Raw genomic sequence first — 57,671 nt, 5'->3', positions numbered from 1 at the left:
TCGCCGAAGCGTGAGTGGCGCGCGCGCAGTTCCTCGCGCTTGGCGGTGAAGTATTCGTGCGGCGGCCAGATCACGCTCGGTGCGATCGCATGCACCAGTTGCGAAGCGGCGTCGAGGTCGGCGGCGAGCATGCGCGCTTCGAGCAGCGCGGTGAGCACGGTGATGTCTTCCAGCGCGGCGCGCGTGCAGTCTTCGGCCGAACGCACAGCGTGCCCCGTCGGCAGCCCCGCGTCCCACAGCAGGCGGAAGAAGCGCGCGAGCGCGTCGGCGTGTTCGTTCGATGCGTCGGCTTCGCCGAATACCAGCAGATCGATGTCGGACTGCGGAAAGAGTTCGCCGCGACCGTAGCCGCCTACCGCGAAGAGCGAAAGCGCGGCCTGCTGCGGAATGCAGTGCGACCAGGCTTCGCGCACGACCGCGTCGACCTTCTGCGTGCGCGCGGCGAGCAGGCGGTCGATGTCGCCGTTGTCGTCGAAGCGCGCCGCGAGTGCGGCGTCGCATTCGGCGATCGCACTGCGCGTTGCCGCGGACCACTGCGCATCGGCGACCGGATCAGCGTGGGCGGCCGCCGGCGTGCTCACAGATCGTTGTCGTCGCCGGGCAGCCGGGTGAGGATCTCGACGCCGGTGTCGGTCACCGCGACGGTGTGCTCCCACTGCGCGGACAACTTGCGGTCCTTGGTGACGACGGTCCAGCCGTCCGGAAGCAGCTTGGTGTGGCGCTGGCCTTCGTTGATCATCGGTTCGATGGTGAAGGTCATGCCCGGCTTCAGCACCAGGCCTTCGCCGGCGCGGCCGTAATGCAGCACCTGCGGATCCTCGTGGTAGATCCTGCCGATGCCGTGGCCGCAATACTCGCGCACGACGCTGAAACGTTCGGCTTCGGCGTACTGCTGGATGGCGTGGCCGATGTCGCCGAGCGTCGCGCCCGGCTTCACCGTGCGGATGCCTCGGAACATCGCTTCACGGGTCACCTCTACAAGCCGCTTGGCCATCACCGACGGCGTGCCGGCGAAATACATGCGGCTGGTGTCGCCGTGCCAGCCGTCCTTGATGACGGTGACGTCGATGTTGACGATGTCGCCTTCCTTGAGGATCTTGGCTTCGCTGGGAATGCCGTGGCAGATGACGTTGTTGACCGACGTGCACACGGTCGCCGGGAAGCCCTTGTAGCCGACGTTGGCCGGGATGGCGTTCTGGACCTTGACGATGTGGTCGTGGCAGATGCGGTCGAGCTCGGCGGTGCTCACGCCGGGCTTCACGTAGGGAGCGACGACCTGCAGCACTTCGGCGGCCAGGCGGCCGGCGACGCGCATCTTCTCGATCTCGTCCGGGGTCTTGATGGTGATTGGCATCGGGGAATTATCGCCGATGTCAGGCGGTCCTTGACCCGCCGGCGGCAGAACGGAGCGGCATGAGCAACCCGCGAGGCCGTATTCCGCGGGTCCAGCCCCTTCGGGATTGCCCAAGTTGCTCCGATCCGCCCATCCCGGCATAATTCCGCGGCTCTGCGGAACCCTGCAGACCGCCACGTCGGGCGACACCGGCGAATACACACCCGCTGTTACCAACCCGTGCCGGGGTGTCCTGAAGTCCGCAAGGACCGGGATCTGGCCACGGAAGCAGCGGGGAGGCCCAACCCCGGAACCCAGCCTTCAGTGGCAAGCCGCCCTATTCCACCCGCGCGGCCGGTTCCTTATCGGAGTAAGAGCAATGCCCCAGATCACCATGCGCCAGATGCTGGAAGCCGGCGTCCATTTCGGCCACCAGACCCGCTACTGGAACCCCAAGATGGGTCCGTACATCTTCGGTGCCCGCGGCAAGATCCACATCATCAACCTCGAGAAGACCGTTCCGCTGTTCAACGACGCGATGAACTTCCTCTCGGGCGTTGCGCAGAAGCGCGGCGTCATCCTGTTCGTCGGCACCAAGCGCTCCGCGCGCGACGCGATCAAGGAAGAAGCCGAGCGTTGCGGCCAGCCCTACATGACCCAGCGCTGGCTGGGCGGCACGCTGACCAACTTCGCGACCGTGAAGAAGTCGGTTGCCCGCCTGAAGGAACTGGAAGCCGCTGAAACCGACGGTACCTTCCAGCGCCTGGTCAAGCACGAAGTGCTGACCCTGCGCCGCGAGCGCGAGAAGCTGCTGGCCTCGCTCGGTGGCATCAAGGAAATGAACCGCCTGCCGGACGCGCTGTTCGTGATCGACGTCGGCCACGAAGACATCGCCATCAAGGAAGCCCGGAAGCTCGGCATCCCGGTGATCGCGGTCGTCGACACCAACTACGATCCGGAACTGGTCGATTACGCGATCCCGGGCAACGACGACGCCATCCGCGCCGTGCAGCTGTACGCCCGCGCCGCAGCCGATGCCGTGCTCGAAGGCAAGGCCGCTGCTCCGCAGGCCGCTTCGGTCCGTGAGGAAGAGTTCGTCGAAGCCGCCGCTGAAGGCGAGGCGAAGGCCCCGCGTCGCGCTCCCGCAAAGAAGGCCGCCGCCAAGACCGAAGAAGCTGCCCCGGCCGACAACGCCACCGCTGCCGAGTAAGACCGATGTCATGCAGCCGCGCCACGCTGCGCGGCTGCATTGCTCTTCATGTAGGAGCGCCCCATGGGCGCGACCGCCCATCAGGCGGCATCGCATCGCGCCCATGGGGCGCTCCTACGCACAATCGAACATAGAGGTAACCCCCATGGCAGAAATCACCGCTTCCCTGGTCAAGGAACTGCGCGAGCGCACCGGCGCCGGCATGATGGAGTGCAAGAAGGCGCTCACCGAAAACAACGGCGACATCGATGCCGCCGCCGAATGGCTGCGCAAGTCGGGTCTCGCCAAGGCCGACAAGAAGGCCAGCCGCATCGCCGCCGAAGGGCGCATCGCGGTCGCCCAGAACGGCGGCAAGGCCGTGATGGTCGAGATCAACTCCGAAACCGACTTCGTCGCGAAGGACGTCAACTTCGTCGCCTTCACCGACGCCGTTGCGCAGGCCGCGCTGGCCTTCGGTGCCGCCGACGTCGAAGCGCTTAAGAGCGCGAAGCTCGCTTCCGGCGAGACCGTCGAGGAAGCCCGCGCCGCCGCGATCTCCAAGCTCGGCGAAAATATCCAGATCCGTCGCATGGCTTCGGTCGACACCGCCAACAACGTTGCGGCCTATGTGCACGGCGGCAAGATCGGCGTGCTCGTGGAGCTCAAGGGCGGCGATGCCGACCTCGCCCGCGGCATCGCGATGCACGTCGCCGCGATGAACCCGCCGTACAACAAGGCGGCCGATGTTCCGGCCGACTTCGTCGCGAAGGAAAAGGAAATCGAACTGGCCAAGATGTCCGAGAAGGACAAGCAGAAGCCGGCCGAAATCCTCGAGAAGATCATCAGCGGCAAGATCAACAAGATCGTCAACGAAGTCACGCTGTACGGCCAGCCCTACGTGCTGAACTCCGACCAGTCCGTCGAGCAGGCCGTGAAGGCCGCCGGCGCCGACGTCGTCGGCTTCAAGCGCCTGGTGGTCGGCGAAGGCATCGAGAAGGTGGTCGAGGATTACGCCGCCGAAGTGGCGAAGGCGATGCAGGTCTGATTGCCGGATCCACCCGCTGGAAAAAAGGCCGCGAGCGATCGCGGCCTTTCTTTTTTCAGCACGCGGCGAGCGCGGAATGGTCAGCCGGACAGCGCCGTACGCAAAGGTCCCAGCCACTCTTCATAGGCTTTCCATTTTGCCTGCGCCGGCGCAACGATCTGGCCTCGCACCTGCACGGCACTTGCGGTCGCAACTCCGCGATTGCGTTGCTGCAGCGACAGCATCTCCGGCTCGAATTCGAGGCCGCAGAAGCCAGTGACTCTCCGCATCGTGTCTTCCGGATCACGGATCACATCCGCGTAATCCACGTCGAGGATGCGGCCCGGGAACATCGCATGCCAACGACGCATCAGCCGTTCGTACTGGCAATGGAAGTCGCCGAGTTCGCGCTGGTCGTACGAATACGGGTTGGCGTCGGAGAACAGCTCGCGCAGGTTGGAGAAGCAGGTCTCCATCGGATCGCGTCGCATGTGCAGGATCCTTGCATTCGGAAGCGCCTGGCAGATGAAGCCGATGTTGAGGAAATTCGACGGCAGCTTGTCGGTGAAGCAGCGCTCCTTGCCCAGCCGCCACGCGATGCCGCGCAGATACCCGGCCCCGACTTCGCCGAAATTGACGTTGGCCCCGCGCGTGACCAGCCGGCGATCGATCACGCCACGGCAATGGTGGTCCGCAGCCAGTCGCATCTGCGCGGTGAAATCGTACAGTTCGCCCAGGCCTTGCACCTGCGGGTGGCCGTCCAGCAGTTGCTCCAGCAGCGTGGTGCCCGAACGATGCATGCCCACGATGAATATCGGCGTGCGCTGATCGTCGACAGCTGACGGCGCCGGCGACGGCACGGGCGCGGACACCAATGCATCAAACAGCGCGCGATTGTCCTCGACCGAATACGCCAGCGTCGAACGCTTTGCCTTGCATGCGGATTCGAGCGCCTGCCAGGCCTGCCGATGGTCGCCGAGGTCATCGAGTTCCTTATGCAAAGCGAAACCCAGCAGCGCGGCATCGCCCGCACGCAGGTTCGGCCGTTGCAACTGACGCCTGATCGCGTCGATGTGGTTTGCATCCGGCGCCTGCCGGCGCAGCCGCGACAACGACCACCATGCGGACGCCACTTCAGGCGCGCGCTTCAGGCAATGGAGCAGATCGGCTTCGGCCTCATCGAATCGTCCCAGGTACGTCAGCACCTGCGCGCGCGATGCGAGCGTCGGCGGATAATCCGGATCTCCACGCCGCGCCTCGTCGAGAAGCCGCAGTGCCTGTTCCTGCCGGTTGAGATAGCTCAGCTGCGCTGCGAACGTGACCAGCAGCGTGATGCCGACATGGTTCAGCGGCGGTAACGCCTGCAGGCATTCGTGGATGGCCCGCGCCTCGTTGAACGTGCGCAGGCGGCGCACCAGTTCCTGCACGACCGCCTCGTCACGAGGTCGGGTGTTGTGCGCCTGCAAGGCGTAGCCACGGGCAGCCCGGTAACGGCCTGCCAGCGATTCGACATACGAAAGCTGCAACAGGGCCCGCGCGTGGTCGGGAGCCGCGGCCAGCACGGACGTCAGCACTTCGCGAGCAGCCGGAAGATCGCCCGCGACGACGTGCTGCTCGGCCTGGCGGATTTTTGCGTTCAAGCGTGTCATCTGAAAAAGCGGCCGCCCGTAGGCGGCCGCGTATCACTCCTTTCACATCACCGGCGAAGGGCGATTACCACTTGTACTGAACCATGAAGCGGACTGCGCGAGGAGCCTGGAACACCGTCGGCGTCATGTAGGTGATGCCCTGCAGCGGGTTACCACTGCTGTCTTCGCCGAACTCATCCACGGCGAGCGCCTTCTGCCGGTTGAAGACGTTGAAGATGTCCATCTTCAGCGTCAGGCGCCCCTCAGCGAACGACGGCCGGTATGCCACGTTCAGGTCGACGTTGTAGATGTCCGGCGTGCGACCGGCGGAGCCGCGCGAAACGACCGTTTCGCCGTTGCTGCCGGTATCCGGGTCGACCGCACCCGTGTCGCACGAGAAGTAGCTGTTTCCGTAGCCCACCGGATCGTCGGCGTACACACCGAAGCAGTTGACCGGACGGCCGCTCTGCCACAGGAAGTTGGCACCCACCGCCCACTGGTCGCTGAACTCGTAGTTGCCGAACAACTTCAGCGTGTGGCGGCGGTCGTTGGGCAGATAGCCATCGGCGCCAACCATCAGCTCCGGATAGTCGAAGTCCTGCGTCACGCCGGTGTCGTCCTGGCCGATGTCCGACTTCACGCCGCCTTCGGCGTTGCCCTGGTTCTTCGACCAGGTGTACGAGCCCTGCAGGAAGAACCTGTCGGTGAGCTGGCCCTCGGCGAAGATCTCGACCGCCTTGTAGGTGCGCTTGCCCTTCGGACCGAGCTTGCTTGCCGGGATGACGACGTGCTCCAGGGTGCCGTCGGCGTCGATGTCGATATCGACATCGAGATCGCTGCCCGGGTTGTAGATGTGGCAGTAAGCGAACGCGGGATTGTACGAATCGATCGCGTAACCGTTCTCCTCCGCCCATTCCTCGAACACGCGGTAATCGCAATGATCGTCGATCGAGCGCTTGAGGTCGCGGTAGATCGCGCGGACGCCGCCGGAGAAGTTGTCGGTGATCGCCTTCTGGAAGCCGAGGATGTACTCGTCCTGGTACTGCGGCTCCAGGTTCTTCGAGGCGATCGTGCGCGGATCCTTGCCGGTGCCGAACTCGTTGTTGAGGTACGCGAGCTCGTCGCGCGCATCGCCCGTGGCGTGCGGGTTGACCGGCGCGCCGGTGATGGGATCCACGGCGTCGTACAGCATGTACTGCTGGCTGTAGAGCGATGGGCTCGAGCCGCGAACGGCGACGGTCGCTGCGATCGGCAGCGCATAGCGGCCCGCGTTACCGAAGATCTTGAAACTGGAATCCCCGTTGACGTCCCACGAGAAACCCAGGCGTGGGCCGAACTGGTTGTCCTGCTGGACGTAGGTCTGGCCTTCGCCGTTCTTGTTCTCGAAGCTGTCCCAGCGCAGGCCGACATAGGTGAGGAAGTTGTCGGTGATGTTCCAGGTGTCCTCGATATAGAACGCCTTGGAATCGACCTCGACATCCGCACCGGTCTGGAATACGCGACGGCGGACCATTTCCTGTCCACGGCGAACGACATAGCGCCATGCGACGCCGCCTTCGCTCGCCTCGCCATCGCGCGACTTGAAGGTATCGGCGTCATAACCGAAGCGCAGGAGGTGGGAACCCAGCTGCCACTCGGCATCGATGCGGAACTGGTCGCGCTCGTCGCGTGCGTCCTGCAGGCCCAGGTTCTGGCCGAGGAAAGCGCAGGAACTGGTGATCGCGGGAATCAGGCCGGCCAGTGCGTCGGGGCGACCGTCCGTGACGACCGGGCAGCCGGCGGCGCCGATGATGCCGAACGCGTTGTCCGGGCTGACATTGCCTTCATACGCCAGTCGCTCGCCAGCGGCGTTCATGGCGTAGTTGTTGCGCTTGTACTCACCAGTGCCATACAGCGCGCTGAGCGTGAAGGTGTCGCTGAGGTAGCCGGTGTACTTCAGTACATAGTTGTTGCCGCCGGTCTGGTCGTAGACGGTACCGAGGTAGTTCTCGCGAGTGCTGGCGCCCTGCGGGTTCGCATACACGTCGCGTTCGGTCTTGCGCTTGTCCGAGAAACTGGTGAATTCGAGCAGGTTGCTGTCGTTGATGTTCCAGTCGAGCTTGACCAGCCAGTTCGGGTTCTTGGCGGTCTCGCTGTCGTTCAACACGCTGATGTTGTCGCCGAAGCTGCGCGAGCCACTCTCGCGTCCGTACTGCACCAGCGCGTAGCCGAACAGCGTGTCCTTCACCAGCGCGCCGCTCGCCCAGGCCGAAACGATGGTTTCCGACGGATCATCGTCCCTGGAGTTGTCCGAGATCAGCTGCCCATCGGGCGAATACATGTCGCGCTCGGTGGCTCGCAGGCTGGACGGAGTGAAGAACACGTTTCCGCCCGCATGGAACTCGTTCGTACCGCGCTTGGTGATCAGGTTCACCACGCCGCCCAGCGCGCGGCCGAATTCCGCGCCATAGCCGCCGGTCTTGACCTGCTGCTCGCCGATCGCTTCGAACGGGATCGAGGCGAAGTTCAGGCCCTTGAACGAATTGGTGATGTTGAAGCCGTTGACGAAGTACGCATTTTCCGCGACCGACGCGCCGCCGAAGGACGCGAGGTTGCCGAAGGCCGCATCGCCCTTGACCGTGCCCGGCGCCAGCAGCGCCACGCTGGTGACGTCGCGCGGCACCGGGATCTTCGCGATCTGTTCGGCGGTGAGGATGGTGGTGGACTCGACCGACGACACGTCGATCGGATTGACGAAGGCGCCCGTGACCTGGACCGCTTCCAGCGTGGCAGTGCCGTCGTTCGCCGGCGCTGCCGCCGCGAAGTTCACCGACGTACCGGTACCGACATTGACGGTCACGTTGTCGCGCACGGCGCTGCTTCCGTCGGCACGCTTGAGCGTGATGCGGTAGGTGCCGGTCGGAAGTGCCGAAGCGCGATAGGTACCGTCATTGCCGACGCTGATCTCGCGGCGGAAACCGGTCGATGCATTCTCGACCAGGACCGTGTCGCCCGCCGAGGCCTGGCCGAACACGGCGCCAGCCGTGTTGGACTGCGCCTGGACGGCGGAGGAAAAACACAAACCGAGTGCAACTGTGAGCGCGCTGCGGCGCAGCGCGCGATTCATTGTTGTTCGAGCCACTTCGTGTGTACTCCCCTAGTCGTTATTGGTTGGACCCTCCCCGAGGGCGTCCCGACTATGTCTTTCGTCACGAATGGGGTTCAAGCAGCCAGCACCGCTTTCATTGCAATGGCGTTACTGCCGGCAGAGTCGGCAAATTCTTCGTGCAATGTCCGCAAAAACTTCCCGCACCGATTGCGCATCTAAGGCGGCCGCGCGAAGTCCCGCGCGCAATCGATCCAAATCTCACTAAAAAAGGCCGCGGATAATCCGCGGCCTTTCAATGACAGAGCAGATGGCTTCAGGTCAGCGCGCTCAGCAGCCCGCCACCGCCATTCGACTGCTGGAAATACACCTCTTCGTAAGGCTGCACGACCACCCAACCGGTACCCGCGAACTTCAGCTGGATGCTTTCTCCAGATCCGCGACCGAACAGCGTGCCGAGCGAAATGTCGGTGACGATGTCCGGGCTGAGCGAACCCGACCATGCGACCGTCGCGTTCGGATCGGTGAACACCGGCTGGTCCGGTGTCACGGCCAGCGTCAGCGGCTCGTAATGCGAGGTGATGGCGACCACGCCATTGCCCTGCAGACGCATGTTGAAGAGGCCACCCGAAGCCATGCCGGCCACCTTTCGCATCATCCTGATGTCGGCCTGGATGCCGTCTTCGTAGGCGAGCACGTCGTTGCCGTTGACGAAGATCGCCTCACCACCGAGGCGCAGCAGCGTGATCTTCTTGCCGGCATCGGCGATGTAGACGCGACCCTCGCCTTCCATCTTCATCATCTGCGTGCCTTCGCCGCTGACGGCCTTCTTCAGCAGATTGCCGAGCCCCTGCTCCATCAGCCCTTGCCGGGTGAACTTCACGTTGCCCCGGCGCGCCACCATCGAGCCCGACTTCGCCCAGATGCGACCGTTCAACTTGACCTCGAGCAGGTGCGAGCTTTCCAGCTCGAACATTTCCGGACTCCGGTCCGTCTGCTTCGACTGTTCCACGAACTCGCTCAGATTCCTGATCCCCACGCATTTCTCCCTGTGATGTGATTGCCGCGAACGCGGATCATAGAGAACGCAGGCTCCCTGATCTCCTGTCATCGGCCGGGGCTGAGCCCGCATCGGCTACAATTCAGCCGCTTCCGCGCACCGTCCCTACCCCCGAGGCCGCCCATGTCCCAGCTCGCCTATCGCCGTGTCCTGCTCAAACTGTCCGGCGAGGCGCTCATGGGGAACGAGGACTACGGCATCGATCCGCTGGTGCTGAACCGCCTCGCCCACGAGGTCATCGAGGCGCAGCAGGCCGGCGCGGAAATCGCGCTGGTGATCGGCGGCGGCAACATCTTCCGCGGCGCGGGTCTGGCCGCAGGCGGCATGGACCGGGTGACCGGCGACCAGATGGGCATGCTCGCCACCGTCATCAATGCGCTGGCGATGCAGGATGCGCTGGAAAAGCTCGGCGCCCGCTGCCGGGTGATGAGCGCGATCAAGATCAACGACGTATGCGAGGACTACATCCGCCGCCGCGCCGTGCGCCATCTCGAAAAGGGCCGGATCGCGATCTTCGCCGCGGGTACCGGCAATCCCTTCTTCACCACCGATTCGGGTGCGGCGCTGCGCGCGATCGAGATCGGCGCCGACCTGCTGCTCAAGGCGACCAAGGTCGACGGCGTGTACGACAAGGATCCGAAGAAGCACCCGGATGCGGTGCGCTTCGAGAAACTGAGCTACGACGAAGTGATCGCCCGCAACCTGCAGGTGATGGACACCGCCGCCTTCGCGCTGTGTCGCGACAGCGACCTGCCGCTGCGCATCTTCGACATGAGCCATCCTGGCGTGCTGCTGCGCATCCTGCGCGGCGAAACCATCGGCACGCTGGTGCAGGGCCGCAACGCCGGGCTTTAACGCGGAAAGCCGGCGAGTGTTTCGCGCCGCCGCACGACAGGATCAGGCGATGGGCCTCGCACACCACCACGACGATCATCCCCATCAGGGACACCACGGCCACAGCCATGGTGCTAGCACCACGCGTGCGTTCGCCGTCGTCACCCTGATCAACCTGGCCTATACCGCGCTCGAAGCGGGATACGGCTTCACCACCAACTCGCTCGCCCTGCTGTCCGACGCGCTGCACAACCTCGGCGACGTGCTCGGCCTCGCACTTGCCTGGGGCGCGGCGGTCATTGCGAAGCGGCCGCCAACCGCACGCCACACCTATGGCTGGCGCCGCGCGACGCTGCTGTCGCCGCTGGCGAATGCGTTGCTGCTGGTCGCCTTCTCGGGCGCGCTGGGCTGGGAAGCCATCCGCCGCTTCTCGGCGCCACCGGAAATCCCGGCGCTGCCGGTGATCGTCGTTGCCGCGATTGGAATCGCCGTGAACCTCGGCGCCGCGTGGTTCGTTCGCGAAGGCCACGCCCACGACCTCAACCGCCGCGGCGCGTTCCTGCACCTGATGGCCGATGCCGCGGTTTCGCTGGCGGCCGTGATCGCTGGCCTGGGCATGCTGTGGTTCGGCTGGGAGTGGCTGGACCCGATCACCGGCCTGTTGATCGGCGCGGTCGTGGCGGTGGGTTCCTTCGGGCTGCTGCGCGAGAGCTTCAACGCGGCGATGGATGCCGTGCCGCGCGGCATCGACCAGGCCGAGGTACACGCATTCCTCGCCTCGCAACCCGGCGTTACCGCCGTCCACCACCTGCACATCTGGTCGCTGGGCGCCGGTGAAGTCGCGATGACGGCGCACCTGGTGCGTCCGGACGACCACGATCACGACACTTTCATCGACCACATCAACCATGACCTCGACCATCGCTTCGGCATCAATCATCCGACGCTGCAGGTCGAACGCGGCGCTGCGTGCGAACACGACCGCCATGACCGGGCTCCGCACGGGCACTGAGGGCGGTTCAGGCGCGCTGCGCAGGCGATGACCCGCCGAAATCCCGGCTCACGGCCCGCGCCGCTATAATCCCGCGCCTATCGAAGCGCCTTCCGGCGCGCCATCTAATTAAGGGACGGAGCCGGCGATGCTCAACGAGATCAAGAAAGACGCCCAGACCCGCATGGCCAAGAGCGTCGAAGCCCTGCGCCACGACCTCGTCAAGGTCCGCACCGGCCGCGCCTCGACCGCGCTGGTCGACAGCATCAAGGTGAATTACTACGGCTCCGACATGCCGCTGGGACAGGTCGCGAGCGTTGCGGTTTCCGATGCGCGTTCGCTGACGATCACACCGTGGGAAAAGCAGATGGTCGCTGCGGTCGAGAAGGCGATCCTTGCGTCCGACCTCGGCCTGACCCCGAACACCGCCGGCACCGTGATCCGCCTCAACCTGCCTGCGCTCACCGAAGAGCGCCGCAAGGAACTGTCCAAGCACGTGCACGGCGAAGGCGAAGACGCCAAGGTCGCGATCCGCAACATCCGCCGCGATGCCAACCACCAGGTCAAGGAACTGCTGAAGGAAAAGAAGGTGACCGAGGACGAAGCGACCCGCGCGGAAGCCGAAATCCAGAAGATCACCGACAGCGCGATCAAGGACGTCGACGAAGTGGTGAAGGCGAAAGAACAGGAACTGATGGCGGTCTGAAGAGCAGGCGTTCGCGGTTGTCAGTTGGCGCAGCCCGGCAGGCGCCACCACCCCGCAACCCATGAACTCTTCTGGCAGCCACGAAATGTCTTCCGATCCCGCATCGCCCCGAATTCCCCGCCACCTGGCCGTCATCATGGACGGCAACGGGCGCTGGGCGCAGCGACGCCGCCGCCCACGCATGATCGGCCATCGCGCCGGCGCCCGCGCGGTCAACGTCTGCATCGATTTCTGCCTGGATGTCGGTATCGAGGCGCTGACGCTGTTCGCGTTTTCCAGCGAGAACTGGGGCCGGCCGGAAGACGAGGTCGGCGCGCTGATGAAACTGTTCCTGGGCGCCCTGGAACGCGAGGTCGACGAACTCGATCGCCGTGGCGTGCGCATCCGCTTCATCGGCGAACGCGATCGCTTCGCCGAAGCGATCCGCGCGCGCATGGCCGCATCGGAAACCCAGACTGCCGGCAACACACGCCTGCAGCTCAACATTGCGGCGAGCTATGGCGGGCGTTGGGACATCGTCCAGGCCACGCGTGCACTCGCCCGCGACGTCGCAGCCGGGCGCCTCGACCCCGAAGCCATCGACGAAGCGCTGCTGGGCGCGCGCGTCGCGCTCGCCGATCTCCCCGCGCCCGATCTGTTCATCCGCACCGGCGGGGACATGCGGATCAGCAACTTCCTGCTGTGGCAGCTGGCCTATACCGAACTGTGGTTCACCGAAACGTTGTGGCCGGAGCTGGATACCGCCACACTGCGACGCGCCCTGGCCGACTACGCCAGCCGCGAGCGCCGCTTCGGCCTGACCGGCGAGCAGGCGGCGGGGATGCAGCCCGGTGGGCCAACAAAGCCAGAGAACAACGAATGACGAGAACCCGCCTGCTGGCTGCCCTGATCATGGCCCCGGTCGCGATCGCCGCGATCCTGCTCCTGTCCACGCCGTGGATCGTCGCGCTGGCCGCGGTGGTGTTCCTCGCTGGGCTGTGGGAGTGGTTCGAACTCGCCGAGATCGAAGACACGCTCGCCCGCACCGTGCTGCTGGTGGCGCACCTCGCGCTGATGGTCGCGATCGTGTGGGCGTCGCGGTCCGCATCGGGCTATAGCTATGTGTTGTTCCAGCTGGCGAGCGTCATCGGCGTGGTGTGGTGGGTCCTTTCACTGTTGTGGCTGCGCAGCTACGACTTCGCCAGCAATCACCAGACCTGGGCGCGGTTCTTCAAGCTGGCGGCAGGCGCTGCAGCCGTCATTCCTGCGTGGTGCGCGCTTGCGTGGATACATGCCACCGAACCGAATGGCCACGTCTGGCTGTTCACCGCACTGGCGATCGTGTGGGCGGCCGACAGCGCCGCGTATTTCTCCGGGCGCCATTTCGGCGGCACGCTGTTCGGAACGCGCAGGCTGGCGCCGCGCGTGAGCCCGAACAAGACCTTCGAAGGACTCGCCGGCGGCGTGCTGGCCGGCGTACTGATCGGTATCTGCGGTTCGCTGCTGGCGGGAGCCAAGGGTGACCAGGTTCCCCTCGTGGCGCTGGTTTCGCTGGTGGCGACGCTGGCCTCGGTAGTCGGCGATCTTTTTGAAAGCCTGCTCAAGCGCCACGCAGGCGTGAAGGATTCGGGACATCTGATTCCCGGCCATGGCGGCGTTCTCGACCGCATCGATGGCGTGCTTGCCGCCCTGCCCGTGTTCGCACTGGGCAAGGCCATGTTTGGTTTCTAGACAACCACGCCGGCCTGGCCCGGCGCGGTGGAAATAACGATCGATGTCCCAGCTTCCCGCCCGCAACATCGCCGTCTTCGGCGCGACCGGCTCGATCGGCGCGTCGGCACTGGACGTGATCGCGCGTCACCCCGGCAACCTTCGCGCAACGGTATTGGCCGCGGGCAGCAAGGTCGATGCATTGCTGGCGCTGTGCCGGGTGCATCGTCCGCTTCATGCCGTCATTGCCGACGCTTCGCAGTTCGCCGCGCTCCGCGACGGCTTGCGCGAAGCCGGCCTCGACACGCAACCGCACGCGGGCGATGAAGCGCTTATCGAACTGGCCGCGGGCGACGATTGCGATACCGTCGTCGCAGCGATCGTCGGCGCCGCAGGCCTGTCGTCGACGCTCGCAGCAGCGAAAGCCGGCAAGCGCCTCCTGCTTGCGAACAAGGAATCCCTGGTGCTCGCCGGCGAACTGCTCATGCAGGCCGCGCACGCCAGTGGCGCGGTCATCGTGCCGATCGACAGCGAGCACAACGCGATCTTCCAATGCCTGCCGCAGGCGCAGTCGGGGGGCCTGTCCGATGCGCCGACGCACGCCGGCCTCAGGCGCATCGTGCTGACGGCGTCCGGCGGGCCATTCCGCGGACGTGTTCGCGCGCAGCTTGCGGACGTGACACCCGAACAGGCCATCGCGCATCCGAAGTGGTCGATGGGTCCGAAGATCTCCGTCGACTCGGCCACGCTGATGAACAAGGGCCTTGAAGTCATCGAAGCCCACCATCTGTTCGGGGTATCGCGCGAGCGCATCGACGTGGTCGTGCATCCGCAGAGCCTGGTGCATTCGCTGGTCGAATTCGTCGATGGATCGACGCTCGCGCAATTGGGATTACCTGACATGCGCACCGCCCTCGCCGTCGGTTTCGCGTGGCCTCAGCGGATTGATTCGGGCGTCGCCGGACTCGACCTGCTGCAGCACGGCCGTCTCGATTTCGAAGCGCCCGATCTCGATGCCTTCCCCTGCCTGCGCCTCGCATTCGATGCACTCAAGGCCGGCGGCACCGCGCCGGCGATGCTCAACGCAGCCAACGAAGTCGCGGTTTCAGCCTTTCTTCAGCGGCGGATCGCTTTCCTGTCCATTCCCGCGCTGGTGGAAGCTACCCTCGATGCACTGCCCGCCTCCGCCGCCGATTCGCTGGACGTCCTGCGCGAAGCTGATGCCGCGGCGCGCCGGCATGCCATGGCGGCGGTGGGCTGATGCGTCTTCCAGTCCTCACCTCTTTCGCGCGAGCGTCCAGCCATGAATGAAATCATCGGCTCGATTTTCTGGCTGCTGGTGAGCCTGGGCGTGCTCGTCACCTTCCACGAATTCGGCCACTACTGGGTCGCGCGCCGCTGCGGCGTCAAGGTGCTGCGATTCTCCGTGGGCTTCGGCAAGCCGCTGTGGCTGCGCCGTGGCAAGGACGGAACGGAATACGTGATCGCCGCGATTCCGCTCGGCGGCTACGTAAAGATGCTCGGTGAGCATTCCATGGAAGCCGCCGACCTCGAGCAACCGATACGCCCCGAGGACATGGCGCAGTCGCACGATCGCCAGCCGGTGTGGAAACGCATGGCGATCTCGTTCGCGGGGCCTGCGGCAAACCTGATCCTCTGCGTCGTGCTGTTCTGGGGCATGTTCGTGGTGGGCCGGCCGGACTTCGCGCCTGTGGTCGGCCAGGTGCAGGGCATCGCGGCGGCCGCCGGGCTGCAGCGCGGCGATGAAGTGCTTTCGATCGACGGACGCACGACGCCCACCTGGAGCGACGTGAGCATGGGCCTGCTCGCTGCCGCGCTCGACCGCAAGGACATGATCGTCCGCGTGCGCGAAGCGGGCGGCTCGGAAAGCGAACACAGACTTTCCCTGTCGCGGCTCCCCGATGATTTCGATGAAACGCGCGCCCTCCAGCAGCTGGGCTTGCGCGGGCGGCACGAAGTCGTCGCTCCCGTGATCGGCGAAGTCAGCCCAGGCAAACCCGCGTGGGGCGTGTTGGCCGAAGGCGACCGGATCACCGCCATCGACGGCGAACCCACGACCTCGTATGAAGACATCGCCCGCGCAGCCAAACGCCTCGGCGAAGAGAATCGCGAAGCGATGGTAGAAGTCCAGCGCGGAGAAGACCGTCTCGCCCTTCCGCTGAAGCCAGCCCGGCTCAAGTTGCCGGAGGGCAACGAGTTCTGGGGTTTTGGCGTCACCCTGGTTTCATCGGACCCCAAACGCGACGCAATACTGCGCTACGGCCCCATCGCGGCGGTCCCGCAGGCGTTCCTGGAAGCCGGCCGTCAGACCCGCGAACTCTTCGCCACGTTCAGCCGCGCCTTCCACGGCACGGTGTCCGCGCGCAACACGGTCGCCGGGCCGATCACCATCGCCCGCGCCAGCAATTACTTCGCCCAGCAGGGCGTCGCGCACTACCTGATGCTGCTCGCGCTGCTGTCGCTGAGCCTCGGGATTCTGAACCTGCTCCCGATCCCGATCTTGGACGGCGGTCACCTGCTGTATTACCTTATCGAGCTGGTCAAAGGCAGCCCGGTCAGCGAACGGGTGATGGCCGCCGGGAATTTCGTCGGCCTGGCCTTGATCGTCGGCCTGATGGGGCTGGCGTTCTACAACGACATCGTGAACAACCTGGTGCGGTGATGGATACCGCGATACGAACCCCGCCGGGAACCTGTTCACGGAAAGCTGGTCCAGGAAGGGCCTGCGACAACGATTCGACCCGCGGCGTTCGCCTGGCGCCCGCACTCCCCAACCGGATTTGATGATGACGCGACTTCCCAATCGCCGCCTGCTCGCCCTTGCCCTGATCGCAGCGATGGCGCCGGCACTCCCCGCGCTTGCGCAGTCGACCGATCCGTTCCTGCCTGCCGGCGCGCCTGTTGCGACGCCCGTTTCGGCGGATGCATTCACGGTCAGCGACATCCGCGTGGACGGCCTGCAGCGCATCTCGGCGGGCACGGTATTCACCTATCTTCCGGTCGAGCGCGGCGACACCGTCGATTCGACCAAGGCCGCCGCGGCAATCCGCGCGTTGTACAAGACCGGCTTCTTCGAAGACGTTCGCATTGATCGCCAGGGCGACATCCTCGTGGTCACGGTGCAGGAGCGTCCGGCGATCAACAAGCTGACGGTGACCGGCAACAAGGACATCCAGACCGAGGACCTGATGAAGGGCCTCAAGGAAAACGGGATGGCCGAAGGCGATACCTTCAATCGCCTCGTGCTCGACAAGATGGGCCAGGAACTCACCCGCCAGTACCAGAATCGCGGCAAGTACAACGTCGAGATCACCCCGACCGTGTCGCGTCTGGATCGCAACCGGGTCGACGTGACCATCACGGTCAAGGAAGGCAAGGCCGCGCGCATCCAGCACATCAACCTGGTCGGCAACGAGAAGTTCGCCGACAAGGACATCGTCGACACCTGGGAATCGGGCGAACACAACTGGCTCAGCTGGTACCGCCGCGACGACCAGTACTCGCGCGAGAAGCTCTCGGGCGATCTCGAAAAGCTCAACAACTATTACCTCGATCGCGGCTACGTCGACTTCAACATCGACTCCACGCAGGTCTCGATCAGTCCAGACCGCCGCGACATGTTCATCAGCGCGGGCGTGTCCGAGGGCGACCAGTACAAGATCTCCTCGGTGCAACTCACCGGCGATACCGTCCTGCCCAAGGAAGAGCTGCAGAAGATGGTGCTGGTGAAGGAAGGCCAGATCTTCTCCCGCCGCCTGCTGGAGCTGACGTCCGATTCGATCACGGCCACGCTCGGCAACATCGGTTACGCCTTCGCGCAGGTCAATCCGGTTCCCGACATCGATCGCGAAGCCAAGACCGTCGGCATCAGCCTGCAGGTCGTCCCCGGCCCGCGCGTCAACGTCCGCAATGTCGTCTTCAAGGGCAATTCGCGTACCAGCGACGAAGTGATGCGCCGCGAGATGCGCCAGTTCGAAGGCAGCTGGTATTCGCAGGCCGCGGTCGACCGCTCCAAGATCCGCCTGCAGGGGCTGGGTTATTTCGAGACGGTGGACGTCGAAAGCGAACCGGTCGAAGGCACCAACGACCAGGTCGACGTCGTCGTCAACGTCAAGGAAACTTCGTCGGGCAGCTTCGTCTTCGGCCTGGGTTTCTCGCAACTCAGCGGCCTCACCACGCAGGTGCAGCTGTCGCAGGAAAACTTCCTCGGCACCGGCAACCGCGTGTCCGTGCAGGCGCAGCGCAGCCGCTACCAGTCGCGCTACGACTTCTCGTTCCTCAATCCATACTTCCTGGATAACGGCCTGTCGCTGGGCTACAACCTGTGGTGGCGTGAACTCGATTATTCCGACTTCGGCACCGCGCAATACAGCAGCAACAGTGGTGCAGGCCAGGTCGTGCTCGGTTTCCCGATCACGGAGACCGACTCCATCACCGGCCTGTTCGGGATCGACACGAACCAGATCCTCGCATCGGGCAGCACGCCCGAGCCGATCCGCAACTACATCGATGCCCTGAACACCCGCACCTTCCATGCCTGGCGTGCCGAGCTGGGCTGGTCGCGCAATTCGCTCGACAACCTGCTCACGCCGTCCCGCGGCATGCAGCAGCGCATCTGGCTGGAGAGCACGCTGCCGGGCTCCACGGTCGAGTACTTCAAGCTCAACTACAGCATTTCGAAGTTCTGGCCGTTGTCGCGCCACCTGGTGCTGAATACCCGCGCTGAACTCGGTTACGGCGACAGTTACGGCGATGCCACGACACGGAACCTCTGCTTCACGCCGGGCTCCTTCCAGGACACGGACAACAACACCACCACGCCGCCGGTGTTCGTTCCGGGCCCGGCTCCGAGCGAACCCTGCCTGACGACCTCGCCGGATTACGACAAGACAGTCACCGCCGATGGCCTGCCGTTCTTCGAGAATTTCTATGCGGGCGGCGTGCGCTCGGTTCGCGGTTTCCGCGACAACACGCTGGGTCCGCGCCAGGCGCCGTTCGCCGGCAGCACCTACCTGCAACCGGTTGGTGGCGCGGTCAAGACGACCGGCTCGCTGGAAATGTACTTCCCGACCCTGCTCGACACGCCTGCAGCGCGCGCTTCCGCATTCATCGACTTCGGCAACGTGTACAAGGACGTCGACACCTGGGATGCCGGCGAACTTCGCGCTTCAACCGGCCTCGCGCTGATGTGGCGCTCGCCGATGGGCCCGATCTCGATCAGCTACGCCTTCCCGCTGCGCCAGGAAGACGACGACGAGCTCGAGCGCCTGCAGTTCACCTTCGGCGGCACGTTCTAACCGACGCGGCTCCACATGGGCCAGTCCTCGTTCACTGCCGCGGAACTGGCCGAACGCTTCGGTCTCGAACTGCAGGGCGATGGCGCCGTGCGCGTGCACGGCGTTGGCACGCTGGCCCGTGCGCGTGCAGGACAGCTCGCCTTCCTTGCCAACAGCAAATACCGCGGCCAGCTCGCCGAGTCACAGGCGAGCGTGGTTGCGATGCGGCCGGAAGACGCAGCCGGATTCGCTGGCACCGCGCTGGTCGCAGGCGATCCCTATGCTGCTTTCGCGAAGATGTCGGCCTTGTTTGAACCCAGGCCGGCACGCACCGTGGGCATTCATCCTTCCGCCGACATCGCGGCCGATGCGCAGGTCGATCCCAGCGCGCACATCGGCGCTTTCGTGAGCATCGGCGCGCGCAGCCGTATCGAAGCCGGCGCGGTGATCGGTGCTGGCTGCGTGGTCGGCGACGATTGCTTGGTCGGCGCAGGCAGCGAACTCATCGCGCGTGTCACCCTGGTCACGCGCGTGCGGATCGGCCAGCGCGTCACCGTGCATCCTGGCGCCGTGCTGGGCTCCGCCGGCTTCGGCCTGGCGATGGAAGCCGGCAAGTGGCTCAACGTACCGCAGCTTGGCGGCGTCGTTATCGGTAACGACTGCGAGATCGGCGCGAATACCACCATCGATCGCGGCGCGATCGATGACACGGTGCTCGAGGAAGACGTCCGCCTCGACAACCAGATCCAGATCGGCCACAACGTTTTCATCGGCGCGCACACCGCGATGGCGGGTTGTGCGGCGGTCGCCGGCAGCGCCAGGATCGGCCGCTATTGCCTGATCGGCGGCGCGGCCGGCGTCCTTGGCCACCTTGAAATCTGTGACAAGGTGATGATCACGGCCATGAGCCTGGTCACGCATTCCATCCGTGAGCCCGGCGAATACTCTTCCGGCACGCCGCTGATGGACAACCGCAGCTGGCGCAAGAACGCCGCCCGCTTCAAGCAGCTCGATGCCCTGGCGCGCCGGATCGGCAAGGCACAGGAAGACTAGGACCTGCCGATCGGGTTAATCTGCGCGACATACGGACGCGCATGTGGCAGTGAAGCCGGATAATTGCCGATTCGCTTCACGCCTTCCGTGCTCCAGGAAACGATGATGACCCAGCCCGTGCAACTCCCGGTCGATATAGCCGGCATCCAGAAACTGCTGCCGCACCGATACCCCTTCCTGCTGGTCGACCGCGTCGTCGAACTGGAATTGCACAAGCGCGTGCTGGCATACAAGAACGTCAGCGTCAACGAGCCCTTCTTCAACGGCCATTTCCCGGGCCACCCGGTGATGCCGGGCGTGCTGGTGATCGAAGCGCTGGCACAGGCCGGCGGCCTGCTCACGCAGCTGTCGGGGCATAACGGCGAGGGCAGCATTTATTACCTGGTGAAGGTCGACAACGCGCGCTTTTCGAAGATGGTGGTCCCGGGCGACCGGTTGGACCTCGAGGTCACGCTCAAGCGGACCATTCGCAACATGGCGCTGTATGCCGGCGTTGCGCGCGTCGATGGCCAGGAAGCCGCGAGTGCTGAAATCCTCTGCGCCGAGGTCAAGAGCAACGCATGACCACGGCTGCGCCCGTAATCCATCCTTCCGCGGTCGTCGAGGCCGGCGCGAAGCTCGGTGCCGGCGTCGTCGTAGGCCCGTTCTGCTACATCGGCAACGAAGTCCAAGTCGGCGACAACACGACCTTCGGCCCGCACTGCAGCGTGCAGGGACCGGCGCGGATCGGCCGCGACAACCGCTTCGTCGGCCATTGCGCGATCGGCGGCGAGCCGCAGGACAAGAAGTACGCAGGCGAACGCGTCGAGCTCGTCATCGGCGAACGCAACGTGTTCCGCGAGTTCTGCACCATCAATCGTGGCACCGGTGGCGGGGGCGGCAGCACCACGGTCGGCAACGACAACTGGTTCCTCGCCTACACGCACGTCGCGCACGACTGCCATGTCGGCGACCACTGCGTGTTCTCCAACAATGCGACGCTGGCCGGCCACGTCACCGTGGGCGACCACGTGATCCTCAGCGGCTTCGCCGGCATCCATCAGTTCTGCCGCATCGGCGCGCATGCGTTCATCGGCATGGGCGCGTTCGTCAATGGCGACGTGCCGCCGTTCCTGATGGTCGCGCAGGAAGGCTATGGCAAGCCGCGCGGCATCAACAGCGAAGGCCTCAAGCGCCGCGGCTTCGACAGCGAACGCATCGGCGCGATCAAGCGCGCGTACCGTGCGCTGTACATGTCCGGCGCCTCGCTCGACGAAGCGCGCGTGCGCATCGCCGAGATCGCCGGCGAAAGCGCCGACGTGCGCGACTTCCTCGACTTCATCGAAAGCGGCGAACGGCCGCTGCTGCGGTAAGCGCATGCCGGTACGTATTGCCCTCGTCGCAGGCGAAGCCTCCGGCGACCTGCTTGGTGCCGGCCTGATCGCCGAATTGCGCAAGCGCTATCCCGATGCGCAGTTCGCCGGCATTGGCGGCGATGCGATGCGCGGCGCCGGCATGGACACCTGGTTCGACGCCACGGAACTCGCGGTGATGGGCCTCTCGGAAGTGCTCAGGCACCTGCCGCGCCTGCTGCGCCTGCGCCGATCGCTACGCGAACGCGTGCTGGCATGGAAACCGGATGTCTTCGTCGGCATCGACGCGCCCGACTTCAACCTCGGCGTCGAGAAGTGGCTGAAGAAGCGCGGCGTCCGCACCGTGCATTACGTGAGCCCGTCGGTATGGGCATGGCGGGAAAGCCGCGCCGCGAAGATCGGGCAGTCGGCTTCGCGCGTGCTGTGCCTGTTCCCGATGGAGCCGGCGATCTATGCGAAGCATCGCGTCGATGCGCGCTTCGTCGGCCACCCGCTCGCCGACGAGATGCCGGTAGATCCGGATCGGCTCGCCATGCGGGAACAACTGGGCATCGACCCGGAACGTCCGGTGCTCGCGCTGTTGCCGGGCTCGCGCGTCGGCGAAATCGAGCGGCTGGCGGCAATCTTTCTCTCGGCTGCAGCGCGCGTACTGGAAGAAGTACCGGACCTGCAGATCGTCGTGCCGATCGCGAACGCGCCGGCCAACGTCGCGTTCCGCCGCGTGCTCGGCAGCCATCCCGACATCTCCGACCTGCAACCCGCACTGCGCCTGCTGGTGGGCAACGCGCGCCGCCTGATGGTTGCCAGCGACGTCGTGCTGCTCGCCTCCGGCACCGCCACGCTGGAAGCGATGCTGGCAAAGCGGCCGATGGTGGTCGCCTACAGGGTCGCGCCCCTCACCTACACGCTGGTGAAGGGCCTGGGCATGCTGAAGGTGAAGAACTATTCGTTGCCGAATGTGCTCGCCGGCGAACGCATCGTCCCCGAGCTCATACAGCGCAACTGCACGCCGCAGAAGCTCGCGCAGGCCACCTTGGCGATGCTGCGCGATGGTGAGGCAATGGAACGCATCGGCCCGCGCTTCCGCGAACTGCACCTGCAACTGCGCCAGGACGCTTCCGCGCGTGCGGCCGATGCAATCGCGGAATTGCTGCCACGACCCCTTGCGTGAATGCGGATCGCTCGCCCACTCTGATCGCGCCCGCCAGATCAATGTTTCCCAGAACTCGCCGCGATGCCGTTCGATACACCCGCTTCCACGCCTGAAGTGACGCTGCGTTCCGCGCCGCTGCGCATCGCCGGCATCGACGAAGCCGGACGCGGTCCGCTTGCGGGCCCGGTCGTCGTGGCCGCGGTGGTGTTCGCCCCCGGCCGCACGCCGATCAACGGGCTCGACGATTCCAAGCAACTCGATCCCGATCGCCGCGAAGTGCTGTACGACCGCATCGTGCAGCGCGCGCTCGCATGGAAGATCGAATTCGTCGGCGTCGAGGAGATCGACCGCATCAACATCCTGCAGGCGACGCTCACCGGCATGCGCCGCGCACTCGAAGGCGTCGCGCACATCGCCGATGCCGCACGCATCGACGGCAACATCGTTCCCTCGGGCCTGTGCCGGCCCGGCGAAGCCTGGATCGGCGGCGACGCGCGGGATCGCTCGATCATGGCGGCCTCGATCCTCGCCAAGGTCGCGCGCGACCGCTACATGCGCGAACTCCACCAGCAATGGCCGCAGTACGGATTCGCCGACCACAAGGGTTATTCGACGCCCGTGCACCTGGCCGCGCTGAAGCAGCACGGTCCGTGCCCGCACCATCGGCGCAGCTTCATGCCGGTGCGGCTGGCGCAGGCCGATCTGTTCCCGACACCGGCGTAGCTGCAGGCCGGCTTGCGCCTCAATTGGGCTTGATCTTCAGGTCCGGATCGACGTGCTTTCCGTTCGCAGCGATTCCGTACTTATACGTGCCTGGATTGCCCGATGCGGGGAGCGTCACTTTTCGGCGGTCGTCGCGATCCGGATCCGATTCCAGCCCGCCATGGCCAGGCGGCCCGCCAGGGAAATCGAGTTCGAAATCCACCGTCGAACCCTTCGGTCCTCGCCAGGTCACCTGCGAGCCGCGCTTTACCGTGCAAGATTCCGGCGAGGCCGAAGGCAAGCCATTCCGCGCATAGCGGATGTTGACGTACACCTTGTTGCTCGCGTCGTGCGCGGGGTCGCCGCACCAGATGCCATCCAGCGAGTCGGGGGCCGTGTCCGCGTCCGGCATGAGCGATGAGTCATCGGGCGAAGTCGGGCATCCGGTTCCACACATCAACAGAACGAGCGCAGCAACCACTGTTGGCATTTTCATTGCGATCTCCAATGCCCATCGGGCGGAATCATTTCGTTTTGCTCGCAGTCATCCCGCCCGCTTCGCCGAGCAAGGGACGCAACACCGGAGAAGCACCGATGCGGGCGCGGGTTATGCCGGCAGCCAGCGCGCGATCGATCCTCGTGAGCGCCTGTTCGCGATCGCCCAGCAGGGCCAGCGTCTGCGCTCCCCAGAAGGCGACTTCGCCAGGTTCGTCCTTGAGCGACTCCGCTCGGGCGATCAATGCACGCGCCTCGCGTTCCTGCCCGAGGTTCGCGCGATACCAGGCCAACACGCCAAGGGCATGCGCGTCTCCGGCCTTGATGTCGACGTATTGCTGCGCCAGTCGCGCCGCGCGTTCGTACGGTTCGCGCGCCTGTTCCTTCGTGGTGGGCATCGCGGACAGCGCGTCGCCGAGGTTGCCCCACGCCCTGTGGTCGCTTGGGTCGAGTTCGGCGGCACGGCGGAACATGCGCACGGATTCGTCGTATGCGCCTTCATCAAAGCGCATCGCGCCGAGGTTGATCAGCACCGCGGAACTCGGTTTCAGCGCGAGCGAACGCATGAACGCATCGTTAGCGCAGGCAGTGTCCCCATGCAGCAGGCACAGGCCACCGTAACTGGCCCAGGTTTCCTCGTCGTTGGGCTCCAGCTGCGTCGCGACACGGTAGGTCGCGATTGCCTTGGGCAGATCGCCGCGCACGTAATGGTGGAATCCGAGCGAGCGGTAGGTACCCGCATGGCCCGGCCGCAGTTCGCGCGCGCGTTCGAAGTAGTCGAGCGCAACGTCGTTGTGCTCCTGCGCTGCTTCCGCCCGCGCCATGCCGAGGTACGCGTCCGGAGCCAGCGCCTTGTCCTCCAGCGCCTGACGGAAGTACGTGAGCGCCTGCGCCGGTTCGCCGCGCGCCTGGTGCAAGTCGCCCAACGCAAGACTGACTTCGCGCAGCTTCGGATCCATCTCCGCGGCGCGCCCGCATGCGGTTTCCGCGCGCGCGTAGGCGGCAGGATCGTGAGCGAATTCGAACGCGATGATCTCGGCACGGCAGATGCCGGCCTGCGCGCGGGCGAAGTTGCTGTCGGCGGCGAGCGCTTCGCTGAAGAAACCGATCGCCGCGGCGCCATCCTGGCGGCCCTGCAACTGCTGTACGCCCTTGAGGTACGCGTCGTACGCGGCGACGTTGTGCGTGGGTTCCAGCCGCCGCGCCAACGCTTCGGTGCTGGCGGAATTGATGCCCGGCAGCGAACGCACGACTTCGTTGGCGATTTCGCGCTGGAGGGCGAACACGCCCTTGAGTTCGCGCTCGTAACTGCCCGACCACACCGTGTAGCCGGTGCGCGTGTCCGACAGCCGTGCATTGATGCGCACGCGCTGGCCTTCGCGGCGGACGTCGGCATCCAGCACCGTCGCCACGCCGAGCAGCTTGCCGATCCGGCGCACGTCCGCGCCGCGGGTGCCGCATGCGCTTGCCACCCGGCAGGAAGCGACCTTGAGTCCGGGCACGCCGGCCAGCGCGTCATGCAGCTCGACAGCGAGTCCCTCGGCGAAGTAGCTGTCCTTGCGGTCGTCGCTCAGGCTCACGAACGGCAGCACGGCGATCGAAGCGTCGCCCGGTTGAACCCGCGGCTGGCGATCGGCGGTGAACAACGACCAGGCAATGGCAATCACCAGTGATGCCGCGACCATCCACACCGGCAACCAGCGCGAAACCTTCGCCCGCGTTGCGGGCGCCGGCAACGGCGCCGGGATATCCACAGCGGCGGCGCGATGGGTGTCCCCCGTCGCGAGCGGCGCCAATGGCTCCGTTGCTGCCGCCTCTGCTGCGGTCGCACCTGATTCGTGCGCGGCGTTTTTTTCAACCAGCGGCCATGACTTGGGCTCACCGATGAATCGATAGCCGAGCCCGTGCTGGGTCTGGATGTACTGCGGCCGGTGCGAGTCGTCCTCGAGCACGTGGCGCAGCTGCGCGACGGCACGCGTCAGCACGCCCGGCGTCACATGCCGGTGGCCCCACACCGCATCCAGCAGTTCATCGTGGCGGACCAGCTCGCCGGCATGGCCCAGCAGGTGGAGCAGCACCGCGAAGGCCTTCGGTTCCAGCGCCTGCGGCTCTCCGTCGCGCGTGAGCGTGTACGCGGAGGAATCGACCACGAAGGGACCGAAGCGGTATCCCTCGCCGCCGTTACGCGCGCTTCCGGCCTGTCCCGGGGCTTCCATCAGGGAAACCTCACGAATGCATCGGCAACCTCGCCAAAGGCTGCGAGGACCGTCGCAACAGCGTCATGACCCGATTGCGGCCCGAGCGGAAGCTGGGTCCACGCCGAAACCACGGCGTGCCCACCTTCCCACGGAGCCTTTGCCATGAACGCCATGCTCGCCATCGCGATTCCGTTGCCTGCCATCCTCGACCAGCCGTTGCCGATCGGGCCCAGCCGCCGTCACCGCATCGATGGCTTCCATCTCACCAATGCTTCGGTCGACCGCTTCAATACGCTGCTTGCCAATCTCGGGCGCCGAAGCGCGCCGCTGGACTGCGACCGGCTGGCTACTGCCGCGCGCGAACTGCGCGACCATGCGGCCGGGAGTTCCGAGCCGGCCTGCATCCTGCAACGTATGAAGCGCCTCCAGGCGGCCGCCTCCATGGTCGACGACGCCCAGTGGGAACCGGCCGATGAAGCCGGCAACCTCGCTTCGCTGATCGTCCAGTACGCCAGCGGCCGCTTCCAGTTGCTGCCGAACTACCTGCCCACCATCGGTCACCTTGACGATGCAATCGCAGTGGAAGCGGCCTGGCCGTCGATCAGGGCCGAAGTCGTCGACTTCCTCGACTACTGCCGCATCCGCTCGCTCGAAGCCGGCTTGCGCGGCCGCGAGCCCGGCGCTTTCGGGTTCACGCGCGCCGACTGGGAAGAGGCGCGCCGCGCGGAGTACTTCCTGGACCGGCAACGTCGCTGCATCCGCGACAGCAGCTACGTGCCACTGATGGAACCGCGTTTTGCCATCCACTGAGGCTCCTTCCATGCCCGACAGGTCGAGGCCGCCGCGAGGCGGCCTCGCTGTTTCCCCATCGATCGCCACGCGTCTGGCAAACCGCCCCTTCTTCTTCGCGTGAGGGCGCACGCAGCGAGTTGTTCTGCTGCCCTTTCCAGGCATGTCCTGCATTCCCGGAACCAGGAACCGCTTCAGCAATTCAGTATCGAAAAACCCCGCTGAACCGCCCGTCGGAACCCCTCTCCGGCCGAGCCATAACGGCGCATGATCGTTACTGCACCGCCTGCCATTCCCCCGGGATCGGGACCGCTGCAATACCGGCCGTAGCGCGGCTCCCGCGGAGGAGTTCCCCAACGGACACGACCGGACCGAGGTGCCCCATGCGCATGCCTCATCCGACTCCCACTTCGAACCCGCTTCCGTACGAACATTTCCGCGGCGGCCTGACCGACGCGCTCGGCGCACCCGCTGGCTTCCCCGAAATCGCCCTATCCGCTCCTGCGATCGCGCAGTTCGACGAACTCGTGCACGACCTCTATCCCGACGCCGCGCGCGTCGACCCACCGCGCCTGCAACAACTGGCGGCGTGGCTGTTGTCGCTGCCGGAAGAAGAGGCGCGCGAAGAACTGGACGCCCGCCTGCAACGCATGGATGAGCTGCGCGCGCTGATGGACGACGAAGCGTGGGACTGCCATGACGCGACGCGCCTGCGCATCAACAAGCTGCTCGCGTACATCGACCGCGACGACGACCTGATCCCCGACAGCCTTCCGCTCCTCGGCCGCCTGGACGACGTGCTGCTGATCGAGCTCGCATGGCCAGCGTTCTCCGCCGAAGCCGACGAGTACCGCGACTTCTGCCAGTACCGGTTGAATGAACGCCCTCGCGGCACGCCGACCGAGCAACGGGAAGCCTGGATGCGCGACCGCCTCGCCGAACTCGAGCTGCTGCGCCAGAGCACGCGGCTGGAAGACGAACACTTCGCGTATGGCCGCACGCCGGAAGGGCCGATGCGCGTCACCGGATCGCCGCTGCCGTAGTTCATGGGGTGACCCAGCAACCGTGGCGGACTGAAGCCTGTTGCGCGGCGACCAAATAGCGGCTTCAAGTTTGCCGCTACAGACCGCCGTGTCCCCCCCTCACCCTGCTTCGCTGCGCGAAGCTGTCCCTCTCCCGCAAGCGGGCCGAGGAAGGGCCATCGAATGACTTTGGCATCCACCTCCTTCTCCCCGCTCGCGGGGAGAAGGTGCCCGAAGGGCGGATGAGGGGCGGCTTTCAGCGTCGCCCACTCCAAATCACTCCCCGCAAAAGTCAATCTCGTCCGCCCCGGCCGCGGCTGCTACCCTGCGCCCTCAGCACCCGACGGCCCGCATGACCGCCCGTTTCGTTCACCTCCACCTGCATAGCGAGTACTCGCTCGCCGACTCGACGATCCGCATCGGCGAGCTGGTGAAACGCTGCGCGCAGCTCGGCCAGCCGGCCGTGGCGGTGACCGACATCGACAACCTGTTCGCGGCGGTGAAGTTCTACAAGGCGGCCGAAGGCGCGGGCATCAAGCCGATCATCGGCGCCGACATCGGCCTGGCCGACGGCAACGAAACCCCGGCGCGCATGACCCTGCTGTGCCGCGATCGCAGCGGCTATCTCACCCTGTCGCGCCTGCTCAGCCGCGCGTGGATGGAAGGCCACCGCATCGACGGCGTCGCGATCCGCCCGGAGTGGCTGCGCGAAGACAACACCGGCCTGTTCGCGCTGGTCGGGCGCAGGAGCCTCGCCGGACAACTCGTCGGCACCCATCGCACCGAACTCGCCGAAGCCTCGCTCGCCGATTGGCGCGACGTGTTCGGCGACCGGCTGCACCTGGAGGTCACCCGCAGCGGCCGCGAAGGCGAGGACGCGTTCAATGCGTTCGCGCTACATGCCGCCACGCGCCGCGGCATTCCGATTGTCGCCAGCAACGACGTACGCTTCCTCGACGCCGACGGCTTCGAAGCGCACGAAGCGCGCGTGTGCATCGCCTCCGGCCGCGTGCTCGACGACCCCAAGCGTCCGCGCGAATACGGCGCCGAGCAGTACCTGAAGTCATCGGATGAAATGGCGGCGCTGTTCGCCGACATTCCGGACGCGATCGACAACGCCGTCGCGCTCGCCACGCGCTGCAACGTGACGATGAAGCTGGGCGAATACGCCCTTCCGGCGTTCCCGGTGCCGAGCGAGCACACGATCGAATCGTGGCTGCGCAGCTCCGCGCGCGAAGGCCTCGTCGCGCGCCTGGAAAAGAACCCACTCGCACCCGGCAAGACCCGCGAAGAATACGAAGCGCGCCTGGAAACCGAGCTGGACGTCATCATCAAGATGGGGTTCCCCGGCTACTTCCTGATCGTCGCGGACTTCATCAACTGGGGCAAGGCGCAGGGTATTCCGGTCGGTCCGGGCCGTGGTTCGGGCGCGGGTTCGCTCGTCGCGTGGGCGCTGGGCATCACCGATCTCGACCCGCTGCCGTACGACCTGCTGTTCGAGCGCTTCCTCAATCCCGAACGCGTGTCGATGCCCGACTTCGACATCGACTTCTGCATGGACCGCCGCGACGAAGTCATCGACTACGTCGCGCGCAAGTACGGCCGCGACCGCGTTTCGCAGATCATCACCTACGGCACCATGGCCGCGAAGGCGGTGGTGCGCGACTCGGGCCGCGTGCTCGGGCATCCGTACGGCTTCGTCGACGGCATCGCCAAGCTCATTCCCAACACGCTTGGCATATCGCTCGACGATGCGCTGGGCGAATCGGAAGCCGCGCGCAAGGACAGCAACCTCGCCTCGGCCGAACTGATCCAGCGCTACCACGCCGAAGACGACGTGCGCGATCTGCTCGATCTCGCGCGCAGCCTGGAAGACTTGACCCGCAACGCCGGCAAGCACGCCGGCGGCGTGGTGATCGCGCCTTCGCCGTTGAGCGATTTCTGCCCGCTGTTCGCGGAACACGACGGCGAGGGCCGCGGCAGGAACCCGGTCACACAGTTCGACAAGGACGACGTCGAAGCGATCGGCCTGGTGAAGTTCGACTTCCTCGGCCTGCGCACGCTCACGATCATCGACTGGGCGGTGAAGGCGATCAACGTGCGGCGCGTGCGCGAAGGCGTCGAACCGCTCGACATCACCGCGCTCGAGCTCACTGACAAAAAAACCTACGAACTGTTCGCGCGCGGTGACACCGTCGCCGTGTTCCAGTTCGAATCGCGCGGCATGCGCGAACTGCTCAAGCGCGCGCGCCCCGACACCTTCGAGGACATCATCGCGCTCGCCGCACTGTTCCGTCCCGGCCCGCTGGGCTCGGGGATGGATCGCGAATGGGTAGACCGCAAGCACGGCAACACCGAAGTTTCCTATCCGCATCCGCTGCTGGAACCCGTACTCGGGCCGACCTACGGCGTGATCGTGTACCAGGAACAGGTGATGCAGATCGCGCAGGTGCTGGCCGGCTACACGCTCGGCGGCGCAGACATGCTGCGTCGCGCGATGGGCAAGAAGAAGCCCGAGGAGATGGCAAAGGAGCGCGCGAAATTCGAGGAAGGCTGCCTTGAACGCGGCATTCCGGCGAAGCAGGCGAGCCCGATCTTCGACTTGATGGAGAAGTTCGCCGAGTACGGCTTCAACAAGTCGCACTCGGCGGCCTATGCGCTCGTCGCGTACCAGACCGCTTGGCTGAAGGTGCACTACCCGGCCGAATTCATGGCCGCGGTGCTGTCCTCGGACATGGACAACACCGACAAGGTCGTCGGTTTCCTCGACGAAACGCGCGTGATGGGCCTTACGGTGCTGCCGCCGGACGTGAATGCTTCGGCATACATGTTCGAAGCAGTCGAGCCGAGCCCGTCCGATTCGCAAGCGAATCGGGGCACCATCCGCTACGGCATCGGCGCGGTGAAGGGCGTCGGCCGCGGCGCGTGCGAAGCGATCGTCGAAGCGCGGCGTGCCGGCGAGTTCACCGACCTGCTCGACTTCTGCAAGCGCGTCGACAGCAGCAAGCTCAACAAGCGCGCGCTCGAAGCGCTGGTCCAGGCCGGCGCACTTGATGCGCTCGGCAAAAACCGCGCGAGTCTCTCGGTGCAATTGCCGGAAGTATTGAAGGCCACCGAGCAGCTCGCACGCGAACGCGAGGCGGGCCAGGTCTCGCTGTTCGGCGGCTTCGAAACTGCAGCACCGGCATTGCAGATCGAGTTGAGGGAAGTCGACGAGTGGCCGCTGGTGCAGGTGCTCAACGGCGAGCGCGACACGCTCGGCCATTACCTCAGTGGGCATCCGTTCGATCCGTACCGCGAAGAAATGCGCACGCTGGTCGGCCATGATCTCGGCGACCTGGAGCGCATCTGGGAAGGACGCCCCGAAAGCGCGCGCAGCGGCTGGCGCCCGGAACTCGAGCTCGTGATCGCCGGCCTCGTCACCGGCCTGCGCAAGAAAGGCGACAGCCAGATGTTCGTGCAGATCGAAGACGGCCGCGGCCGCCTCGAATGCGCCTTCTTCGCCGAAACCTACAACGAATTCGCGCAGCTGATCGCGCGCGACCGTTTGCTGATCGTGCAGGGCGGATTGCGCGAGGACGCGTTTAGTGGCGGCTTCGCCCTGAAGGCGCAGCGCTGCTGGGATTACTCGCAGCTGTGCGCGAAGCATGTGCAGCGCCTGTCGCTGCGCCTCGACCTCCGCGTGCCGGGCACGTGGACGCGCGTCGATTCGCTGCTGGCGAGACATCGGCCGGGCCCGACGCCGCTGCGCCTCGACCTGCTGCGTGAAGGCGTGGCCGGGATGCTCGACCTCAACGGCTCGCATTCGATCCGCGTCGACGCGGACCTGCCCGGCGCGTTGCGTTCGCAGCCAGGCGTGCGGACCGTGAAGCTGGCGTTTTCGAAGCCCTGGTAGCCGTCAACACCGCCCCTCACCCTGCTTCGCTGCGCGAAGCTGTCCCTCTCCCCGCAAGCGGGGCGAGGGGAAGGCATGTTCAAGCCAAACGCGACAATTGCGTCCTGCTCCCCGTTTGCGGGGAGCAGGTGCACGAAGGGCGGATGAAGGGACAGCAAAGCGGTGTAAAACCAGCCGCTACCGTGCGCTCAACATGCGAACAACATTTCCGGCACCCATCGCATTTCCCACCTCGCCCGCTCGCAACAAACACCCCCGTACGGCCCCTTCCGCCCACCTCGGCTAAACTTCCCGCCTTCACCGGCCCCGGCCAACGCATGAACCCGAATTACCTCGACTTCGAACAACCCATCGCCGACCTGGAAGCGCGTATCCAGGAAGTGCTGCACGCCAGTCACGGCCCGGCGGTCAATGTCGATGCCGAAGTGCACGCGCTGCGCGAGAAGCTGCGCCTGCGCACTGCGCACATCTTCCGCGACCTCACGCCCTGGCAGATCTCGCAGCTCTCGCGCCATCCCTCGCGCCCGTACACGCTCGATTACCTGCGCGTGATCTGCGACGAGTTCCAGGAACTCGCCGGCGACCGCGCCTTCGCCAACGACAACGCGATCGTCGGCGGCCTTGCCCGCATCGATGGCCGCAGCGTCGTGGTGATCGGCCACGAGAAAGGCCGCGACACGAAAGCCAAGGTCAAGCGCAACTTCGGCATGCCCAAGCCCGAGGGTTACCGCAAGGCGCTGCGGCTGATGAAGCTGGCCGAGCGCTTCGGCCTGCCGATCCTCACCTTCATCGACACCGCCGGCGCATGGCCGGGCATCGATGCAGAAGAGCGCGGCCAGTCCGAAGCCATCGCGCGCAACCTGCTGGAAATGTCGGAACTGAAGGTGCCGATCATCTGCACCGTGATCGGCGAAGGAGGCTCGGGCGGCGCACTCGCGATCGGCGTGGGCGACCGTACGCTGATGCTCGAATACAGCACCTATTCGGTGATCACGCCGGAAGGCTGCGCGTCGATCCTGTGGAAGACCGCGGAAAAGGCGAAGGATGCCGCCGAACAACTCGGCCTGACCGCCAAGCGCCTGAAGGAACACGGCCTGATCGACAAGATCGTCCGCGAACCCATCGGCGGTGCGCACCGCAATCCGACGCAGATGGCCAAGCGCCTGAAGGCCGTGCTGATGAACGAGCTCGATGCGCTGGAACAGATTCCGGTCACGGACCTGGTGGATCGCCGCTACAAGCGGCTGCGTAGTTATGGCGCGTACGAAGTAGCCTGATCGCGCAAGCGTCGAAAGAAGCGCCAGTTTCCTGGCGGCTTCTTCTGTCCCGGCTAGTGCAGGCCCGAGCACAGCTTGTTTCGCGAATCCCGCTCAGATAGAAATCCTGGCCTGCAACGCCGGGGGCACGCTCCGCGCTACGATGGCCCGATGACCGCAGCGCCGCTTATTCCCACCTCTGCTCTTGACGGCACGGGCAATGCCGCGCTCGTTATCGGGCTGAGTGGCGGCATGGATTCGATGGTGCTTCTGCATGCGCTGGCGATGTTCCCGCAAGCACGCGCACGCGACCTGCGCGCCCTGCACGTGCACCACGGGCTACATGCGAGCGCGGACGACTGGCTGCTTCATTGCGAAACGGTCTGCGCGACCCTGGGTGTCCCGTTGCGAAGCGTGCGCGTCGAGGTGCACCGCGACAGCGGAGATGGCCTGGAGGCCGCGGCACGGCATGCGCGGCATGCTGCGTTCGCGGCCGAACTCGGCAACGGCGAAGTACTTGCGCTCGCGCACCACCGCGATGACCAGGCCGAGACGTTCCTGCTGCGTGCATTGCGCGGATCGGGCGTGGATGGACTGGCCGCGATGCGTGCGTGGCGACGTTTTGCTCGCGGCTGGCTGTGGCGTCCGCTGCTCGGCCATTCACGCGCGCAATTGCTCGCGTATGCGCAGGTGCATGGCCTGCGCTGGATCGAGGATCCAAGCAACAGCGATTCGCGCTTCGATCGCAACTTCCTGCGCCAGCAGGTATTGCCGCTGCTGGGCGAACGATGGCCGCACGTGCACGCGGCCGTGGCACGATCGGCCGAACTCTCCGCCGAAGCCGCCGACCTGCTCGCCGAAGAGGACGCTCGTAGCCTCGCGCTCTTGCGCACCGCGGATGCCAATGTGATTTCGCGCGAGGGGCTGCAAGCTTTGCCTCCGGCGCGCCGCGCGCGCGTGCTGCGCCGCTGGATCGCGGAACTCGACCTGCCATCGCTGCCAGCAGAAGGTATCGCGCACATCGAGACGCAGGTGCTCACCGCGCGCGACGACGCGGACCCGTGTTTCCGCTGGCACGGCGCAGAACTGCGCGCATGGCGCGACCTCGTGCATGCCGGCCCGCTACAGCAGTCGCTGGGTGCTGGCTGGAGTTGCGAATGGGACGGCGCCACGACGGTATCGCTGCCGGATGGATCGGTGCTCCTGCTGGAGGGCGCAAGCGGCTTCGGCCGCTCCCTGCGCGTTCACGCGCGGCAGGGGGGCGAACGCATCACACTTCCCGGCCGCGATCATTCGCACACGCTCAAGCACGTGCTGCAGGAACTCGGAGTCCCACCCTGGGTACGCGAGCGACTTCCACTGCTTTCCGATGACTCCGGAGAACTGCTGGCCGCCGGTGACCTGGCGTGCTCAGCCGGCTTCGGCACATGGCTGCGGGAACACAGCGCGCGGCTGCTATGGCAGTGCGATTGACCGGTCCGCACCCTCCCCTCACACTTTGCCCATGGCCGCCCGCAAATCTCCCGAAAGCCCCGACGTTTCACCCGTCGCCGACTTCGAACAGTCGCTGGACGCGCTCGAGCAACTGGTCGAGCGGATGGAACGCGGCGACATGAGCCTCGAGGAATCGCTGGCGGCGTACGAACGCGGCGTCGGGCTTTACCGCAGGTGCCAGACCGCCCTGGAACAGGCGGAGCTGCGCGTGCGCCTGCTCAGCGATCCGCAGGAACCGGCCAGCGCCGAGCCGTTCGCTTCGCCCGATGCCTGATGCGCGTTTGAAGCAGTGGCGCGTCCGCATCGACGCGGCTCTCGCGCGCGCGCTGCCAGATCCCTCGGCGTCCCCGCAACGCCTGCATGCGGCCATGCAGCACGCCGTGCTGCTGGGCGGCAAGCGGATGCGGCCGCTGCTGGTGTATGCGAGCGGCACTCTGTTCGGCGCGAGTGAAACATCGCTGGACGGACCAAGCGTCGCGGTCGAGCTTATCCACGCCTATTCGCTGGTCCACGACGACCTGCCGGCCATGGACGACGATGCGCTGCGTCGCGGCCAGCCCACGGTGCACGTTGCCTTCGATGAGGCCACGGCCGTGCTTGCGGGAGACGCATTGCAGTCGCTCGCGTTCGAAATCGTTGCGGACACGCCCGTAGCCGATGCTGTTCGCGTGCAGTTGCTGCGCACACTCGCGAACGCCTCGGGCGTGTCCGGAATGTGCGGCGGCCAGGCGCTCGACATCGATGCGACGGGCACGAAGCCGACATTGGAACAACTCGAACGGCTTCACGCGCTCAAGACCGGCGCGCTGATCCGCGCTGCCGTGCGCATGGGTGCGCTGTGCGGCGGGGCCAGCCCGGACGAACTGCAACGGCTCGATCGTTACGCTTCGGCGCTGGGCCTTGCTTTCCAGGTCCGCGACGACATCCTCGACATCGAAGGCGACAGCGCGACGCTGGGCAAGACCGCAGGCAAGGATGCGGCGCAGGACAAGGCGACGTTTCCGTCGCTGATCGGCCTGGATGCCTCGCGCATGCGCCTGGATTCACTCGCCAGCACCATGTTCGACGCGCTGCAACCGTTCGGCGAGCGGGCCAGCGTTCTCACGGCATTGGCACGCATGACCATCGAGCGCAGTTATTGATGGAACGGCTCGCGTTACCGCTTGTGCAAATGAAAACGCCGGCTTCGCGCCGGCGTTTTCATTTTGCGGATGCCGCGGCGGATCAGTTGATCAGCCGCAACGTGAACGGATAGCGGTAAGTTTCATTGTCGCTGGTCTTCACGGCAGCCAGGATGCACAGAATGAGGTTGGCCAAGGCCACCGCAGGCATGAGCAGGAATCCGATCAGCACGAACATGAGTACCCAGGACACCACGAAGGCGATCGCCACGGTGATCTGGAAATTGAGCGCTTCCTTGGACTGTTCCGTCAGGTATGCCTTTTCTTCCTTATCCTTGCTGACCAGCCAGACGATCAGTGGCATCAGGAAGCCGAGAAAAATGCCAGACAGATGCGTGACCATGGCCAAGGTCTTGTCATCGGACGACGTTTGATTCATTGCGTTTCCCCGAATAGGACGGCGTTGCGCCGCGAGACGATGCGAGGCCGCACTCTCCCGCGCCCGCCCCGATCATGTCAAGGGAACGGATCTTCAGCTTTCTCCGGCCACCGTCATGCGTTCCACCAGGATAGAACCGGTGCGGATGTGCGAACGCGGATCGACATCGCTCCCGACCGCTTCAATCGCATTGAACATGCCGCGCAGGTTGCCGGCGATGGTGATGCCGTCCACCGCGTAGCCCAGCGCGCCGTCTTCAACCCAGAACCCGGCCGCGCCGCGCGAATAATCGCCGGTGACGGTGTTGACGCCCTGCCCCATCAACTCGGTGACGAGCAGGCCGCGCTTCATGCCGAGCAGCATCGAATCCAGGTCGCCCGCATTCGCCGCGACCTGCAGGTTGTGCACGCCGCCGGCATTCGCGGTGGTCTGCAACCCGAGCTTGCGCGCGGAGTAACTGCCCAGGACGTAACGCTGCAGTACGCCATCCTTCACCAGCGGCGCTTCGCGGGTGGCAACGCCTTCGGCATCGAAGGCGGAGGAGCGCAGGCCACGGGTGAGGAATGGCCGTTCTTCGATTGCAAACCACTCGGGAAACAGCTTCGTCCCGGCGCTGCCGACGAGGAAACTTGCCTTGCGGTATAGCGCGCCTCCCGACACCGCGCCGACCAGGTGGCCGATCAGCGAACGCGCGACCTCCGCGGAGAACAACACCGGATACTCGCCCGTCGGCACCTGCCGCGGTGACAGCCGCGACACCGCGCGTTCGGCGGCGCGGCGGCCGATCGCGGCGGGCGATTCGAGGTCTTCAGCGGCCAGCGCATAGCTGTACCAGCCGTCGCGCTGCATCGCTTCGCCACGGCCGGCGATCAGCGCACAGCCGAGGCTGTGGTTGGTGCCGCGCTCGCGGCCGAGGAAGCCATGCGAGTTGGCGTACACGCTCAGGCTGCTGCCGCTGCCGAACGATGCACCGTCGGAATTCTCGATGCGGGGATCCCGTTCGCGGCCCGCCGCTTCACAGGCGAGCGCGAGGTCGACGGCCTGGTCGGCCTCGATCGTCCACGGATGCCAGCCGTCGAACTCACGCACGTCGGCCGCCATCAGCTCGCGCTCGGCGAGTCCCGCCGCATCGTCGTCCTCGGTGTGGCGCGCGATCGCGCAGGCCTGCTCGACGGTGGCATCGAGGCTTTCCTCGCGCAGGTCGGCGGTGCTGGCGCTGGCCTTGCGTTTGCCGAAGTAGACCGTCACGGCGATGCCACGATCACGTGTCGCCTCTACGGTTTCGACTTCGCCCATGCGCACGCTGACGTTCAGCCCGGCCTCCTCGGAACAGGACACCTCTGCCTGGCTCGCGCCGCGCTCGCGGCAGCGATCGAGCAGTCGCTGGGCGATGCCGGAGAGGCGGTCCAGTCGCTGGAGACTGTCGTCGTGGCTCGTGGAGGCGGTGGCGGGAGTGCTCGCGTTCAATGCTTTATCCTTGTTTTCCATGTGCCGGGCCGCCCGGCATGACTGTTCGAAGCATGCCGGCCGCGCCGGTGCTACTACACGAGTGAAGTTTGATGCGTGGTCGTGACGACGAAACCGGCGAATTCTTCGGCCCCAGCCGCAGCCAGAACCGGCGCGAGGCGCTGGAAATCTACACGCTGGGGGAGAAGCTCGTTTCGCTGACCGACGCGCAGCTGGCGAAATTGCCTGTGCCCGAATCCCTGCTCCCGCACATCCGCGAATGCCGTCGCATCACCGCGCAGATCGCGCACAAGCGACAGCTTCAGTATCTCGCCAAGCAGATGCGCCGCGAGGACGACGAGACGCTGGACGCGATCCGCGACGCGCTCGACGAAAAGGGCGAAGCGGCACGACGCGAAGTGGCGGCTATGCATCGCGTGGAGGCGTGGCGCGAGAAGCTGCTCGCCGAAGGCGACGACGCGCTGGCGCAGCTGCTCGATGAGTACCCGAACGCCGACCGCCAGCTGCTTCGGCAGCTGGTGCGCAATACCCTGGAAGAGCGCAAGCGCAACAAGCCGCCGCGCGCGTTCCGCGAGTTGTATCGGGAATTGCGTGAGCTGCTGCTGGGCGGAAGCGAAGACGGTGAACAGGATATCGACGGCGAGGACGCGGCCAGCGACGAGGACTGAGCCCCGCTTCGCAGTAGCCGCCGTCCCGACAGGTTTTCCGCTGCGCTCCACAGATCCGGCCCCCTGGTTCACGCGGCCTGCGTGCCGCCCACCGTCAACGCCTCGATCAGCAACGACGGCTGCCCCACGCCCACGGGCACGCTCTGCCCGTCCTTGCCACACACACCAACACCCTCGTCCAGCGCGAGGTCGTGGCCGATCATCTTCACGCGTTGCATGGTTTCCGGGCCGTTGCCGATCAGCGTCGCGCCCTTCACCGGCGCGGTGATCTTCCCGTCCTCGATCAGGTACGCCTCGGTCGCCGAGAACACGTACTTGCCCGACGTGATGTCGACCTGCCCGCCGCCAAAATTCACCGCGTACAGGCCCTTCTTCACCGAACGGATCATCTCCTCCGGGTCGTGCGTGCCGGCGAGCATGTAGGTGTTGGTCATGCGTGGCATCGGCAGGTGCGCGAACGATTCGCGGCGGCCATTGCCGGTGGGTTGCATGCCCATCAACCGGGCGTTGAGCGTGTCCTGCATGTAGCCGACGAGCACGCCATCCTCGATCAGGGTGGTGCAGTTCGTCGGCGTGCCTTCATCGTCGATGTTGAGCGAACCACGGCGGCCGGCGAGCGTGCCGTCGTCGACGATGGTCACGCCCGGCGAAGCCACGCGCTGGCCGATGCGGCCTGCGTACGTGGACGTGCCCTTGCGGTTGAAGTCGCCTTCGAGACCATGGCCCACCGCTTCGTGCAGCAGCACGCCCGGCCAGCCCGAACCCAGCACGACGGGCATTACGCCGGCTGGTGCGTCGACGGCATCGAGATTCACGAGCGCCTGTCGCAGCGCTTCCTTCGCGAGCGATTCGGGCTTGCCGCCACCGAGCAGCTCGACGTAGGAATAACGGCCACCGCCGCCGGCGTAGCCGCTCTCGCGGCGACCGTTCTGTTCGACGATCACCTGCACGTTGAAACGCACCAGGGGGCGCACGTCGGCGGCAAGCACACCGTCGCTGCGCGCGACGAGCACCGTGTCGACGCCACCCGACAGGCTCACCACCACCTGCTGCACGCGCGGATCCGCGGCGCGCACGTAACGGTCGATGCGGCGCAGCGCTTCAACCTTTTCTTCATTACCCAGCGAATCGATCGGATCGTCCGACGAATACAGGGAACGACCGTTTCCACGCGAGAGAGCGCGCGCATTCTGCATCGAGCCATCACGGGCGATGGCACGCGCCGACCTGGATGCTTCCAGCAATGCTTCCGTGTTGATCTCGTCCGAGTAGGCGAAGCCGGTCTTCTCGCCGCTGATCGCGCGCACGCCGACGCCCTGCTCGATCGAATGCGCGCCTTCCTTGACGATGCCGTCCTCCACCGTCCAGCTCTCGCGGCGCGCGTGCTGGAAATACAGGTCGCCGAAGTCGATGCCGGGCCCGAGCAGCGTGCCGAAAGTGCGTTCGAGGCCGCCGGTGTCGAGGCCGGCTGGCAGCAGTAGGCGGGATTCGGCGAGCTGGATCGGCAGGGTCATGGAGGAACCAGGCTGGAGAGGGAGTTGGAGCTGAAGAGCGTGTCCGGCAATGAAACATGCGGACGCGTGTGAACGAAATGGAGGCCGCCTGGCCGGAATCAACCCGCGAGCTCACCGGCAGGCCAAGCTCATCAGCATCGGCCCGCTGGCGGAACACGCCGTCACCAGCCCGCCGTGATCAGCCCGCAGGCTCGGCCGGAGGCAGCGCCGCGCGGCTTTCCTCGCGCGAAATCACTTCGACCTTGGGCTCTTTCCACGGTCCGGTCACGCGGTAGGTCTTGGCGGCCATCGAGCCCAGCGGCTTGCTGAGCACGACATTCGCCGCCGCGCCGATCGCCGCACCGACCGGACCACCGGCGACCGCGCCGATCGCGGTGAGCAGGTTGCCGGCCTTGGGCCGCACTTCGATGGTCTGGTCGTAGCTCTGCGCCTGCAGGTTCGCGGCGCCGCGGATGTCGATGGTGGCAGCCGGACCGTCGATGCGCAGCTTGTCGCTGTGCGCCTGGCCATTGCCGAAACGCACGGTGCCCTTCATCTCGTTGAAGGCAAACCCCTTCGAGAAGAAATCGCGGAAGTCGAGCGTCAGGCGCCGCGGCAGCTGCGCGAGGCTGAGCAGGCCGAGCACGCGGCCGGCGCCGGGTTCGATCTCGAGCAGTCGTCCTTCCTTCGCATCCAGCTGCAGGCTGCCTTCGAGCTGGTCGAGCTTGAATGCGACCGGACTCCCGGGCCAACCGGCATCGAACTTCACCGTGCCTTCGCCGCCGCCGAGGCGATTGCCCATGCCGAAGCCGGCCAGCAGCGCGCCGAAATCGTCACTGGCGATGTCCAGTTTCAGGTGCGTGTTCGCGGCGGCGCCCTTGCCGTTCCAGTCGCCGCTCACGTCGATGCGTTGTTGTGGCGCGCGCGTCTGCAGCTGTTCGATGCGCATGCCTGCACCGCTCGGCCGCGTGCGCACCTTGGCGACACCGAGCTTCGCGTCCCCCAGGTGCAGTTCGTCGATGTCGATGGTGAGCGCGGGAATCTTTGCGGGATCGATTTCGTCGCTCGTCGCTGCCGGCGATGAGGGTGCGCCCGGATTCGCGGCTGTGGGTGCACTCACCGCGCGCCAGAACACACGCTGCATGCGGCCCGCGATCGCCTCGCTTTCGCTTGCCGGCACCAGCACTGCGCCCTGTAGCGCCGCACCTTCGGCCTGGATGGCGATCGCACCGCGTGCGGCCGGTGCAACGATGATGTGCGTGTCGGGGAAGGTGCCGCCCAGCAGTTGCAGGCGCTGCGTGGTCACGTCGATGCGTTGCAGCGGCAGCTTGCCGCCGCCTTCGCCGCCGCGCGTCAGCGCGATCCAGTCGATCGCGTCGAGCGTATCCGCACGGCCGGTAGCAACGAGACCCGACATGGGTGCCGCTTCGTCGACGCGACTCGCCCCCAGCGCGACGCGCACGCCGGTCTGCCCCTTGCTGCTGCGCGCACGCAACGCCATCACGTTGCCGAAACCCACCAGGATGTCGCCGCTGCCCAGTGGCAAAGGCGTTTCGATCGTCGTGGCGAGCGAGGTGCCTGCGGCCTTGCGCATTGGCGCCGGCAGCGACAATGCGGTACCAACGAGACTGGAACGCAGCTGCAGCAGTGTCGGTGTTGCCACGCCGGGCTTCGATTTCGGAATCGCGATGCCCACGGTCCAACTCGAACGACCAGCCAGATAAGGCTTGAGCCACGCCATGTCCTCGGCGCGATCGATGAGTTCGGCCGCGCCCATGCTCGCATCGAGGCCGGCTTCGAACACGTTTCCCGCATCACGCACGAAGTCACTGCCGGCACGCAGCGACAGCTTGCCGGGCTCGCCTTCATGCCGCACGGCGAGGCCTTCGGCCTTGAAACCGCTGCGCGAATACACTGCTTCGCCAGCCACCTGGTCGAAGGAAAGCTTCCAGCGAGGATCGGCGAGCTTTGCGTTCTTCAACGCCACCGTGCCGTTGATTTTGGCGCCTTTGCCATGCTGCAGCGGCAGCGCGAGATCGAAGCCGACGGCCGCGGGCCCGCTCGCACGCACGTTGGCGAACGTGTCGGCATGCTCCTTGCGCAACGGGCTCTGCTTGAGCACGTCGAGCAGTTGCGCAGCATCGCCGTCGCCCTGTGCCTTGACCGTGAGCGCGCCGCCGCGATAGTCGTCGATGCCCGCATGGATCTTGCGGATGTCGACATTGCCCAGGCGTCCGGTGCCGTCCACGTCGAAACCGATACCGGTGAAACGTGTTTCGGCTTCGATACCCTGCGCGGCCGGCCATTCTTCCTGGAAGCGGACAGTCGCATCGCTGATGTGGCCCGTGGCTTCGAACAGGCCGGTGTCGTCGCGGAACGGCCAGTCGTCGAGGTCGCCGGAAATCACCGCGCGACCGCCATTGAGCGTGCCCCCGACCAGCGCCGTGTCCAGCCAGTGCACCGCGGTCGGCGACATGTTCTTGCGCAGCCAGAAGCCCTTCGCCGTGGGAACCGCGATGCCGTCGTCGACCGCCGCGGCGATGTCGATCCACGGCCGCGTGCCGTCGCCCTGCCACCAGAGGCCACCGCGCGCGTTGACGCCGAAGCTGCCGTACGTGTTTCGGCCGTCGATGCGCAGCGCCGTCGTGCCGATACGCCAGCCGGCGCCTTCGCGCCAGCCACCAGCTTCGCCGCGCAGCTTCACGACCTGCACGGTGCCGAAGCCTTCGGGCCAGTCGAACGTGACATCGGCTTGCGGGTCGAATGCCAATGTGAAGCCGTTGCCATCGCCGTCGATCACGGCGCTCAAGCCGCGCACACCCGGCGCCTTGTCCACTGCCGTGAAGCCGAGTCCCCGCATCTGGGCGTGCGCACGCATCGCACCACCGCGACGGCCCGCCACCTCGATGTCGTTCAGGGTCGCGACGGGCCTGGATTCCAGCAGCCAGCGGCGCAATCCCGGCGAGAGCCGGTCGCTCAGCGCAAGTGTCGCGAACAGCGGTCCCGCGTCCAGTTGCTTCGCCTGGACCGCGTATTGCGCACCGCCGGCCAGCAGCAGGCCATCGAGTTTCTGCATGTTGCCGGAGCGGCCGATGCGCAACAGCGGCGCGTCGATCCGCCAGCCGTCCTTTAGCAGGCGATAGTACGCGCGGCCTTCGACATGATCGAAGCGGCTGCGTGGTGGCGCCGCGCCGGCTTCAATCGGATTGCCGCGCAATGCGACGTCGTCGAGAGCGGCGTCCACGGTGATCGTGCCGACGCGATTGCCCTGCAGTGTTGCCCATGCTTCCGCGCGCCCGACACCGCCTTGCACGGCAATGCCCTGCACCTGGAGCAGCGAAGCCCATGCAGAAAGATCGGCGCGCTTTGCACCCGCATACGCGCGTCCATCGCCCTTCTTCCGATCGAAATCGAGCACTGCGTCGAGCGGCGCGGCTTCCATGCGCGGCCATGCACGCACCCCGGCACGCACGCGATCGCCATCGACGCGCAAACGGACGTCGACCTTGGGAATGCGCGCGTCCACGCCGAGCTGCGGCGCGATCACGGCGAGCTTGCCGCCGATCACCTGCAGTTCGCCGAGACCTTCCAGCGCGGAGAAAGGATCGCTACCCGTCTGCTGCTGTCCCGGCAGGCCACGCACCTGCCAGCGGCCATCGCTGGCACGCTCGAGCACGAGGTCGAGGCCGCGCAGGCGCAGTTCCGAGAACGCGTGGCCCGGCAGCAAGCCGGCGTAGACCGACACCAGCATTTCGGTATCGCCGACGGTGAATGCCTTTGCGCCTTCGCCGATGCGCAGGTTGTCGAGCTTCAGCAGCGGACCGCGCCGCGTCCATTCGGTTTCGACGCGATCGAAGGCGACCGGCCGCTGGGCGCGCTCGCTCAGCCACGCCCGGATGCGATCGGGGTGGCGTTCCGCAAGCGGCAACACCTGGCTTGCCGCGCCCAGCAGCAGCGCGATCAGTACGAGCACGATTGCCGCCGTGTACGCGAAGCCGCGGCGGGCAAGTCGCAAGCGGCGGCGCAAAGGTGTGGGCATGGCGACTTAAGCCCGTCCGTTTCGCGTTACGCGCGAAACGAAGGGATCGGAAGCAAAAGCAAAATCAGAGCAGCACGACATCGAACTGCTCCTGCGCGTACTGCTCGTCCGCCTGGAAGCGGATCGACTTGCCGAGGAATTCCTCAAGCTCCGCCACCGATGCGGATTCCTCGTCGGTGATGCGCGCGACGATCTTCGGCGATGCGATCACCAGCAGGCGCGCGGCATCGAACTGCCGCACCTGACGCACGATCTCGCGGAAGATTTCGTAGGTCACCGTTTCCGGCGTCTTCAACGTCCCGCGGCCGCCGCATTCATGGCAGGGCTCGCTGAGCTGGCGTTCGAGGCTTTCGGTGGTGCGCTTGCGCGTCATTTCGACCAGGCCCAGCGGCGAGAATTCGTACACCGTGGTCTTGGCGTGATCGCGCAGGAGCGACTTCTCCAGCTGGCGAAGCACCTGGCGGCGGTGCTCGGCATCGGTCATGTCGATGAAATCGATGATGATGATGCCGCCCAGATTACGCAGGCGCAGCTGACGCGCGACCGACTGCGCCGCTTCGAGATTGGTGCGATAGACCGTTTCCTCGAGGTTGCGCTGACCGAGGAATGACCCCGTGTTCACGTCGATCGTGGTCATCGCCTCGGTCTGGTCGATGACCAGGTAGCCGCCGGACTTCAGCGGCACTTCCTTGTCCAGCGCGCGCTGGATTTCGTCTTCCACGCCGTACAGGTCGAAGATGGGGCGCGCGCCGGTGTAGTGCTCGATCTTCTCGGCCAGCCCGGGCATGTACTGCGCGGCGAAGGTACGCAGGCGGTCGCTGGTCTCCCGCGAATCGACCTTCACCTTCTCCACGTCCTTGCGCATCAGGTCGCGCACGGCGCGCAGCGGCAGGCTGAGGTCTTCGTACACGCGTTCGCCGAGGCGGGCGCTCGCGGATTTCTCTTCGATCAGGGCCCACGCGCGGTTGAGGTAGGCGATGTCTTCGGCGAGCGCTTCTTCCGGCTGGCCCTCGGCATTGGTGCGCACGATGTAGCCGTGGTGCGCACCTGCCGGCGAGAGCGTGGCGACGTGCGTCTTCAGGCGCGTGCGCTCGGCTTCGTCCTCGATGCGCGCCGACACGCCGACGACCCGCGTGCGCGGCAGCAACACCAGGTAACGCGACGGAATGCTCAACTGCGTGGTGAGGCGCGCGCCCTTGCTGCCGATCGGATCCTTCACCACCTGCACGATGATGTCCTGGCCTTCGCGCAGCAGTTCAGCGATGGGGCGCGTGGGCGTCGGCGGCAATGGCGCTGCGTCGCCTTCGCCCTCGCCATTCACTGCCTGCGTCGGCTTGACGATGTCGGCGGCGTGCAGGAACGCAGCGCGATCGAGCCCGATGTCGACGAACGCCGCCTGCATCCCGGGCATCACGCGCTGCACCTTGCCCTTGTAGATGTTGCCGACCACGCCCCGGCGCCAGCCGCGCTCGATGTGCAACTCCTGCAACATGCCGTTTTCGACCACGGCGACGCGGGTTTCGCGTGGCGTTACATTGACCAGGATCTCCTCGCTCATCGCGCGGCCACCGATAACGCGGAACCCGCTGGCACCGGTTCGAGGCCGAACTGCCGCAGCAGCAATGCGGTCTCGAAGATCGGCAGGCCCATCACCCCGGTGTAGCTGCCACTGAGGCGGGTGATGAAGGTTTCGGCGAAGCCCTGGATCGCATAGGCGCCGGCCTTGCCCGGCCATTCGTCGCCCGCGAGATAGCCGGCGATTTGCGCTTCCGTGAGCGCGGCAAATGTGACGTCCGAAATCGACACGGTCTGCAATTCGCGCGACTGCGATACGAGCGACACCGCCGAGATCACCTGGTGGGTGCGGCCCGACAGTTTCCGCAACATCGACGCCGCGTCTTCGGCATCGGCCGGCTTGCCGAACACCTCGTCGTCCAGCACGACCTCGGTATCGCTGCCGAGCACCACGGCGCTCGGATTGGTCATCACGGTGAGCAGGCCGGCACCGGCCTTCTCGCGCGCGACGCGACGCACGTAGTCCTCGGCGGGTTCACCCGGGGCGCGTTCTTCGGGAATATCGAGGTCGATGATGCCGAACGGCAGGCCGAGACGGCCCAGCAGTTCGCGCCGGCGGGGAGATTTGGAGGCGAGATGGAGCATCGGGTCCTTGGCTTGGGCAGGCGCTTGGAAGGCGCCCGGAAGGCGCCGGAGCGCGTCGTGGTCCGGACGCGAAGACGAATTTCCGCGAGGCCGGAAGGATAACCCGGGCTGACTGAGCCCCACCCCGCGGGAAGTCACGTAACCCTGACCCGGCTCACGAATCGTTTACCGTACCTGCGCACAGTGCCCCGCATCGGCGCATCACCATCCAACAAGGAGTCAGACCCATGCCGAAGTCGTTGTCCCACCTGGTCCTGCGCCCGTTCGCACTGACCGCCCTCCTCGCCCTTGGAGCCTGTTCGCCGATGTCTTCCAACGCCCAGACCACGCCCTTCGTCGCCACCGACGGCACATTGCTGAACGTCTCCGCACAGGGCGAAGCCAAGCGCGTGCCCGACATCGCCACGATCTCCACCGGCGTGGTCACCCGCGCCGCCGATGCCAACGCCGCGATGCGCGCCAACGCCGAACAGATGGCGAAGGTGGTCGCCGCGATCAAGGCTGCAGGCATCGCCGACAAGGACGTTCAGACCAGCGGCATCAACCTCAACCCGACCTACCAGTACCGCGAGAACCAGCCGCCTTCGATCACCGGCTATGAAGCCAATAACACGGTGAGCATGGTCGTTCGCGACATTCCCAAGCTCGGCAAGATCCTCGACTCGCTCGCCGCCGTCGGCGCCAACCAGATCAACGGCCCCAGCTTCGACGTCGACAAGAAGGACGAGGCGCTCGACGAGGCGCGCCGCAAGGCCGTCGAGAGCGCGCAGGCCCGCGCCGAGATGTACGCGAAGACGCTGGGCATGAAGGTGCGGCGCATCGTCAGCATCAGCGAAAGCGGTCGCTTCTCGCCGCCGATACCGATGATGCGCGGCATGGTGGCGATGAAGGCCGAAGCCGCGGACACGTCGGTGTCACCGGGAGAGAACACGCTGAGCATCAACCTGGACGTGGTGTTCGAACTCGGGCGTTGATGCGTCCGTGACCGGACCGGATGAAGGCCCGCGCTTGCGGGCCTTTTTTTGCGACGGCCAACCCCATTCCATCAGCCCGCTCGTTGGGAGACATACCAACAGCAAATTGGGGGTGGCATATGGCTCAGACGCTCGCTCTTCGCACCCATCGCTTCCATATCGGGAAGCTGGATCCGACCCGCATCGCCGCTGAAACCGGTGCGATCGCTGTCCATGGTCTTGCCTTGTTGTTGCTGCTCGCGCCATTGAGTTCACCGCCCCCGATGACGATGCAGCCCGATATCGTCTTCGACGCCATTCCTCTCAAGCCCAAAACAAATCCGCCGCCGGTCGATCCTCCGAAAATGGTCGAAATCACCAAGCAGCGCATTGTGCCGACCACTCCGGCAGTCATTCCGCAGAAGATCGAGCTGGAGCTTCCTCCCGTGGTTGAGTCGCAAACCGGAGACACCTTCGTCGACCCAACTCTTGTCGCCGACGCCAGCATCGGCCGCAGCAATGCAATCACCCAACCGCTGGCGGGTGCGCATCTCGAATACGAAAGCGCGTCCGCGCCGGCGTATCCGATCGAAGCCATCCGCAAGGCGCTCACCGGCACCGTGACGCTGCGCGTGCTGGTGGATGTCGATGGCAGGCCGATCGATGTACAGGTCGAACGCAGCAGTGGCCATCGCGTGCTCGACGCGGCGGCGAAGAAGCAGGTACTGGCGAAGTGGCGTTTCCGTCCCGCGATGCAGGATGGACAGGCGGTGCAGGCGATCGGCATGGTGCCGGTGGTGTTCAACCTCTACCAGTAGCAGCCCGGCTGCTTAAGCCCCTCTCCCATCGGGAGAGGGTTTGGGGTGAGGGCCGGCGAAGCGTTGCTCCTGGACTCCGACAAAAGCCAACAACTTTCATCGTCCACGGAAGCAGCCTGCAGTCCACGCGAACCCTCACGCCCTAAGGTGCTTCTGCTGAAGCGTCAGACGCTGCGTGCACCGTCTCCCGGAGGGCGAAGGAAACGCGAGCGCTCAAGCCCGGTGATATGGATGATTCGCCAAAAGCGCAGCCGCACGATAAAGCTGCTCCGCGAGCACCAGCCGCACCAGCATGTGCGGCAGTGTCAGCGGACCCAGTGACCACTGCTCGTCGGCACGGGCGATCACCTCAGGCGAATGTCCTTCCGGGCCACCGATCAGGAACGCCAGATCGCGTCCCTGTCCACGCCAGTGTTCGAGGCGCTGCGCGAGTTGCTCGGACGACCACGTCCTCCCGCGTCCCTCCAGAGCCACCACCGTGGCCTGTTTCGGCAATGCCGCGAGCACGCGCGCGCCTTCGTCCTGCGTCGCCCGCGCGGCATCGCGACCTTTGCCGCGCAGCCCGGGCTCGATTTCGACGAGATCCAGCGGCAACCAGTGTGACAGACGCTTCTGGTATTCGCCGAAACCCTCGGCGACCCAGCGCGGCGCGCGTTCGCCGACGGCGATGAGCTTCGCTTTCATCGCGCCATGGTAACGAACGTGCCGGCAATCACGTCCGCGCGCGATGACATCGAAACGTCATCTTCCGGTTATGCACCGTTCCTAGCCTGCGGCCTTCCCCCAAGCCCGCAGGAGTTGCAGATGTCCGGTACCGATCTCTCCCGCCGCCAGGTTCTCAAGGGCTCCGCCGCCGCGATGGCAATGGGCGCCATCGGCAGCCTTGGTGCGTTGTATTCGCGCCAGGCGCGTGCCGCGACCAGTGCTGCATGGACCGCGCCCGTTGCCAGTCCGTATGGTTCGCTCGCCCCGGTCGCCGACCAGAGCACCGGCCTGTCCCTGCTGCAGCTTCCGCCCGGTTTCAGCTACCGCTCGTTCGCCTGGACCGGCGACCGCATGGCCGATGGCCATCCGGTGCCGCCGCGCCACGATGGCATGGCGGTGATGCGCAACCAGGGCGCAGCGCTCGGCGTCGCCCGCAACGGGCGTGGCAACGGCCACGGTTCCGAACTGGTGCTCATCCGCAACCACGAAATCGGCAACAGCAACACACAGATCCTCGCTCCGGGCACTTACGACCGCGGCGCGATCACGGCCGATGGCCAGCTTGCCGGTGGCGGCACCACCACGTTGCGTTATCGCGATGGCCGCTGGCTGTCGGTGGAAGCGAGTCTTGCCGGCACGGTCGTCAACTGCGCCGGCGGCCTCACGCCGTGGGGCACGTGGCTGAGCTGCGAGGAGATCAAGTCGAACGCGGTGTCGGGCGATGGCCGCAAGCACGGCTACGTCTTCGAAGTGCATCCGGATGCGCAGCAGACCACGGGGCGTCCGCTGGTGGCGCTCGGTCGCTTCAGCCATGAAGCCGTCGCGATCGATCCGCGCACCGGTTACCTCTATCTGACCGAAGACGATCGCAACAAATCCGGCTTCTACCGCTTTATTCCCAACGATCGCGCCGGTCGCCCGGGTTCGCTGGAAAACGGTGGTCGCCTGCAGACAGCGCGCGTGCGCGGACGCCCGAACATGGATCTCGTCACTGCGAACATCGGCGACGAGTTCGAACTGGAATGGGTGGATGTGGCTGACCCGGACCTGGATTCGATCGCCGCACCGGCCGGATTCCCTGATGTCAGCGGCGGCGACACCCTCAGTGGTCCGTTCGCGCAGGGCTGGAGCAACGGCGCGCTGCGCATGAGCCGCGGCGAAGGCATCTTCCATGCGAACGGCAGGATGTTCATTGTCGATACGAGCACAGGCGTGGATGCGCGCGGCCGTCGCGGTCGCGGCTTCGGTGCGGTGTGGGTGCTCGACCTGGCGACACAACGCATGAGCGCACTGTTCGTCAGCGGCGACCAGAGCGCCGCGCACAATCCCGACAACATCACGGTCAGCCCGCGCGGCGGCGTGGTGCTGTGCGAGGACCCGGACGCGGCGCCTTCGGGCAGCCCCGATGAATACGGCCCCGGTACGCGCCTGGTCGGCCTGACCCGTGCGGGCGAGCCGTTCTACCTGGTCAAGAACAACGTGGAACTGACGGATACGCAGATCGCGGGAGCCGACAAGCAGATCGCGGAAGGCGATTACCGCGACAGCGAATTCTGCGGCGCCTGCTGGAGCCCGGATGGCCGCACGCTGTTCGTCAACATCCAGACGCCGGGTATTACGGTTGCGATCACCGGGCCATGGTTGAATGGTCCGCTTTGAGATACATGCGGCATGAACTGCAGGTGTTCCCTCCAGCAACGGGGCGGGCGCAAAGACGATCGCGCGATGCGGCTAGAATGCCGCGCCCTTTCCGGGCAGGAGGTGTCCCATGAAACGCCACGACCACGAACAGGCGTCCTTTTGAGATAACGAGCAAACGACGCAAGGGGTTCCCGTCCGAGACCAACGTCGGGAAGGGCCGCAGATTTTGTCCACGGCGAGAAAGAGCTCACCGAAAAGCTCGGCCGCAACGATCCCTGCCCCTGCGGATCAGGGAGGTCGTTTCAAGCGTTGCTGCCTGAGCGGCGGGAGCTTCGACGGGATCAACCGTCACGACTACTTCCGCTAAGCCTCGATGTGCATAAACGTCCGTTGCCATTCGTAAAAAAGAACGGCGCCTCCAGGGCGCCGTTTCTCTTTAGCATTCGCGATCAACTCAGAAGCGGCTTTCCGCGCCCGTCTCGCCTTCGAAGTCGTCGGCCTCGTGTCGCGAGGGCGGCTGGTCGCCCACCGTCCACAGCCGCTCCAGCGCGTAGAACTCGCGCACGCGCGGGAGCATCACGTGGACCACGACGTCGCCGAGATCGACCAGCACCCATTCGGCCTCGCGCTCGCCTTCCACGCCAAGCGGCTGGACGTCGAGGTTCTTGGCGAACTTCACCACTTCGTCGGCAATCGACTTCACATGGCGGGTGGAGGTGCCCGACGCGATCACCATGAAGTCGGTGACGCTGCTCTTGCCGCGTACGTCGATCTCGACCACATCCCGTGCTTTCAGCTCTTCGACCGCGGAGTGGACCGTCCTGAGCAGGGCTTCGGCCGGCGGTGGCGGGTTGGGGAGGCGGGTCTTGATGACTTGGGCTTGGCTGGTCAAGGGCGAAACTCTCCGGGATTGCCGTGAATTATAGGGAACCCGAGTCTGGTCCGGGTGTCGAGTACAAATCGTGACGGTCGATGTAGCTGGCGACGGACGGCGGCACCCATTCGTGCCAGTCGCTGTAGGCGGCGGCGATGCGACGGCGCAATTCAGTCGAGGATTCGGGACGCAACTCCTCCATGGGCAGCACCGCAAGGCCACCTGCCGGTGATGCCTGCAACGCGTCCAGCGTACGCCAGCGCGCCGCGACTTCGGCCCCGACCAGCGGTGCGATGCGAGCGAGCGATTCCGGATCGATATGCGATCCAGGCCTCTGCACCGCAAGGATATGCGCGTGCGCGAACAGTTCGCGCCAGCGATGCCAGGTGTGCAGCTGGCTGAGGGAGTCGCCGCCGACGAGCCACGCAAGCGGCAATTCGTCGCCGAGTTCGTGGCGCAGCTCCAGCAACGTGTCGATGGTGTAGGACGGACCCTCGCGATACAGCTCGCGACGGTCGACCTTCAGACCGGTTTCGCCGGCAAGCGCGAGATCAAGCATGCGTGCGCGCTGTTGCGCGCTCGCATGGGTCGGCCCCTTGTGTGGCGGATCGGCGGCCGGCAGCAGGAATACCTGCGCGCCCGATGCATCGCGCGCGGCCCGCGCGACGGCGAGATGTCCGTTATGTACGGGATCGAAGGTGCCGCCGTAGCAGACCCGCAGCGTCACGGTTTCGGCATCATCCACGCACCGCCAGCAGCCGCGAAGCGCGCGGTTCGGCGACGGCGAGCAGCAATCGTTCCAGCGCGACCCAGGCGTCTTCGGGTTCCTGTCCGCGACGCGGGCGCCCCTTCGCGATGCCGTCGACGCGACCGGCCTGCGCCAGGAAGGCATCCCATCGCTGCGCATCGTGCCGCTGCAGCGCGCGGCGATACATCGGTTGCTTCGAATCCCAGATCCGTTGCGCCTTGAACGCGTTGGAAAGATTGCTCGCGCGCGAGAGCGCCGAAGCGGTCTGGATTTCCTTGATCACCATGCCGAGCAGCGCCGGCACTGCTTCGCCCTCGCCACGCAGGCCCCGGATCATGCGCGACACCTGCGCGCCGTGACCGTTCATCGCGGCGTCGATCAGGCGGAATACATCGAAGCGCGCGGCGTCGGCGACCAGGTCTTCCATGCGCGCCACATCGAGGATGTCGCCATCCGACAACAGCTTCAGCTTCTCGATTTCCTGCGCCGCGGCGAGCAGGTTGCCCTCGACGCGATCGGCGAGCAGTTGCACCGCGCCGCGATCGGCCCGGAGTCCGCGCGAACGCAGGCGGCTTTCGATCCAGTCGGGCAGCTCGTGCGGCTTGATCGGCCAGGCCACCGCGATCGAACCGATGCGCGCGATCGCCTCGCTCCACTTGCCGCCATGCTGCCTGCTCCATTCGCCCGCGGTCACCAGCAGGCTGATGTCGCTGGGTGGATTCGAGCAGAACTCGCTGATGACGCGCGCGCCTTCGGTGCCGGGCTTGCCGGTGGGCAGGCGCACTTCGAAGAGGCGGCGGCTCGCGAACAGGCTGGGAGCGTGGAAGCTGGCTTCCATTGCCGACCAGTCGGGTTCGCGCTGGTTGCCTTCGGCTTCGAAGATCTCGCGTTCGCTGATCCCCTGCGCGCGCGCGGCGGCGCGTACGGCGTCGGCGGCTTCCAGCACGCGCAGTGGCTCCGCGCCGGCGATCAGGTAGGCGGGACGCAACGGGCCTGCCTGCACCTGCGTTGCGAGCTGCTCCGGCTTGAGTTCCATCAACGCTTGTTTCGTCGTACGTTGGATCAGCGCGGCTGCGGCGGGTTGGCCGGGGCCGGTTCGTCGGGCGCGGGTTCGTCCGGCGGCGGGTTGGCGTCGGCGGCTTCGAGCGCGGCTTTCGCGGCGTCTTCGGCTACTGGTTCGTCCAGGCGCGATTCCGGCGTGGGTGCAGCGCCACCGGTGCGTGCGACGGCATTCAGGCGACGGATGATCGAAGCCGCCATCTCGCGGCGCAGCTCCTTCTCGAGGAGGTCGCGCTCGCTTTCCTCACCGATCGAATCCGTCGGACTGGACACATAATCCCGTGAGAGTTCCACCGCCTGCCTTGGCACAGCCTTGGTTCCGTCGGCGCGGCGTACTTCGAAGACGACGGCGTAACGCAGGCTGTATTCCTGCGCGCGGCCGAACTGGTCGACGCTGATGGGCGTATTACCCCAGCGCTCCGACAAAAGGTCGATCACGGTGGCGGTGGCGTCGTCAGGCCCCGCGATCTGCGCGCCTGCACGCTGGATCGAGCGCGTCAACGAATCCGGCAGGGGGCTGTAACGATCGGTGGACGCCACGCGCACCGGACCAAGATCGTTCGGCAACACCAATGCATCGCGAAGATGGAAGCCGCAGGCGGAAAGGACCAGCGCGAGGGCCAGTGCGAGGACGATGGGCAGGCTGCGACGAATCATGCGGGAAGTCTGGACGAGGCCGGCGCAGGCGGCAAGCCGGCTCGTTCAGGCACGCGCGGGACGGCCCGTGGCCGTCCCGCGCTTCCATCCTTGTGAGACAGGTGCTGTCAGCGCGTTGGCTTGAGGATTGCCGCCATGCCGAGCCCTGCCAGCAACCATCCACCCCACTGGTCGACGAGATCGCTGATCAGGAACGCGTTGCTGAAGCCGTACCAGGTCCATTGCGACACCGAGATCGACAGCCACGCCACCACGCCGAACGCGAAGATCGTGCGGACCCGCGCGCCATAGCCGCGGATGCCCAGGCCGGAAACCACGAACGCGACCACCAGCGCCGCGATCAGGTTGCTCGCCGCCTCGTTGGGCAGCTCGGGAATCATGTCCATGTCGTGCTTCGTGCGCAGCACGAGCAGTCCGCTGGGTCCGGTGGCCAGCTTTTCGGCGAACGCCTTCTGGTCGGCCTCGCTCGCCTTCATGTAGTTCATGTACGGAATGAAATACACGCCGTCCTCGGTGACGTTCCCGCGCAGGGATTCGATCACGGCGGCTTCGTTCGGAACCGGCTTCATCGCCTTTTCCGAGAATGGCAACAACGTGTGCGCGACGAAGCCCCACAGGAACAGCAACAGGCCACCCACGATGGCCGCAAGGATCACTCGCATCGGTCTTCCTCCCACTGGTCGAAATGGACGGTGGCGACGGCCGGATGACTGCCGCGGACCGGCGCCGCGATCATAGACCCGAATCCGCGCGGCAACCCGTCAGGTCAGTAGATGGCTTCGTGTCCGGCGAACAGCTGCTGCGGCGTGCGGAAGCCGGGAAGCTCCGCCATGCGGCCCAGCCAGTCGTGCACGCGGGGCCAGTGCGTCAGGTCGATGCCGGCAGCGTCGGCCCAGGCAATGCCGTCGCCCTCGCCTTCGATGCCTTCGCCGGTGAAGAACAGATAGCTGCAGCAGGCGACGTCGGCGATGTTTGGATCGTTCCCGGTGAGGAACGGCGTCGCGGCGAACTGCAGCTCCATGCGGTCGAGGTCATCGTGCGAACGGCGGTCGTACCATGCGAGCACTGCCGGGTGGTACGCCCCCCAGCGCCGGCCGAAACGCGCATGCGAGACGTTGAGGCTGATGCGATTGGCTTCCCATGACAGCCATTCGCGAACGCGCAGTTGCGTCTTCTCGTCGCGGCCATCGAGGCGGCGTTCGCGGCGTGCGAAGTAATCGAGGATTGCATTCGACTGGCACAGCACGTGGCCGTCGATCAGCAGGACCGGCACTTCGCCATGCGCGGAGACGGACTGGAATTCCTGCGAGCGTTCGTGGCGCGGTTTCCAGATGGCGATGTGGCGTTGTTCGAAGTCGATTCCGAGCAGCACGATTGCGAGGGCGACCTTGTAGCTGAAACCGGAATCGGGGTGGCAGTAGAGGATGGGCGTCATCCGGCCATTGTCGTGGCGGATGGAGGGTAGTGCGAGGAAGGGATTGGCGAGAGAAAGATTCCCGCCCCCTGGCCTTGCCCTTGGCTCCCCTCCCGCTCGTCATTCCCGCGAAAGCGGGAATCCAGTGACTCTGCTTTTCAGCTACTCCAGTGTCCGCGAACAAAAGCGAAGGCACTGGATTCCGCTTTCGCGGGAATCACGAGCAACGGCAACACCAACTCAGCCAGCAGCCAACACTGCCGATCGCAATCCAGCAACGTCAACCCACCACGATATTGACGATCTTCCCCGGCACCACGATCACCTTCTTGACCACATGCCCGGAGACGAACTGCGCGACGCCCGGTTCGGCCAGCGCAAGACGCTCGGCCTCTTCCTTCGAGACATTCACCGGCACCTCGATGGTGCCGCGCAGCTTGCCGTTGACCTGCACCGCCAAGGTGACGGCATCACGGACCAGCGCAGTAGGATCGGCGGCCGGGAACGGCACGTCTTCGAGCAGCGTTTCCGGATGGCCCAGCGCCTGCCACAGCGCATGGCAAACGTGCGGCGTCACCGGGTTGAGCAGCAGCACCATCGCCTGCAGCGCCTCGTGGCGCACGGCGCGACCCATGTCGCTCATGTCGCCGAACTTCTGCACGTGGTTGAGCAGCTCCATCAATGCGGCGATCGCGGTGTTGAAGCTGTGGCGGCGGCCGTAGTCGTCGCCGACCTTCTGGATCGTCTCGTGCAGCTGGCGGCGCAGGGTCTTCTGCGCAGCATCGAGTTGCGACGCATCGACTTCAGGATGATCCGGCTGCGACACGTGTGTCAGCACTTCACGCCAGAAGCGGCGCAGGAAGCGCGCCATGCCTTCGACACCGGCCTCGTTCCATTCCAGCGACTGTTCGGGTGGCGCGGCGAACATCGAGAACAGACGCACCGTATCCGCACCGAACTTGCCGACCATCAGCTGCGGGTCGACGCCGTTGTTCTTCGACTTCGACATCTTCTCGGTGCCGCCGATGCGCACGGGCTGGCCGTCCGACTTCAGCTTCGCGCCGGTGATGTGGCCGCGCGCGTCCTTCTCTACTTCGACGTCGGCGGGATTGAACCAGTCCTTCGAACCGTCCGTGTTCTCGCGATAGAACGTCTCGGCGATCACCATGCCCTGGCACAGCAGGTTGATCGCGGGTTCGTCGGAAGCCACGAAGCCCTGGTCGCGCAACAGCTTGTGGTAGAAGCGGAAATACAGCAGATGCAGGATCGCGTGCTCGATGCCGCCGATGTACTGGTCGACCGGCGTCCAGTACTTCGCGCGTTCATCGACCTGCTGCGCGGCGCCCGGCGAGGTGTAGCGCGCGTAGTACCAGCTCGATTCCATGAAGGTGTCGAAGGTGTCGGTTTCGCGTTCGGCCGCGCCGCCGCACCTCGGACAGGTGGTCTTGCGCCATTCCGGATCGGCCTTGATCGGCGAGGTGACGCCGCTGAACGCCACATCCTCCGGCAGCACGACCGGCAGCTGTTCTTCCGGTACTGGCACGTCGCCGCATTTCGCGCACAGGATCACCGGGATCGGACAACCCCAGTAGCGCTGGCGGCTTACGCCCCAGTCGCGCAGGCGGTAATTGACGCGGCGCTGGCCGCGACCCTCGGCTTCAAAGCGGGCGGCGAGCGTGTCGAAGGCCTGTTGGTACTCCATGCCGTCGAGTTCGCCCGAATTCACCAGGAAGCCGCGCTCGGTATACGCACCCTCTTCCGCGATGCGGCGCTCGAATTCCTCGACCACCTGCACCGCCGCGCCGGTGTCGTACGCGTCGATTGCAGCGCCTTCGCCCAACGCGGTGCTCATCGCATCGCCATGGCGCTCGACGTCGCGGGTGATCTCGTCGATCGCATCGCGCACCTGCACCGGCACGATCACCATCGTGATCGGCAGCTGGTAGGCCTTCGCGAATTCCCAGTCGCGCTCGTCATGCCCCGGCACGGCCATCACCGCGCCGGTGCCGTAATTCATCAGCACGAAGTTGGCGACGTAGATAGGCAGCTGTTCGCCGGTGAGCGGATGGATCGCGCGCAGGCCGGTGTCGCGGCCACGCTTCACCTGCGTCTCGAGTTCGGCTTCGGATACGCCGCCTTTGTGCAGGTCGGCGATGAATTCGGCGAGATCAGGGTCGCCATTCGCGGAGAACTGCGCGAGCGGATGCTCGGCGGCGATCGAAACGAAGGTCACGCCCATCAGCGTGTCGGGTCGCGTGGTGAAGACTGTTAGTGGTTCGACTGCGTTGCCGTTGCCATCGACCACGTCGAAGCGGATCTCCAGCCCCTCGCTGCGGCCGATCCAGTTGCGCTGCATCGTCTTGACCGCCTCCGGCCAGCCCGGAAGCGTGTCGAGGCCGTCCAGCAGTTCCTGGGCGTAGTCGGTGATCTTGAGGAACCACTGCGGAATTTCGCGCTTCTCGACCAGCGCGCCGGTGCGCCAGCCACGGCCATCGATCACCTGCTCGTTGGCGAGCACGGTCTGGTCGACCGGGTCCCAGTTCACGACCGAATTCTTGCGATACGCCAGGCCCTGCTTCATCAGCCGCACGAACATGCGCTGCTCGTGCACATAGTACGAAGGCTGGCAGGTGGCGAATTCGCGCGACCAGTCGATCGCGTAGCCCATCTGCTGCAACTGCGCCTTCATGTGCGCGATGTTGGCGTAGGTCCATTTCGCCGGTGCGGTGTTGTTCTTGATCGCGGCGTTTTCCGCCGGCAGCCCGAACGCGTCCCAGCCCATCGGCTGCAGCACGTTGTGCCCGCTCATGCGCTTGTAGCGGCTGATGACGTCGCCGATGGTGTAGTTGCGCACGTGGCCCATGTGCAGCGCGCCCGATGGGTACGGCAGCATCGACAGGCAGTAGTACTTGGGCTTGGCCGAGTCCTCGTCGACCTCGAAAGCCCGGTTGCCGGTCCAGAAGCGCTGCGCGGACGCCTCGACGGCTTGCGGCTCGTAGGCCCGCGGGTCGGAGGCGGCCGGCTGGTCGGGGGCATGATCGGACTGGACGGCTTCGCTGGACACGGTCAATGGCGCTGGACAGGAAAGACCCGAAAGCCTACCGCAGCGCAGCATGGCCGTCATGCTGCGACAGGACGGCGGCGGTCCGCGCCACCGCCGCTACCGGCAG

Annotated in this window: 47 protein-coding genes (1 of these 47 running past the window's edge); 26 read left to right on the top strand and 21 right to left on the bottom strand. The window is 65.8% G+C overall.

What is annotated here, in order from left to right; translation table 11 throughout:
* Positions 1-581, bottom strand: partial view of a [protein-PII] uridylyltransferase gene (gene glnD / locus ASD14_RS04860; protein ID WP_056129848.1) — the 5' end (the start) only. The gene continues 2,035 nt to the left of window position 1, outside the view; only the first 581 of its 2,616 coding nucleotides appear in the window; it begins with the start codon at positions 579-581; its stop codon lies beyond the left edge, outside the window.
* Entirely contained in the window at positions 578-1,354 is a 777-nt protein-coding gene (map, locus tag ASD14_RS04855; RefSeq protein WP_056129843.1) for a type I methionyl aminopeptidase, read from the bottom strand. The genes glnD and map overlap by 4 nt, the downstream gene beginning before the upstream one ends.
* A 358-nt stretch (positions 1,355-1,712) precedes the next feature.
* Here map and rpsB point away from each other — a divergent pair, with 358 nt between their 5' ends.
* Complete coding sequence (gene rpsB, locus ASD14_RS04850) at positions 1,713-2,543, top strand: 30S ribosomal protein S2 (RefSeq protein ID WP_056129840.1); 831 nt, start codon at positions 1,713-1,715, stop codon at positions 2,541-2,543.
* A gap of 145 nt (positions 2,544-2,688) precedes the next feature.
* Complete coding sequence (tsf, locus tag ASD14_RS04845) at positions 2,689-3,567, top strand: translation elongation factor Ts (RefSeq protein ID WP_056129837.1); 879 nt, start codon at positions 2,689-2,691, stop codon at positions 3,565-3,567.
* Positions 3,568-3,647: 80 nt separating this feature from the next.
* Here the strand turns inward: tsf and ASD14_RS04840 are convergent, their stop codons facing one another.
* The 3 genes from ASD14_RS04840 to ASD14_RS04830 all read right to left on the bottom strand — a co-directional run bounded on the left by ASD14_RS04840 (position 3,648) and on the right by ASD14_RS04830 (position 9,298).
* Positions 3,648-5,195 (bottom strand): sulfotransferase, encoded by a 1,548-nt coding sequence (locus ASD14_RS04840; RefSeq protein ID WP_056129834.1) that lies wholly within the window; start codon positions 5,193-5,195, stop codon positions 3,648-3,650.
* Between the two features lie 64 nt (positions 5,196-5,259).
* Positions 5,260-8,280, bottom strand: coding sequence for a TonB-dependent receptor (locus ASD14_RS04835; RefSeq protein ID WP_056129832.1), 3,021 nt, complete (start codon positions 8,278-8,280; stop codon positions 5,260-5,262).
* Between the two features lie 295 nt (positions 8,281-8,575).
* Complete coding sequence (locus tag ASD14_RS04830) at positions 8,576-9,298, bottom strand: AIM24 family protein (RefSeq protein ID WP_056129829.1); 723 nt, start codon at positions 9,296-9,298, stop codon at positions 8,576-8,578.
* A gap of 144 nt (positions 9,299-9,442) precedes the next feature.
* Here ASD14_RS04830 and pyrH point away from each other — a divergent pair, with 144 nt between their 5' ends.
* The 13 genes from pyrH (at position 9,443) to ASD14_RS04765 (ending at position 23,117) form a co-directional block, all read left to right on the top strand.
* On the top strand, positions 9,443-10,174 hold the full coding sequence (pyrH, locus tag ASD14_RS04825) for a UMP kinase (RefSeq protein WP_056129825.1): 732 nt from the start codon (positions 9,443-9,445) through the stop codon (positions 10,172-10,174).
* Between the two features lie 49 nt (positions 10,175-10,223).
* Positions 10,224-11,165, top strand: coding sequence for a cation diffusion facilitator family transporter (locus ASD14_RS04820; RefSeq protein ID WP_056129823.1), 942 nt, complete (start codon positions 10,224-10,226; stop codon positions 11,163-11,165).
* A gap of 127 nt (positions 11,166-11,292) precedes the next feature.
* Complete coding sequence (gene frr, locus ASD14_RS04815; RefSeq protein ID WP_056129819.1) at positions 11,293-11,850, top strand: ribosome recycling factor; 558 nt, start codon at positions 11,293-11,295, stop codon at positions 11,848-11,850.
* A gap of 85 nt (positions 11,851-11,935) precedes the next feature.
* Positions 11,936-12,712 carry a polyprenyl diphosphate synthase gene (uppS, locus tag ASD14_RS04810; RefSeq protein WP_056129817.1) on the top strand — a complete coding sequence of 259 codons (777 nt, stop codon included), beginning with the start codon at positions 11,936-11,938 and terminating at the stop codon, positions 12,710-12,712.
* Positions 12,709-13,560 carry a phosphatidate cytidylyltransferase gene (locus ASD14_RS04805; protein WP_056129814.1) on the top strand — a complete coding sequence of 284 codons (852 nt, stop codon included), beginning with the start codon at positions 12,709-12,711 and terminating at the stop codon, positions 13,558-13,560. Before uppS ends, ASD14_RS04805 begins: the two co-directional genes overlap by 4 nt.
* 43 nt (positions 13,561-13,603) lie before the next feature.
* Positions 13,604-14,800 (top strand): 1-deoxy-D-xylulose-5-phosphate reductoisomerase, encoded by a 1,197-nt coding sequence (locus ASD14_RS04800; protein ID WP_056129810.1) that lies wholly within the window; start codon positions 13,604-13,606, stop codon positions 14,798-14,800.
* Between the two features lie 42 nt (positions 14,801-14,842).
* Positions 14,843-16,222, top strand: a complete 1,380-nt coding sequence (gene rseP, locus ASD14_RS04795) for an RIP metalloprotease RseP (protein ID WP_056129806.1) — start codon at positions 14,843-14,845, stop codon at positions 16,220-16,222.
* Positions 16,223-16,346: 124 nt separating this feature from the next.
* Positions 16,347-18,857: an outer membrane protein assembly factor BamA gene (bamA, locus tag ASD14_RS04790; RefSeq protein WP_056132104.1), complete on the top strand. Its 2,511-nt coding sequence runs from the start codon at positions 16,347-16,349 to the stop codon at positions 18,855-18,857.
* Positions 18,858-18,872: 15 nt separating this feature from the next.
* Positions 18,873-19,889, top strand: coding sequence for a UDP-3-O-(3-hydroxymyristoyl)glucosamine N-acyltransferase (gene lpxD / locus ASD14_RS04785; protein WP_056129801.1), 1,017 nt, complete (start codon positions 18,873-18,875; stop codon positions 19,887-19,889).
* Between the two features lie 105 nt (positions 19,890-19,994).
* Positions 19,995-20,453, top strand: a complete 459-nt coding sequence (gene fabZ / locus ASD14_RS04780; protein WP_056132102.1) for a 3-hydroxyacyl-ACP dehydratase FabZ — start codon at positions 19,995-19,997, stop codon at positions 20,451-20,453.
* The gene (gene lpxA, locus ASD14_RS04775) at positions 20,450-21,241 is read left to right on the top strand and encodes an acyl-ACP--UDP-N-acetylglucosamine O-acyltransferase (RefSeq protein ID WP_056129797.1); all 792 of its coding nucleotides are present in this window, start codon (positions 20,450-20,452) and stop codon (positions 21,239-21,241) included. Before fabZ ends, lpxA begins: the two co-directional genes overlap by 4 nt.
* Before the next feature lie 4 nt (positions 21,242-21,245).
* Positions 21,246-22,412: a lipid-A-disaccharide synthase gene (gene lpxB, locus ASD14_RS04770; RefSeq protein WP_056129794.1), complete on the top strand. Its 1,167-nt coding sequence runs from the start codon at positions 21,246-21,248 to the stop codon at positions 22,410-22,412.
* A 63-nt stretch (positions 22,413-22,475) separates the two neighbouring features.
* The gene (locus ASD14_RS04765; protein ID WP_056129791.1) at positions 22,476-23,117 is read left to right on the top strand and encodes a ribonuclease HII; all 642 of its coding nucleotides are present in this window, start codon (positions 22,476-22,478) and stop codon (positions 23,115-23,117) included.
* Between the two features lie 19 nt (positions 23,118-23,136).
* Here ASD14_RS04765 and ASD14_RS04760 read toward each other — a convergent pair whose 3' ends face one another.
* Positions 23,137-23,508: a hypothetical protein gene (locus tag ASD14_RS04760; RefSeq protein ID WP_056129789.1), complete on the bottom strand. Its 372-nt coding sequence runs from the start codon at positions 23,506-23,508 to the stop codon at positions 23,137-23,139.
* Positions 23,509-23,620: 112 nt separating this feature from the next.
* Positions 23,621-25,807: a winged helix-turn-helix domain-containing protein gene (locus ASD14_RS04755; protein WP_056129786.1), complete on the bottom strand. Its 2,187-nt coding sequence runs from the start codon at positions 25,805-25,807 to the stop codon at positions 23,621-23,623.
* A 144-nt stretch (positions 25,808-25,951) separates the two neighbouring features.
* On the opposite strand from ASD14_RS04755, the gene ASD14_RS04750 reads away from it, so the two are divergent.
* The 7 genes from ASD14_RS04750 (at position 25,952) to ispA (ending at position 35,387) form a co-directional block, all read left to right on the top strand.
* Positions 25,952-26,599 (top strand): hypothetical protein, encoded by a 648-nt coding sequence (locus ASD14_RS04750; RefSeq protein WP_056129783.1) that lies wholly within the window; start codon positions 25,952-25,954, stop codon positions 26,597-26,599.
* A 368-nt stretch (positions 26,600-26,967) separates the two neighbouring features.
* On the top strand, positions 26,968-27,621 hold the full coding sequence (locus ASD14_RS04745; RefSeq protein WP_235565311.1) for a hypothetical protein: 654 nt from the start codon (positions 26,968-26,970) through the stop codon (positions 27,619-27,621).
* Between the two features lie 331 nt (positions 27,622-27,952).
* On the top strand, positions 27,953-31,495 hold the full coding sequence (dnaE, locus tag ASD14_RS04740; protein WP_056129777.1) for a DNA polymerase III subunit alpha: 3,543 nt from the start codon (positions 27,953-27,955) through the stop codon (positions 31,493-31,495).
* Positions 31,496-31,812: 317 nt separating this feature from the next.
* Entirely contained in the window at positions 31,813-32,772 is a 960-nt protein-coding gene (locus ASD14_RS04735) for an acetyl-CoA carboxylase carboxyltransferase subunit alpha (RefSeq protein ID WP_056129774.1), read from the top strand.
* Between the two features lie 150 nt (positions 32,773-32,922).
* Complete coding sequence (gene tilS / locus ASD14_RS04730; protein ID WP_056129771.1) at positions 32,923-34,224, top strand: tRNA lysidine(34) synthetase TilS; 1,302 nt, start codon at positions 32,923-32,925, stop codon at positions 34,222-34,224.
* Between the two features lie 31 nt (positions 34,225-34,255).
* Positions 34,256-34,519 carry an exodeoxyribonuclease VII small subunit gene (locus ASD14_RS04725; RefSeq protein ID WP_056129770.1) on the top strand — a complete coding sequence of 88 codons (264 nt, stop codon included), beginning with the start codon at positions 34,256-34,258 and terminating at the stop codon, positions 34,517-34,519.
* Positions 34,512-35,387 carry a (2E,6E)-farnesyl diphosphate synthase gene (gene ispA / locus ASD14_RS04720; protein WP_056129767.1) on the top strand — a complete coding sequence of 292 codons (876 nt, stop codon included), beginning with the start codon at positions 34,512-34,514 and terminating at the stop codon, positions 35,385-35,387. The genes ASD14_RS04725 and ispA overlap by 8 nt, the downstream gene beginning before the upstream one ends.
* 82 nt (positions 35,388-35,469) lie before the next feature.
* Here ispA and ASD14_RS04715 read toward each other — a convergent pair whose 3' ends face one another.
* Both ASD14_RS04715 and pmbA read right to left on the bottom strand, forming a co-directional pair.
* Positions 35,470-35,805, bottom strand: a complete 336-nt coding sequence (locus tag ASD14_RS04715) for a DUF4870 domain-containing protein (protein ID WP_056129763.1) — start codon at positions 35,803-35,805, stop codon at positions 35,470-35,472.
* Between the two features lie 93 nt (positions 35,806-35,898).
* Complete coding sequence (gene pmbA, locus ASD14_RS04710; protein WP_157475091.1) at positions 35,899-37,293, bottom strand: metalloprotease PmbA; 1,395 nt, start codon at positions 37,291-37,293, stop codon at positions 35,899-35,901.
* Between the two features lie 71 nt (positions 37,294-37,364).
* Between pmbA and yjgA the strand changes: the two genes are divergently transcribed.
* Positions 37,365-37,940 carry a ribosome biogenesis factor YjgA gene (gene yjgA, locus ASD14_RS04705; protein WP_056129762.1) on the top strand — a complete coding sequence of 192 codons (576 nt, stop codon included), beginning with the start codon at positions 37,365-37,367 and terminating at the stop codon, positions 37,938-37,940.
* A gap of 68 nt (positions 37,941-38,008) precedes the next feature.
* On the opposite strand, the gene tldD is transcribed toward yjgA, so the two are convergent.
* The 4 genes from tldD to ASD14_RS04685 form a co-directional block, all read right to left on the bottom strand.
* Complete coding sequence (tldD, locus tag ASD14_RS04700) at positions 38,009-39,454, bottom strand: metalloprotease TldD (protein WP_056129759.1); 1,446 nt, start codon at positions 39,452-39,454, stop codon at positions 38,009-38,011.
* 178 nt (positions 39,455-39,632) lie between these two features.
* The gene (locus ASD14_RS04695) at positions 39,633-43,472 is read right to left on the bottom strand and encodes a YhdP family protein (protein ID WP_056129757.1); all 3,840 of its coding nucleotides are present in this window, start codon (positions 43,470-43,472) and stop codon (positions 39,633-39,635) included.
* 64 nt (positions 43,473-43,536) lie between these two features.
* A complete protein-coding gene (gene rng / locus ASD14_RS04690) occupies positions 43,537-45,030 on the bottom strand; it encodes a ribonuclease G (protein ID WP_056129755.1) in 1,494 nt (497 codons plus the stop codon).
* Entirely contained in the window at positions 45,027-45,632 is a 606-nt protein-coding gene (locus ASD14_RS04685) for a Maf family nucleotide pyrophosphatase (RefSeq protein WP_056129753.1), read from the bottom strand. Before ASD14_RS04685 ends, rng begins: the two co-directional genes overlap by 4 nt.
* Before the next feature lie 305 nt (positions 45,633-45,937).
* On the opposite strand from ASD14_RS04685, the gene ASD14_RS04680 reads away from it, so the two are divergent.
* Both ASD14_RS04680 and ASD14_RS04675 read left to right on the top strand, forming a co-directional pair.
* Positions 45,938-46,606, top strand: coding sequence for an SIMPL domain-containing protein (locus tag ASD14_RS04680; protein ID WP_082538855.1), 669 nt, complete (start codon positions 45,938-45,940; stop codon positions 46,604-46,606).
* Between the two features lie 119 nt (positions 46,607-46,725).
* Positions 46,726-47,403 (top strand): energy transducer TonB, encoded by a 678-nt coding sequence (locus ASD14_RS04675; protein WP_056129750.1) that lies wholly within the window; start codon positions 46,726-46,728, stop codon positions 47,401-47,403.
* A 213-nt stretch (positions 47,404-47,616) separates the two neighbouring features.
* Here the strand turns inward: ASD14_RS04675 and rlmH are convergent, their stop codons facing one another.
* Positions 47,617-48,087 carry a 23S rRNA (pseudouridine(1915)-N(3))-methyltransferase RlmH gene (gene rlmH, locus ASD14_RS04670; RefSeq protein ID WP_056129747.1) on the bottom strand — a complete coding sequence of 157 codons (471 nt, stop codon included), beginning with the start codon at positions 48,085-48,087 and terminating at the stop codon, positions 47,617-47,619.
* 120 nt (positions 48,088-48,207) lie between these two features.
* Here rlmH and ASD14_RS04665 point away from each other — a divergent pair, with 120 nt between their 5' ends.
* Positions 48,208-49,767, top strand: a complete 1,560-nt coding sequence (locus tag ASD14_RS04665; RefSeq protein ID WP_056132095.1) for an alkaline phosphatase PhoX — start codon at positions 48,208-48,210, stop codon at positions 49,765-49,767.
* Between the two features lie 436 nt (positions 49,768-50,203).
* Here the strand turns inward: ASD14_RS04665 and rsfS are convergent, their stop codons facing one another.
* From rsfS to leuS, 7 genes are all read right to left on the bottom strand, one after another.
* On the bottom strand, positions 50,204-50,641 hold the full coding sequence (gene rsfS, locus ASD14_RS04660; RefSeq protein ID WP_056129745.1) for a ribosome silencing factor: 438 nt from the start codon (positions 50,639-50,641) through the stop codon (positions 50,204-50,206).
* Positions 50,642-50,669: 28 nt separating this feature from the next.
* Positions 50,670-51,350 carry a nicotinate-nucleotide adenylyltransferase gene (gene nadD, locus ASD14_RS04655; protein WP_056132091.1) on the bottom strand — a complete coding sequence of 227 codons (681 nt, stop codon included), beginning with the start codon at positions 51,348-51,350 and terminating at the stop codon, positions 50,670-50,672.
* Between the two features lie 10 nt (positions 51,351-51,360).
* Complete coding sequence (gene holA, locus ASD14_RS04650) at positions 51,361-52,407, bottom strand: DNA polymerase III subunit delta (RefSeq protein ID WP_056129742.1); 1,047 nt, start codon at positions 52,405-52,407, stop codon at positions 51,361-51,363.
* 26 nt (positions 52,408-52,433) lie between these two features.
* Positions 52,434-53,087, bottom strand: coding sequence for an LPS assembly lipoprotein LptE (lptE, locus tag ASD14_RS04645; protein WP_082538745.1), 654 nt, complete (start codon positions 53,085-53,087; stop codon positions 52,434-52,436).
* 107 nt (positions 53,088-53,194) lie between these two features.
* Positions 53,195-53,749 (bottom strand): hypothetical protein, encoded by a 555-nt coding sequence (locus ASD14_RS04640; protein WP_157475089.1) that lies wholly within the window; start codon positions 53,747-53,749, stop codon positions 53,195-53,197.
* Positions 53,750-53,853: 104 nt separating this feature from the next.
* Entirely contained in the window at positions 53,854-54,522 is a 669-nt protein-coding gene (locus ASD14_RS04635; protein WP_056129733.1) for a glutathione S-transferase family protein, read from the bottom strand.
* Positions 54,523-54,781: 259 nt separating this feature from the next.
* Positions 54,782-57,565 carry a leucine--tRNA ligase gene (gene leuS, locus ASD14_RS04630; protein WP_056132089.1) on the bottom strand — a complete coding sequence of 928 codons (2,784 nt, stop codon included), beginning with the start codon at positions 57,563-57,565 and terminating at the stop codon, positions 54,782-54,784.
* Positions 57,566-57,671: the final 106 nt, after the last annotated feature.

Source organism: Lysobacter sp. Root494 (genome assembly GCF_001427225.1).
GTDB lineage: Bacteria > Pseudomonadota > Gammaproteobacteria > Xanthomonadales > Xanthomonadaceae > Agrilutibacter.
The sequence above is the reverse complement of the archived record's forward strand: the minus strand, read 5'-3'. Positions and strand labels throughout refer to the sequence as shown.

Coding starts and splice junctions, on each gene's coding strand:
- ASD14_RS04840 (WP_056129834.1), bottom strand. CDS start 5,195: ATGACACGCTTGAACGCAAAAATCCGCCAGGCCGAGCAGCACGTCGTC.
- lpxB (WP_056129794.1), top strand. CDS start 21,246: ATGCCGGTACGTATTGCCCTCGTCGCAGGCGAAGCCTCCGGCGACCTG.
- rng (WP_056129755.1), bottom strand. CDS start 45,030: ATGAGCGAGGAGATCCTGGTCAATGTAACGCCACGCGAAACCCGCGTC.
- uppS (WP_056129817.1), top strand. CDS start 11,936: ATGTCTTCCGATCCCGCATCGCCCCGAATTCCCCGCCACCTGGCCGTC.
- pyrH (WP_056129825.1), top strand. CDS start 9,443: ATGTCCCAGCTCGCCTATCGCCGTGTCCTGCTCAAACTGTCCGGCGAG.
- ASD14_RS04745 (WP_235565311.1), top strand. CDS start 26,968: ATGCCTCATCCGACTCCCACTTCGAACCCGCTTCCGTACGAACATTTC.
- holA (WP_056129742.1), bottom strand. CDS start 52,407: ATGGAACTCAAGCCGGAGCAGCTCGCAACGCAGGTGCAGGCAGGCCCG.
- ASD14_RS04715 (WP_056129763.1), bottom strand. CDS start 35,805: ATGAATCAAACGTCGTCCGATGACAAGACCTTGGCCATGGTCACGCAT.
- ASD14_RS04685 (WP_056129753.1), bottom strand. CDS start 45,632: ATGCTCCATCTCGCCTCCAAATCTCCCCGCCGGCGCGAACTGCTGGGC.
- ASD14_RS04835 (WP_056129832.1), bottom strand. CDS start 8,280: ATGAATCGCGCGCTGCGCCGCAGCGCGCTCACAGTTGCACTCGGTTTG.
- lpxD (WP_056129801.1), top strand. CDS start 18,873: ATGGGCCAGTCCTCGTTCACTGCCGCGGAACTGGCCGAACGCTTCGGT.
- ASD14_RS04805 (WP_056129814.1), top strand. CDS start 12,709: ATGACGAGAACCCGCCTGCTGGCTGCCCTGATCATGGCCCCGGTCGCG.
- rlmH (WP_056129747.1), bottom strand. CDS start 48,087: ATGAAAGCGAAGCTCATCGCCGTCGGCGAACGCGCGCCGCGCTGGGTC.
- ASD14_RS04750 (WP_056129783.1), top strand. CDS start 25,952: ATGAACGCCATGCTCGCCATCGCGATTCCGTTGCCTGCCATCCTCGAC.
- ASD14_RS04640 (WP_157475089.1), bottom strand. CDS start 53,749: ATGCGAGTGATCCTTGCGGCCATCGTGGGTGGCCTGTTGCTGTTCCTG.
- ASD14_RS04755 (WP_056129786.1), bottom strand. CDS start 25,807: ATGGAAGCCCCGGGACAGGCCGGAAGCGCGCGTAACGGCGGCGAGGGA.
- tsf (WP_056129837.1), top strand. CDS start 2,689: ATGGCAGAAATCACCGCTTCCCTGGTCAAGGAACTGCGCGAGCGCACC.
- lpxA (WP_056129797.1), top strand. CDS start 20,450: ATGACCACGGCTGCGCCCGTAATCCATCCTTCCGCGGTCGTCGAGGCC.
- yjgA (WP_056129762.1), top strand. CDS start 37,365: ATGCGTGGTCGTGACGACGAAACCGGCGAATTCTTCGGCCCCAGCCGC.
- ASD14_RS04635 (WP_056129733.1), bottom strand. CDS start 54,522: ATGACGCCCATCCTCTACTGCCACCCCGATTCCGGTTTCAGCTACAAG.
- lptE (WP_082538745.1), bottom strand. CDS start 53,087: ATGATTCGTCGCAGCCTGCCCATCGTCCTCGCACTGGCCCTCGCGCTG.
- ASD14_RS04675 (WP_056129750.1), top strand. CDS start 46,726: ATGGCTCAGACGCTCGCTCTTCGCACCCATCGCTTCCATATCGGGAAG.
- pmbA (WP_157475091.1), bottom strand. CDS start 37,293: ATGGAAAACAAGGATAAAGCATTGAACGCGAGCACTCCCGCCACCGCC.
- rseP (WP_056129806.1), top strand. CDS start 14,843: ATGAATGAAATCATCGGCTCGATTTTCTGGCTGCTGGTGAGCCTGGGC.
- rpsB (WP_056129840.1), top strand. CDS start 1,713: ATGCCCCAGATCACCATGCGCCAGATGCTGGAAGCCGGCGTCCATTTC.
- ASD14_RS04765 (WP_056129791.1), top strand. CDS start 22,476: ATGCCGTTCGATACACCCGCTTCCACGCCTGAAGTGACGCTGCGTTCC.
- bamA (WP_056132104.1), top strand. CDS start 16,347: ATGACGCGACTTCCCAATCGCCGCCTGCTCGCCCTTGCCCTGATCGCA.
- ASD14_RS04725 (WP_056129770.1), top strand. CDS start 34,256: ATGGCCGCCCGCAAATCTCCCGAAAGCCCCGACGTTTCACCCGTCGCC.
- ASD14_RS04695 (WP_056129757.1), bottom strand. CDS start 43,472: ATGCCCACACCTTTGCGCCGCCGCTTGCGACTTGCCCGCCGCGGCTTC.
- frr (WP_056129819.1), top strand. CDS start 11,293: ATGCTCAACGAGATCAAGAAAGACGCCCAGACCCGCATGGCCAAGAGC.
- ASD14_RS04680 (WP_082538855.1), top strand. CDS start 45,938: ATGTCTTCCAACGCCCAGACCACGCCCTTCGTCGCCACCGACGGCACA.
- ispA (WP_056129767.1), top strand. CDS start 34,512: ATGCCTGATGCGCGTTTGAAGCAGTGGCGCGTCCGCATCGACGCGGCT.
- fabZ (WP_056132102.1), top strand. CDS start 19,995: ATGACCCAGCCCGTGCAACTCCCGGTCGATATAGCCGGCATCCAGAAA.
- ASD14_RS04800 (WP_056129810.1), top strand. CDS start 13,604: ATGTCCCAGCTTCCCGCCCGCAACATCGCCGTCTTCGGCGCGACCGGC.
- map (WP_056129843.1), bottom strand. CDS start 1,354: ATGCCAATCACCATCAAGACCCCGGACGAGATCGAGAAGATGCGCGTC.
- tilS (WP_056129771.1), top strand. CDS start 32,923: ATGACCGCAGCGCCGCTTATTCCCACCTCTGCTCTTGACGGCACGGGC.
- ASD14_RS04760 (WP_056129789.1), bottom strand. CDS start 23,508: ATGCCGGACGCGGACACGGCCCCCGACTCGCTGGATGGCATCTGGTGC.
- ASD14_RS04735 (WP_056129774.1), top strand. CDS start 31,813: ATGAACCCGAATTACCTCGACTTCGAACAACCCATCGCCGACCTGGAA.
- dnaE (WP_056129777.1), top strand. CDS start 27,953: ATGACCGCCCGTTTCGTTCACCTCCACCTGCATAGCGAGTACTCGCTC.
- ASD14_RS04820 (WP_056129823.1), top strand. CDS start 10,224: ATGGGCCTCGCACACCACCACGACGATCATCCCCATCAGGGACACCAC.
- ASD14_RS04665 (WP_056132095.1), top strand. CDS start 48,208: ATGTCCGGTACCGATCTCTCCCGCCGCCAGGTTCTCAAGGGCTCCGCC.
- tldD (WP_056129759.1), bottom strand. CDS start 39,454: ATGACCCTGCCGATCCAGCTCGCCGAATCCCGCCTACTGCTGCCAGCC.